A 53,925-nucleotide genomic window follows, 5' to 3' on the forward strand; every position below is an offset into this window, starting at 1 on the left:
TATTCTCGGAATCACTTTTTTAGTAGTCTGTATTTTCGCGATAATCTTCGGAATGTTTATTGTGTATCGAAATCTACAAGTGGACACTGTTGGATTAGAACTAAATCAGGCTAAAGCAGATGAGAAAGAAGCAATACTTCGTTATCTAGAGGAAAGTGACAAGGTGTTGAGTACAAACACAGCATCACCAGATGAAACGGAAGATGAGTTAGTTGCTGACTTGGAAACACTTAAGTCACTAGAAGTCCCTAAACCAGCTAAGGAATATCACACTTTTTTACTTGATAACCTTTCCTTTCAAATTTCTGTAGTAAAAACTTTGAAAGATGATGAAGCGAGGAATCAATATAATGAAGAGTATAAACAGAAACAAATACAGGAAATTGAAGATGAGTACGAAAATTCTAGCAAGAGTAAAGTTTCTAAGATTATAAGAGATAAACAAATTGAGTTTGTAAATGAAGATAATCCCTCACAAATAAGAGACCTTGCTCTATTTAGAGAAATGCACGAAAGAAATAAAATGCTATTGGAATTGAAAGAAAAATTGAGGAAAATCGCCTATTCTCTACAATAACGTCTTGTAGCTACTTAAGTTAAATGCAAACAATCCTCTTACTCTTCTCTAAAGCAAAAAGAACCCGTCCTGTTTGTATTCAGGCGGGGACTTTTAGGAGTAGAAGGAGCACCCGTTAAAAATTTGGTGACATTCATCCATCAAGTGGATACTCCTTCTACCCCTATACTTTGGTTAATCGATGGCTGAAAAAGGGGTTCACGAAGAAAATCAGCTCTACTGGAGCAGACTCCTCAAAGATGATCACCTAAACTCAGCCATATCGTTCATTTCCACTTTATATCGATTGTTCCATTAAAGATCAAAATGACAAAAACAACGATCAAGATAACATCCAAAACAATAAACAACATATAGGTCGTTTTTTGTTTCCATTCCCGCTTCTGACTCAAAATGTTTATTCCAAAGAAGAGAATCGATGTCAGTACCGCATATATCAAAGCCACATATTGTATCGCCATAGTTATCCCTCCGTTATAAGATGCTGGATAAGGAAGTAAATCATTGTAAACACACTACGCATTCGAATAATAAAGCCCGTCGAATCCATCCATTTTTCAGCGAACCAAGTTTTTCCGACCATCGATCATGATCATATTGAGTTGAACGGCTGCCCCATATATATATTCGCGAATAAATTAATTTTTTTGTCAAAAATACATCGATTTCTACAAAAGGTTGCCTCCATGTATCATCTCAAGACTTTGATCAAAGCGTTGTGTAAGTAAAAAAAGTTTAATGATTCACCAATTTAAAGGAAACCTTTTTCACATTAAGATGACCTCGACATTTGTTTTTGTATGTATTGAAGCTCTTGTTGTTGTACTATTAAATAGAACGACTTCCCATGCAAACGTGATCAGATTTAGAATGGATGAGAAGGCAATGCTGCCTGCAAATATGAAATGCATCCTTCTCTAGCTAATCTAAACAATAGGAGTGATGGTATGTTCAGAAAATTCCCGTTTTTAATATGGGTATTTTTACTCATATTTCTAATGTATAACGGATATGCTTACTACTTAGGCCAGCAAGTTGAGGTTGGAAACCAAAAGCAGATGCTCACCTATTGGGCTTGGATTGATCTGGGTAGTCGCTTCAACTTATTCATGATAGGGCTTAGTGGCGTAGCCTGGGTGATTCAGAAACATCGTATACCCTTTTTTACCTATTCATCAGCGACTACATTGTCCTTCTATAGTTTACAGATCGTTGTTTCTCTCTTCTTTTTTCCTGAAGTGCAAAAGCCCCTTATCGCAAACAACCCCACCATCGGTTGGAGTGAAACCATTATGGGTTGGGGAGACGTGAAAGCAACAACCCTTATTCTTATGAACTCCGCCTGGACCGTCTGCGGCTTAATCATTGGTTGGCTGGCTTACTACATACAATGTAAAAGCGCAAAAAGAAAAGGTTCATTTTAATGGACTCTCTGCACTTCAACCCACGTCTTCATTCGTTTCACTACCGGCCCTCTATTCCTTTACCTATGACACAACTTCAAATGCAGAAGAGTATCTCTAATCTCCATCCATAATAAATAAGCTCCCCACCAGGAGAGCTTTTCCCACATCATAAACTAATCCGTAGTCCGGGTTGAAATCGGGGATCGAGATAATGGGCAGGATCGGCGCTGAGCAAACGAACAATGGTCTTTTCCTGTTCATTATGCTTGCGCACCAGCATGGGCACTCCCTCGACCTCCACTTCTTCCAACGGTGTTTGTGATTCATCAAAAAAAGCGAGTTCCATCGGCACCACCGCATAATAAATCACTGCAAAATCTCCCCTTTGGACTCAGCAATCTTCCGGTTCAATTCTGCCAGCGCGTCCGAGATTCCGCCCACACGGTCAATCAGCCCATATTTGACCGCGTCTTTGCCAATCACATTGGTACCGATGTCCCGGGCTAAATCCCCAGTCCGAAACATCAACTCCCGGAATTTCTCCTCCGTGATATTCGAATGTTGGGACACAAACCGGATCACGCGATCCTGCATTTTCTCCAAATACTCAAAAGTCTGAGGCACACCGATTACCAAGCCAGTCAACCGAACCGGGTGCACGGTCATCGTTGCGGTTTCTGCAATGAAAGACGTGTCTGCTGCCACAGCAATTGGTACGCCGATACTGTGACCTCCGCCTAAAACAATCGAAACGGTCGGTTTGCTCATGGAAGCGATCATTTCAGCGATGGCCAGTCCAGCCTCGACATCGCCGCCCACGGTGTTAAGAATGACAACCATTCCTTCGATTTTGGGATTTTGCTCTACTGCCACGATTTGCGGAATGATATGTTCATATTTGGTTGTTTTGTTATGCGGAGGCATGACGAGATGCCCTTCCACTTGTCCGATGATGCTCATACAGAACACATTGGATTCCAGTTGTGGGACATTGGTTTGCCCCAATTGCTGGATAGCTTGCAGCGCAGCATCCTTTTTCTTTTGCTCATCCGCTCCCTCTGCTGGCCGCTCCGGATTCCCTTCAGGCGATTCAACTTGGTCATTCTTTATATTCAAACGATCTTCAGACATGTGCTAATCCCTCCAACCTCGTGTCCCTGTTAGTATGGTCGGAAGGGCGGTTTCTTATTGCACCCGCAGGGAAAAACGGGGACGACACGTTGTAGCAAGGGGATATCATCGCTTTTCATAGACATAGAAAGTACAGCTATACTTGTTCTGCTCATCCCGAGGATGCCGGCGTGAGGAAACTACTTCCCAGACACCCGGCAGAGGTGGGAAATAGGCGTCTCCTTCAAACTCATGTTCCACTACGGTGATGAAGGCTTTGGTAACGATGGGAGCAAACAGTTCATAGATTTCTTGACCGCCGATGATAAAGGCAGGACGGGAGAAAGTGGCCGCCATCACCCCGTCAAAATCCATCACGCGCACTTCGGGAAAGTCGCTCAAATACCTATGCTTCCTAGATAACACAATATTCTCCCGGCCCGGTAACGGTTTGCCAATCGATTCAAATGTTTTTCTACCCATGATGACGGTGTGTCCCCATGTCACCTTTCGGAAATGCTGCAAATCTGCGGGCAAGTCTCTACCCCAAGGCATATTACCGTCTTTTCCGATCACGCCGTTGAGATCCTTGGCCACGATCATATAAAACATGTGAGCTCCTCCATTAATAAATGTTCGCCATCATTCGTTTCTATTAAATTGGGAAACGACTTCCACATACTTGCGCAACAACGTTTCGTCAAACGGGAATTCGCCATTGGCGATCTTGAGTCGCAAGCTGTCCAGCGAACTGACTGCCTGGTGGATCAATTCTTCTGGATATTGATAGGTTACGCTATTATCGCGAAATTCATCTTCATCGACGACTTGCCAATCCGACTCCGCCTTTTTGACCAGATCCAAATCCAGATCAACAAAACGCACCACATCTCCATGAACAGTAGATGGCATGGCCACATTGCAATAATAAGAGACAATCTGCCCATTTTCGAACTGCATGGCAGCAGTGAACCATTCTGTAAACGAAAAAAATTCCAATGACGGCCGATCCATCACATACACCTTCTTTTTAGTGTGGTGTACCAATTTCCGACCGGGCTTGCACCCCATACAAGTATGCCGTCATCAGTCTGCTCCAAGCATTCTCCTTCCCATTCATAGTGAAGGATATCGGGATATTTCAACGATTGCATTTTGACCATATGCCCCTTTTGATGACGCTTCATTTTATGCAAAAAACCTCCTTCATTTTTTCTACTTTCCTTCCGAAAATTGCAAAAACAAAACAGAGGAAGAGCCACCATGGACAATTGGTCCGCAGCCTGGCCATTCCATCGTAAGCAGTGACTGGAGCTACACCACATTGCACCTTCGGGTACTTACACATTGCGACTTTACAGGTACCTCGCAGTTTCTGGTGCCAGCGTCGAATAACTATCATTATACCACCCTTGCCTGTAAAAAAACGATTTATATATAGAATGAAAAAACCTAATTACATTCATAACACTGCAGATCCCTTTACTGTACTGGCTCGCACACGTTAAGCGATTGACCAAATATATGTTTACTTCCCCTAACACAGAAAAAAAACAGGGCTAAATTCCGTTCATTTAAACCCTGTCACTTAGTCTTGCGTCCCTTGGTTCGGTAGTCCCTCACCTGAATGTGGACGTCTACTTTCACCTCAGCCTCGCTGAAAACCTCGTCCCATTTGTCCTTCATCTTTTCCCAGACTTGGGGATGATCCAGTTGCAACTTTTTGCCGAAACCGATCACATCAGCATGGTATTGATGCTGCAATTTGTCAAGCGTATGCCGGATCATCTGTGTCAGCGATTTTTCCACCGCTGTACCCGCCCGTTGCAACAAATCTCCTTCAAAAGCGTCTCCCGGCAACAGCCAGTCTTCTTCCAACTCCCCATCTGCTTCCACTTTGACCAAAAAGGTGATGCGCCCATCCTGTACTTGCGCTCTTACCCGGCTCTTGATCTCAGACGTCTCAACCGTAACCAATTGGCCCGTTTTGTCGTCAAAACCTTTAATCATATCGGATCTGGTCTCCCCTGTCAGCCAATTGACCGCAGTCACTTCTCCCGGATTTAACGTGCCGATCATCTTGTTCGATTTCCCTTTAATAACAGCCGCACCAACAACTTTCTTTCCTCCTTCGCTGGCACCAATCATTTGTAACAGAAAGCTGGACTTGGCAGCCATCTTCGCTGACACTTTTTGCAAACTCATCTCCGGCAAAATACTGCCAATCCGCTCCCGGTTCTTAGCCATGTCCACCAATTCAAATGCAGGCACATCCTCCCCCACTTCCAAAATGTGTTTCGCCCGTCCCTCAGCTATGAACAGCAGACAACTATACCGGATCTGCGTATCACGTAGATAATCCATGAGCAATTGGTTTAAATTCAGCTTACGGGCCAAATCTTCACTCACCACCACCACTTTCACATGTGAAACGATGGGGACTTGGGTATAGCGTTCAAACAACTTGTGCCAAGCCTTTAACACCGATATGTCAGTTGTTGAGAAATTCGTATACGGCTTCTGTTGTTGCCCTCCCTTTTGACTGGCAATCGCTTCCGGTACAATATGTTGCGCTGTCACCATAATCATGGGATGACTCTTTGTCTCTTCTTCTGATTGCTCCGCCAAATCAAGCGCTTCACCCACCTGCAAGTGTCGTTCTTCCAAGTCTGTATAATCCCAGCAACCACCCAAACAAACACACAGTAACACCATGCAGACCAGCATGAGTAGCGTTCTAGGAGTGATTCGCATGCAACATCCCCCTCATCTTCGCGATGATAAGGAGCAACAACGGGATAACTACGATAAGCCCAAGCAACAAATAACCCAATAGATCTCCCACCGCAAACATATCATTAATTGTTGTCGGCACCCAACCCAATCCATATATCACCGGCAACAATCCGTAAACAAATGGGCGAAACCAGTTTTCATTGGCAAATACGTGCCTCAAACCCAATCCGGCGAAATAATGGCACAAGCTTAACGTGGTGAAAATCTGCAAAATCCACACCGCCAACAAAAAAGATTCATACCTCTCAAAAAACACTCCCTCCAATTCAACCGACCGAGCTAGATCAATCGTGGGAAAGGTAAGCGTCACCACATCATCAACCGTCAACACGCCTATGACAATAATCACCGTTAAAACATAAAAAAACATGGATATCCCAATCCCTACGACCACCGCTTTGACCGAATCACGGGGTTTGTCCATGAACGCAGGCAAAAATAGCATCGTTTCAAGTCCCAAGTAGGACAAGGAAGTCGTTTTGACACCCTGCAATACAGGCAACCAGCCTTTGGACAACACCGGTCGCAAATGATCGACGTCAAATTCCTTAAAACCCATGAACAAGACGAGAAAAAACAAGATCACTGTGATCGGAAGAAAACCTTCGTACAATCGGGCCACTGCATTTAAGCCGCCAACTACCAGATACGCACTGGCCAACAAAAGCATGCCCATCGTCACTTCCTTGGGTGTGGCAGGCAACAGAAAAAAATCCGTCACTTCCGCCATGGCCCGGACCTCAAATGAGGCCAACAGGGTAAAATAACCCACTCCGTACAGACAAATGATGTTGCCGATCCACTTACCGGCGATGTCCTGACTGTATTGGTAAAACGTCTTTCCGGGAAAACACTGGCTGAACTTTGCAAGAAGGCTTCCCGCCAACATGGCTACCAGCCCTCCCAGAATGACCGAAATCCAACCATCAGGGGTACCGGTTTCATCAGTGACCGCGCGAGGTAGAGTCAAAATGCCGAGCCCCAAGATAAAGGAGGATACCAAGACAGTGGTTTGCGTAGAAGTGATGCGATCTTGCAAATTTGTCAACAATGTCTACTCACTTCCTTTTTGTCGGGGATCGCAAGCGAATCTCATCTTGCGTAAACAGCATTTTGGGACGCCTGGTCATCATTTTCTGCGGCAGGCGCAAGACGAAATCTTTCCAATCAGACAGGTAAATAGGCGCAGCCGGAGAAACATAGGGAACACCAAAACTCTTTAATTTGACCAAATGAATCGAGAGAATGAGAAAATAAAAGATCACGCCAAACAATCCCAAGACACCGGCGCAAATCATCGCCCCAAACCGTAATACGCGCATGCTGATACCGCCCGCATACTGTGGAATGACAAAAGAAGAAATCGCCGTCAACGACACCACAATCACCATGATCGGGCTAACAATGCCCGCTTGTACCGCCGCTTCGCCGATTACCAGCCCCCCAACCAAGCCAACCGTTTGTCCCACCGGTTTGGGCAGGCGCAACCCCGCTTCACGCAAAATTTCAATGGCAATCTCCATGACAAATGATTCAATGATAGATGGAAACGGAACCCCTTCCCTCGTGGCTGCAATCGAAATAGCCAACGTGGTAGGAATAAGCCCTTGATGGAAGGAGACGAAAGCGATATAGATGGAAGGGAGAAAGATGGTAAGAAATGCGGCAAAATAACGCAACAGGCGAATCAGGGAACCCGGAATCCATCGTTCATAGTAATCTTCAGGTGACTGAAGCAACATCGCAAACGTGACGGGAGCAATTAAGGCGAAGGGGGTGCCGTCAAGTAAAATAACCACTCGCCCTTCCAACAGCGCGGCGACGATGCGGTCGGGCCGTTCCGTACTTTGCAATTGGGGAAAGAGCGTCATATGATTCTCTTCGATCAGTTGCTCAATATAACCGGATTCCGGTATATCATCCAATTCAATCATGTTGTCGATTCGTCGTTCTACCTCTTGAAGCAAATCCTCATTGACAATGCCCGCAAAATAAACAATGGCCAACTCTTTTTTGGTGCGTTGGCCCACATGCTTCGTGATGACTGACAGATTGGGATTAGCCACTTGTTGGCGCAAGATGGCCAGATTATCCTGAAGGCTTTCGTTAAAACCCAACCGCGGGCCTCTAACCAAAGCCTCCGTCAGCGGCTCGGCAAATTTGCGCGACTTTTTATTCTTGGTATTGATCACCAATACCTCGTCAGCACCCTCAATCCACAATGCCGCATTTCCGTGAAAGATATGGGATGATACGTCGGACACCGCTACTTTAATCACATCATTCACTGTAAGAAAACGATCCTTTATGATATCCAGCAGGTTGGAAGGCATATTGGCCCCATCGGCCTCATCGGAAAGTCGAAAATTGATTAATAAGGGCTTCAAGACATGCTCATTGATCATTTTGCTATCTGCCAATTCGTTCAAGAATAGCAGTACAGCACGAATGTTGGTACCTCGTAAATAAAACTCCCTCGTCCGCAGTTCTGTGCGCGTACCCTTTTCCTCAATCAAACGCTGAAACGGATCTACGAACGCCTGGTTCGCCCCACCACCGCTCGGTGTCTCATCCTCCCTTGCCCCCGGCGACGCGGACGGCTCAGTAGCCGACAACTTCTTCGGGGAAAGCGGCCGGGCCTTTCTTATCCTCGATGTTTTGGACTTCCGACCATCCGTCATCCCACATCCCCCTTTCTCTGCGCAACTGGCCCAACGGAACGTCGGTTTTCCTTATTTTGGGCAAAACCACACTTCTTCATACGGCATAAATTGGCAACGGCACCTTCTTTTTGCACACACAAAAAAACCGCAGTTCGTTATCATCGAACTGCGGTTTACGGGATGGATTCCCCCTTAGTTTTTCACCAGCAACCCTTTGTTCCCCACTTCTTCCTTGAGGAGGTTGGCGAAGGCGTCCACCGTCATCGCGCCTAGGTCCCCTTCACCATAACGGCGCACCGCCACAGAGCGGGATGCTTGTTCTTTCTCCCCGATCACCAAGGTGTATGGGATTTTCTCGGTTTGCGATTTTCTGATCTTATAGCCGAGCTTCTCGTCACTATTATCAAACTCCACTCGCAATCCGGCGCCGGTCAAGGCATCCACCACTTCCTGCGCGTAAGTGTCAAACACTTTGCTTACCGTCAGCACGCGAGCTTGCACCGGTGCCAACCAAGCCGGAAATGCTCCTTTGTATTGTTCGATGAGGAAAGCGACAAAGCGCTCCATCGTTCCCACAATACCGCGGTGGAGGACAACCGGGCGGTGCATCTTGCCATCTTCGCCCATATACTCCAATTCAAAACGCATCGGCAATTGGAAGTCCAGTTGCACGGTAGACAAGGTCTCATCTTTGCCCAACGCCGTTTTGACTTGAACGTCCAATTTCGGACCATAGAAAGCAGCCTCACCTGGGGCAATCACATAGTCCAATCCCATGTCATCCATGGTCTCTTTCAACATGCCTTGCGCCAATTCCCACATCTCATCATTTTGGATGTATTTCTCCTTATCTTCCGGATCGCGGAAAGACAAGCGGTGATAGTAATCCGTGATGCCAAAATCCTTGTAGACTTGCTCGATGAGCCGCACCACTCGGGTAAATTCTTCTTTGATCTGATCCGGGCGGCAGAAGATATGGGCATCATTCAAGGTCATCACCCGCACCCGTTGCAAACCGGCTAGGGCCCCCGACATCTCATAGCGGTGCATCATACCCAGCTCAGCAATACGGATTGGCAGGTCGCGGTAGCTATGCAAGCGGGATTTGTACACCATCATATGGTGCGGGCAATTCATTGGCCGCAACACCAACTCTTCTTGGTCGATCTTCATCACCGGATACATGTCTTCTTTGTAATGTTCCCAATGGCCCGAAGTTTTGTAGAGATCCACGTTGGCCAAATGGGGAGTGTACACATGCTCATAACCCAACCGCTCTTCCAAGTCCACAATGTAACGCTCGATGATGCGGCGGATTTTGGCCCCTTTCGGCAACCAGATCGGCAAGCCTTGACCCACGTCTTTGGACAAGGTGAACAAACCCAATTCTTTGCCCAGCTTGCGGTGGTCGCGTTGTTTAGCCTCTTCCAACAGCTTCAAATGGGCATCCAGTTCTTCTTTTTTATTGAAAGCCACGGCATAGATGCGAGTCAGCATCTCCCGGTCGGAATCACCACGCCAGTATGCCCCGGAAATATTCATCAGCTTGAACGCTTTCACCTTGCCAGTAGAAGGCAGGTGTGGACCGCGGCACAAATCAACAAACTCGCCCTGACGGTAGATGGTGATCACTTCATCTTCCGGCAAGTCTTGAATCAACTCCACCTTGAAACGATCCTCCCGATCGGCGAAAAACTTGATCGCTTCGTCGCGGGACAGCACTTCGCGCTCCAACGGCAGATTTTCCTTGATGATCTTCTTCATCTCTGCCTCAATTTTGGGCAGATCTTCCGGAGTGAAGGTATGGTCAGCAAAATCATAGTAAAACCCGTTTTCAATCACCGGACCGATCGCGAACTTGACGCCAGGATACAGGCGGGACACCGCTTGTGCCATAACATGGGCCGCAGTGTGACGCATCACGTCAACCCCCTCAGCATCCTTTAGGGTCAACAGCTCCAAATCGCCACCCTCTTCTAATGGGCGCATCAAATCCAACACTTTTCCGTTCAGTTTGGCGGCCACCGCCTCCTTGGCCAAGCTGCGTGAAATGGACGCGGCAATTTCCTTAAACGTGGTGCCAGCTGGGTATTCTCTCTCCGAACCATCTTTTAGCCTGATCTTCAGCTGTTCTGCCACTGTTAAACACCTCTTTTTAGGTAAAATAAAAAACGTCCCCGCCGCCTCATTAAATGAGGGACGAGAACGTTGTTCCCGTGGTTCCACCCTAATTTGATGGGTTCCCCGACTAATAGGGGCAAACGCCATCCTTGTTGGTGTATAACGTACACCCCGGCCATCATTTCATAAGTCGCCTTACTCCCTGATGGCAGCTTGGAAAGTGGTATCCGCTAAAAGTCCTATGGGCGCGCTTGCAGCCACGGCAACGCCTCTCTGGTACATAGGTTTCTTTAGGGCATGTCTTTCCGCATCGCTGTGAAAAATAAATTTGTTTATGATTATAGTGCCCTATCACAGCGTTGTCAACCATGTTTGTTAATTTTGGCGGGCAAGTGATGGCACTTGCGCCGCCAGCACTTCACTTGATCAACACGTTGCTCCGGCAGTGGTCGATAATCCGTTCCAAGTTCCCTTTGTAATTCGCGGCGAACCGTTCCATCGTCTCGCGGTAAAATAGGGTGCTTTGATAACGGATCAGGATGAGGAGTTCGCCATTCTCCACAAAGATGTTGAAATCCATTTTGTAAGGCCATTGGGTGAGCGGATTGATTCCCTGCCCTACGGGCATGTCAGACAAACGATACTCTTCTTTCTCCATATCCCGCACAAATTCACCTTGATAGTTGAAGTTGATCTCCGCTCTTGGTGGCAGGTGCAACGATTGTTTGAGGGCAGGGTCCGTCAAATATTGCATGATACCGTATCCCACTCCTTTGTGGGGGACTTGGCGCAACGTTTCTTTCACATAGCAGATGGTGCGTCTCAGATCTCCTTGATCCGCTTCCAATATGACCGGATAAATGGAGGTGAACCAACCAACTGTGCGGGTGAGATCCACACCATCGATGATTTCCTCACGTCCGTGCCCCTCCAGATCCACGGCGACCTTGCCTCCGACCCATTCCGATACCGTTTGTGCCAAAGCAGCCAGCAAGAGGTCAATCACCTCGGTTTGATAGGCACGATGCGCATGTGTAAACAACTCTTTGGTTTCCTCAGCGGGAAGGCGCATGGTGATCGTATGCAAATCTTGGAATAAATACGTTTCCACCCCGCGCTTGTCAATGGGTAATTTCGGCACCCGCTCAGCCGCCATCCGCTCCCAATATGCACGCTCTTTCAGGAAGTCCGCAGAGTTGGCATAGCGAGACAATTGATGGCTCCATTCTTTGAATGAAGTCGTTTTGGCCGGCAAAACAATTTCCTTGCCTGATAGCGCTTGTTCATAAGCACTGTCCAAATCCTCGGAGATGATCCGCCATGATACTGCATCAATGACCAAGTGATGGATGATCAGAAGCAGATAATCCCCATCATCCGCATGAAAGACGGCAAGCTTGACCAAGGGTCCCTCTGCCAATTTGATCGAACGATGAAGGCGGTTAGCTTCTTGTTCGATGCGTTTCGCTATGTTCGCCTCCCCCGCCAAGTTAAACTCCTCCAAGGTGAAGTGCACTCCGTCGCGTCCGCGATTGAAGAGGCGAATGCGCCCCCCCTCCCGCCGGCAAACCATCCGCAACGCATCGTGATGTTCAGTGATTTTGACGAACGCCCTGCGCAAAGCGGCTGTTTTCCAACCTTCTTTCCGCTTAAGGATGATCGCCATGTTCCAATGGTCAACCGTTTCGTTCATGTCAAAAATCCAGTGCTGAATCGGAGTTAACGGGACTTCTCCGACAACAAGATCCTGTTCAGACTCCTTCTCCACCGTCCGCAACGCAGGGGCCAATTCCGCAATCGTCGGATGCTGGAAGAGATCCTTTAAACGCATTTTCAGCCCGTGCTGTGAGAGGCGGGCCGCCACCTGCATCGCTTTGATCGAATCACCGCCCAATTCAAAAAATGGATCGTGCACACCTACGCGCTCAAGATGGAGCACTTCTTGCCACACCTCAGCCAACACACACTCCACCGGGGTTCGTGGTGGCACATACTCCCGAAGCGTGCTTCCCGTTTCCGGGATGGGCAAAGCTCGCTTATCCACCTTGCCATTGGGCGTAAGCGGAAGGTCAGCTAACTCCACAAAGTGGGTCGGCACCATGTAATCAGGCAGTTCCCGGGCTAAATGCGCCCGCAAATCTTCAATGGAGCAATCATGAGACGTCGTGTAGTAAACACACAATTCCTGTCTCCCATCGGGCATGGCCTGCGTGAGCGCAACAGCCTCTTTCACCGCCTCATGCTGCAGCAGACGCGCGCTGATCTCTCCCAGTTCGATGCGATATCCGCGAATCTTCACTTGATCATCGATCCGCCCCAGGAATTCCAAGCTCCCATCTGGCAACCACTTGACCAAGTCTCCGGTCTTGTAGAGTCGCTCACCCAAGTCAAACGGGCTTTCGACGAACTTTTCCGCTGTCAGCTCCGGAAGATGCAGGTATCCCCGAGCTAGACCAACGCCGCTGACACACAGCTCACCTGGCACTCCGATCGGTTGCAATTGATGGTGTTTGTTCAAGACGTAAACGCGGTGGTTGTCAATCGGCTTTCCGATCAAGATCGGCTGATCCGCTTTCAGCTCACAGCTTGTCGTCACCACGGTGTTCTCAGTAGGTCCGTAATTGTTGATGACAGCATATGTTTGCGGAACCATCCGTTGCAATCGGTCGCCGCCGACAAGCAACGTTTTCAGAGTACGGTTGGGCAATTGCATGAATTGCTCCGCCACTTGGGTCGGCAAAAAGCTGATCGTCACTCCTTGTTGCTCCATGTAGCGATTGAGAGCTTCTATTTCATAACGCAATTCCTCGTCAATGATGATGAGAGCCGCTCCCGCTACCAATGTAGGGAAAATCTCCCAGACGGAAGCATCAAAACCAACTCCGGCATATTTGGTCATCCGATCTTCTTCCGTCACATGGAACCGACGGTTATGCCAAGTAACCAGATTCACTAACGCTTTGTGCTCCACCATCACGCCCTTTGGTTTACCTGTTGAGCCTGATGTGTAAATCACGTACGCCAAATCATGGGGGTTATGAGACAGTGCCAGTTCCTCTCCTGCACCTCCGCCATAATCAAAGGCACCCAAGTCTAATTGCCGGACGCTCGCCAACGCGGGAACGTCGCCGTGCGTCAACACGATTTCTGCTCGGCTGTCCGCCACCATATAGCGAATGCGTTCTTCCGGATATTGCGGGTCTATGGGCAAATAAGCGGCTCCCGCTTTCAAAATGCCCCAAATGCCAATGATCATCTCGATAGAAGGCTTCGTGAGCAAACCTACGATCTGCCCCCGAGCAACTCCCATTCTATGAAGCGCTCCGGCCACGAGATTTGCCCGCCGGTTTAATTCACGGTAAGTAATCCGCTTTTGCCCATGGATCACTGCGGTTCGATCGGGAACCAGGCTCACGCGCTCGGCAAACAATTGTGTGACAGTGCGTTGATGTGGATAAGGTGCTTCCGTTCGGTTAAACTCGTACAGGACTTGCGTTTTCTCCATCTCTGTCATCAATTCCACCTGACTGACCAGCAGTTCCGGCTTCTTGGCTACCTGCTCCAAAATATGTGTAAAATGCTGTGTCATGCGGCGGATGGTCGCTTCAGAGAACAAGTGCGTGCTGTACTCGACACTTCCTTCCAACTCTTCTCCTTCTGCAATCACCCAACTGAGGTCAAATTTGGCTTTTTGCCACCCCCACTCAAATGGGTGGACTTCCAAATCCGGCAACGACAAACGGGGAGCATCCAAGTTCTGTACGGCAAAAACCGTGTCAAACAATGGATTGCGGCTCATATCCCGTCTCAGTCCCAGCTTTTCCAACAAGTCTTCCATGGGGTAGCTCTGATGTTCCATCACATCGAGCACCCGTTCCTTCACGTGATCCACCAGCTGGCGGAACGATTGATCCTCCCGCACTTGATTGCGTATCGCCAGCGTGTTGGCAAACATCCCGACGATCGGCTCCATCTCGGCATGCGTGCGCCCGGCCAGCGGGGTGCCAACAACGAAATCATCTTGCCCCGTATATTTGTTAAGTAATACGCAGTACGCCGCCAACAGCACCATATACAAGGTCGCACCCGTTTGGCTGGCCACCTTGCGCAAGTTCTCGGTGGCGTCAGCCCCTAAGTGAAAGGCGAATCGCTGCCCTTCAAAACGTTGCACGGGTGGACGCGGCCGGTCAGTCGGTAGCTCCAAGACGGGCAAATCCCCTGCAAACATCTCAAGCCAAAACGCCTCGTGACGGCGGCGGGCCGCTTGCGCAGATGCACTTTCCTGCCACATGGCAATGTCTTTGAATTGCACCGTGGGAGCAGGCAACGTTTCACCTTGATACAGTCGCATTAGATCTCGAATCAAGATATTGACTGATACCCCATCACCGACAATATGATGCAAGTCAAGCACCAGCACGTGTTGATCAGCATGTAACCGGATTAAGCCGACTCGGAACAACGGTGCCTCATCCAAGGCAAACGGGCGAACGAATCGCCGGAGTTCAGCCTCGGCTTCCACTTCGTCCTGCGCTTCCATCCATTCGATCGACAAAGGCACGTGAGCGTGAACCTTCTGCTTCAATGCCCCACCGACCAAATGGAACGAGGTGCGCAAGCTTTCATGCCTTTCTATTAACTGCTGGCACGCCCATTGCAATCGCTCCTCTTGGAGTTCGCCATGCAGGCGGAACGCTAACGGCATGTTGTACCCTGTGCCTACTCCTTCGAGTTGGCTCACCACATATAAGCGTTTTTGTGCGGATGTGACAGGGTAATATTCCTGCATTGGCGCCACTGGAATCGCTTCTTTCACATGAGCCCGACCATGGATGAATTCCGCTAACTCCTTGATCGTGGGATGCGCGAACAACTCCCGTAGTGAAAGGTCTACCCCCCACTCTTCTTGCAAGCGGGACGTCAAAGTCATTGCTTTCAACGAATGTCCACCCAAGGCAAAGAACGAATCAGTACGGCTAACGCGCTTTACCTGTAACAACTCTTGCCAGATAGCTGCCAACTTCTGCTCTGTAGGAGTGGCTGGTGGCGTGTACGCTTCGGCTTCAGAATCCCCACTCGGTTCCGGCAGGGCCTTTTTATCCACTTTGCCATTGGCCGTCAGCGGCATCTGTTCCAATGGAACCCAATGGGAGGGAATCATGTAATCAGGCAATTCTTGCGCCAGATGTGCCCGCAACTCGGCGATGTCGCAAGCTTCTTCCAATGTGAAGTAAGCGCACAGCCTTCTTTCTCCATCGTCCCCTTCCCGTGCAAACACTACCGCTTCCCGAACCGCTGGGTGCTGCAAGAGTCTAGCAGTCACTTCTCCCGGTTCAATCCGATATCCCCTGATTTTCACCTGCTCATCGACTCGGCCGATAAACTCGATCTGGCCATCAGCCGTCCACCGTACCAAGTCTCCGGTTTTATACATTTTTTCCCCCGCCGCAAACGGGTTGTCGACAAACTTTTCCGCAGTCAGATCAGGACGATGCAGATAGCCGCGAGCCAAACTCTCCCCACTGACACACAACTCGCCGGGCACGCCGATCGGTTGTAACTGGCCGTCGCGATTGATGACATACACCCGATTGTTGGCAACCGGCTTGCCGATGGTTATCGCTTCGCCTGGCATTACCGGCCCGCTGGTCGTCACCACTGTATTTTCCGTCGGACCGTAATTGTTGACAACGACATAAGGGCGCGGCTCCACTTGTTGTAAACGGTCCCCACCGACCAACAATATCCTTAAGGAACGGTTTTCCAAGCGCATAAACTGTTCAGCCACCGGTGTGGGCAAAAAGCTGATCGTGATCCCATTTTCATTCATATAACGGTTTAAACCGATCACATCATGGCGCAGCGACTCCTCAATCACATGAATGGTCGCCCCTGCGATCAAACTGGGAAAAATCTCCCAAACCGAAGCATCGAAACCAAGACCCGCGTACTTGGTTGATCTGTCTCGCTCCGTCAATCCAAATTCCCGCACATGCCAGCAGGCGAGGTTGACCAGTGAACGGTGTTCCACCATCACCCCTTTGGGTTTTCCGGTTGATCCGGAAGTATAAATCACATAGGCCAAGTCGGCAGCTTTATTGACTAGGGGCACGGATGGTACCTCTTTGCCTGATAACTGTAGTTCATCCAACGTCAAAACCGGTGCGTCTTTGATCCGTTCCTTGATCCCCGCGTGCGTCAACGTATACGGCACTCGGCTATCCTCCAACATGTACTTGATCCGCTCCGCCGGATACTCCGGGTCGATCGGCAAAAACGCGGCCCCCGCTTTCAATACACCCAACATGGCCACAAACAGATCAAGCGATGGCGGCAACATCAATCCGATGATTTGCTCCCGTTGCACGCCCCGGTCACGTAACAGCTGCGCTAATTCATTGGATCGCCGATCCAGCTCGCGGTAGGTGAGTGATTCTCCCTGACACACTACCGCCGCATGCTCTGGCGTGCGTGCAGCCTGTTCCACGAACAATTGATGAATCGGTTTATCCTGCGGGTAAGGGTGAGCCGTCTCATTGAACGTCCCTAGCAGAAGCTCTTTTTCCGCTTCGGTCACCAATCCGATGTCCCGCAAACGCATCTGTGGCCGTTCCACGATTTGCTCAATGATATGGATGAAATGACCGATCATGCGCTGAACCGTTGCCTCTGTAAACAAATGGGTGCTATACTCAACGGTCCCTTGCACTTGCTCGCCTTCTGCCACCACCCAACTCATGTCAAATTTCGCCTGTTTCCACTCCATTTCAAGCGGCGTCCATGTCAATCCAGGCAAAACGAGTGCGGACAAGTCCATGTTTTGCACGGCAAATAGTGTGTCAAACAACGGGTTGCGGCTTAAATCGCGGGCAAGTCCCAGCTTTTCCACCAATTCTTCAAACGGGTAGTCCTGATGTTGCATCATTTTCAACACGCGTGCTTTGACTTGGGCCAAAAATTCCGCAAATGTCTGCTCAGGCTGGTGTGTGTTGCGCACAGCCAGCGTGTTGACGAACATACCGGCTACCGGTTGCATGTCTGCGTGGGAGCGGCCTGCGATGGGGGAACCGATGATAATATCTTCTTGCCCGGTGTATTTTGCCAATAGCACATGATAAGCGGCCAACAGCAACATATACAGGGTCACATTTTGCTCTTCCATCAATCGCTTGAGTTTACGCGTCAATTCCGCGTCCAGCGCAAAGGTCACATACGCCCCATCAAACTGTTGCACGGGGGGACGCGGGAAATCGGTCGGCAATGTCAACACCGGCAACTCTCCCGCCATTTCCTGCAGCCAAAACGCTTCGTGACGCTTCCACTCGGCGCGCACCGCATCACTTTGTTGCCACACGGCTATATCTTTATACTGCAACGGAAGCGGGGGCAGGCGCTCCCCTTCGTAGAGCCGCACCAAGTCTTGGAACAAAAGATTCATCGTCACCCCATCGGCGATCATATGGTGCAGATCCATCACCAGCACAGCCCGCTCCGGTGCAAGGCTGATCAGCCCTACTCGAAACAGCGGTGCCTGATCCAAAACAAACGGCCGGACGAACGCACGCAACTGATCCCACATTTCCTCCTCAGACCCTGCCGTCATCTTTTGGATCGCAAATGAAACGTCCTGATGCACTTTTTGTTTTAGTTCTCCCTCCACCAGATGGAAGGAAGTGCGCAAACTCTCATGCCGGGCGATTAACTGGCCGAAAGCCCGCTCAAGCCGCTCCACTTCAATACGCCCCTGCAAATCGAAAGCCATGGGCATATTGTAGCTGACACCCGATCCCTCCAGCTGGCTGACCACATACAACCGCTTTTGTTGGGAAGATGCGGGGTACCACTCCTGCGCGGGTGCCGGTTTGATCACCAGCTGTTCTGATTCCCGGCTTGCCTGCACATAGCTTGCCAGATTTCTTACCGTCGGCCGCGCAAACACTTCTTGGAGCGGCAAATCGACACGAAGTCGCTTATGCACTTGTGAAGCCAAAATCATCGCTTTCAGCGAGTGCCCGCCCAATTGGAAGAAGTTTGCCGTCACACTGACCCGCTCCAGATTCAACACCTCTTGGAAAATCTCCGCCAAGCTGGCTTCCAGCTCATTCGCTGGGCGGACATAATCGGCTTCAGTCCGCAAGCTGTGCGTGGGCTTGGGCAAGGAACGCTTATCGACTTTCCCATTGAACGTAAGTGGTAAATCAGCGATCTCCACAAAATAATCTGGCACCATGTATTCCGGCAATCCAGCCTGCACATGCTGGCGCAATTCGGACATTTCGCATGGCTCTCCCAACATGACATAGGCACATAAGTATGAGTGCCCGTGCTCATCTTTGTCTGCGATTACAACGACTTTTTCTACTGCGGGATGCTCAAACAGTTTGACTTCGATTTCACCGAGCTCAATACGGTGGCCGCGTATTTTCACCTGGCCATCCATCCGATCGATATACTCTATGTTGCCGTCGGGCAACCACCGCACCAAATCCCCGGTACGGTACATGGTTCTGCCCGGTTCAAAGGGGTCAGGCACAAACCTTTCCGCGGTAAGCTCCGGCCGGTTGAGATACCCCAAAGCCACTCCGTCTCCGCTGACGCACAATTCACCGGGCACGCCAATCGGTTGCAACTGATTGGATTTGTTCACCACATAAAGTTTGGTCGCATTGACAGGCTTACCGATGGGAACCGTTTGCTGCTCCAGCCAGTATGGTTCACACCGATACATGGTCGCATACACCGTGCCCTCAGTGGGGCCGTAGGCATTGACAAGGCGATCATTGCCCAACACCGCCAACGCTTTGCGCACATGCTTAAGCGAGGCTTTTTCCCCACCAAATATCAGCTTCCGCAAATCAGCGAGGGCGGAGACGTTTAGATCGACGATGGTGTTGAACAATGCCGTCGTCATAAAGCAGATGGTGATTTTCTCTTCTCGAATCAAGGCCGTTATTTGATTCAAATCAAGCAAAACCTCTTTGGGCGCCAACACCAATTTTGCGCCGTGAAGCAAGGCTCCGAATATATCAAACACGGACCCGTCAAACGTGAAGTTGGCTAGCTGTAGCATCGCATCTTCAGCGGTGATGTCTACATCCCCCGTCTGAACGATCGTGCGTACAACGTTGTAATGGCATGAGATGCTCCCTTTGGGCGTCCCGGTAGAACCTGATGTGTAGATCACATAGATCATGTCCTCCGGCCCGCTCATAAGCGGGAGGTTGTCCCCCTCTTCCCCGGCCCAGACTTTTTCGTCAAGGATAACAACATCTCCCATGAAAGTGGGCGGCAAACATAGATGCGGCTGTTTCACAATCAAGGAAATATGGCCGTCATCCAGCATGAATTGGATGCGTTCTTCCGGATAATTGGGATCGATCGGCACATAGGCGGCACCAGCCTTAATGATCGCAAACATGCCGATGATCATCTCCAAAGAGCGCTCTGCCATGAGGCCGACCAACTGGCCTCTCACCACTCCACGTCTGCGCAACACGCGAGCCAAGCGATTCACCTCGGCATTCAACTCCCGATAGGTCAGCTGGCGGGTGCCCATCTTAAGCGCGACATGGTCGGGGGTCCGTTCAACCTGCTCTTCAAACAGCTGTTGGACCGGCTTATGTTTGGGATAGGGGCGTGTTGGCGGATTGAATTCAACCAGCAACGTCCGCTTCTCCTCTTCGGTTACCACTTCGATCTCATTGATCGGCAAGTCGGGGTGCTCCACCACTTGTTTTGCAATATGTGAAAAGTGCCGGAAAACCTGGTCGACAAACGACGCAGTGTAACTCAACCCATTGTAATGGAACAGGATCTGGCATTTTTCACCGGGGACCACGATCACATTGAAATCATAATTGGTTTTGTCGAACGTGCTGTTCGCCCCGCAGATGTCAAACCCGATGTGCTCCCGATGTTTTTCAAAAACCGAACGGTCAAAGTCATAGTTTTCGAAAACCATGATATGATCAAACAATTGCTCTTTCAGTTCGGTTCGCTCTTGCACTTCCGCTAGGGAAAGGTAATCAAATGCCTCTTTGTCGAGAGAAGCTTGATGCACCTCTTTGGCTAAGTCGATGAAACGTTGAGACCCCGCCCCTTTGACGCGAACCGGCACCGTATTGATAAACAAGCCCACCATGTTTTCAATATCGTGAATCTCTTTATTGCGACCTGACACAACCGCACCGAACAAAGCATCCTCTGTATCGTTGTATTTCTGCAGCAGTATGCCCCAGATGGTCTGAAACAAGTTGTTCAACGTGACATGCGACGTACGGGCCAATTGATGCAACCCTTCGGTCAACGCCGGATCAAGCTGATAAGAGGCCTTTTCCAACCGGTAATCTTGCGGATTTTCCTGCCCTTGCCGAGGTAACCCCGTGCGCTGATCAAACCCAGCCAAATAATCTTTCCAATATGTCAAAGCCTGTTCTTTGTCTTGCTTTTCCAACCAACGAATATATTCCCGATATGGTGTGACCCGTTTGGTGGGAATCGGGCGCCCTTGTCGCAAACGGCCATACGTTTCAAACAAATCCTCCAGAATAATCCCCATACACCAACCATCTGTCAGGATGTGGTGGCTACTAAAAATGATGTGATGGCGTCCCTCTCCCATATGGACGACGGTCACGCGCCACAAAATGTCTTTAGACAAATCAAACGGTGTTTCTTGATCCTGGCGGAGCAGCTGGGAAAATGCGTCGGTACGCTCCGATTCCGGCAGATGGGACAAATCCCGCACACCTATTTTGAATTTCCTTTCCTTCAACACAACTTGGCGCGGCTTCGTCATTCCTTTATATACAAAAACGGTACGAAACACCTCATAACGTTGAATCAATACGTTCATGCTTTTTTCTAACAAAGCGGGGTCCAAATCTCCCTCGGTTTTCATGACCATTTGCAAAAAATACGAATTCCCTTTGTCATATAAAGAATGAAACAACATCGCCTCTTGCATCGGAGAAAGGGAGTATATATCCGCCATGTTTTTCTTATCCATCCATATCACCTGCGCTGTCGCATAAATGAATTCCGCCGCCGGTGTCCCTTCGCGCACGCGGACACCGACAGCGGTGATGTGTTTTTTATTACTAGGGCTTTCCACACCCGCTTGCATTAGAACGTGTATGGCGTATCACATTGGCATTGGCCTATTTATCAGCACGTTCTAATCAAGATCCAACTCTGCCAACAATTCTGTGATCTCTTCCACTTCTTCAAACGTCAAATCATTGGCACTAAAGTCGCTTGGCGTATATTCACTCTCTTCTTTGTTCAAGCAGTGGGTGATGATTTCGCGCAACCACCACAGGAACCTATCGGCCAATCTGGTAATGGTTTCATGCCGATGCGCCCCCGCATGATAGTGGAAATGTACCGACAACTGTTGTTCCATCACGATGCCCACGATATTTAGGAGATGTGGGGTCTCAGACAAGGGGCTCAATTCATCCCCTTTAGGCATGGGCGATTGAACAAACGCTTCCGTCGACATCTCTTGGTCAAACTGCCCCAGATAGTTAAAACTCAACTCGGGTTCCATGTTGAAAGGTACATCGTGTTTGTGCGCGGGGTCGGTCAAATACCGCAGGATGCCGTAACCCAAGCCTTTATTGGGAATTTGGCGCAATTGTTCTTTCACTTGCTTGATTGTGTCCGACAATTGCTCCGTTTCCACCTCGATCACCACGGGGAACGTAGATGTGAACCAACCCACTGTTCTCGTCAAATCAAGGTCTTCGGCAATTTCTTCCCGACCGTGCCCCTCCATGTTGACCGCCACGATTTTGCTTTGGTTCCATTCGCTGATGGTCAGAGCCAACGCGGCCATCAGCACGTCATTTATTTCAGTGTGGTAAGCGGCATGCACTTCCGTCAGGAGCTGTCTGGTTTCCGCTTCGGGCAATGTGACCGTCACCGTCTTGCAACCGTTGATCGTCAACGGTTTATCCACCGGAAAATCTTTGGGCAAGGCGGAGACGGACTTCGCCTCAATCTGGCGCCAGTATTCCTTTTCTCGCAACAACTCGGGACTGTTGGCGTACTCCTCCAATTTATGGCTCCACTCTTGAAACGAACTTGTTTTCGGCGGTAGCTGAATCGGCTTGCCTTGCATCACTTGTTGGTAAGCCGTGGCAAAGTCTTCCATCAGAATACGCCAAGATACTCCGTCAACCACCAAGTGGTGAATGCTGATCAAAAGATGATCTCCCGACTTCGTCTTAAACAAACCCACCTGCATCAATGGTCCCTCTACGAGGCGATGCTGCCGTTGCAATCGTCCGGCTTCCCGCTCGATGCGACCTTGAAGATCCAGCTCCTGTGACAGGTCAAAGACGGTGAAGGCAAAATGGTTTCCTTCCAAACCACGGTTGATCTGCTTCAAGCTCTCCCCTTCTTGGTGATAAACCATGCGCAATGCATCATGGTGAGCAACCAACGCTTGGAGCACCTGCTTCACCGCATCCGCATCCCAGCCCGTTTCCCGGTATAGCATCATCGCTTGGTTCCAGTGGTGCGCTTCGGTAAATTGCTTATCGAAAAACCACCGCTGGATTGGGGTGAGCGGCACCTCTCCCGTAACCGGCCCCCACTCTGCCGCATGTGTCTCCAACCATTGAACGCGCGTAGCCAGCTCGGCAATCGTCGGATATTGGAATAGATCATTGATTCTCACTTTACAACCATGTTGCTTCAAATAGGCGACAACTTGAATCGCTTTAATGGAGTCTCCACCCAGCTCCAAGAAATGGTCGTGGGTACCAATCCGTGCAATCCCCAGCACCTTTTGCCAGCACGTTGCCAACAACCGCTCGATATCAGTGGCAGGAGGAACATGGTCTACCCCTGTCTCCGATGGTTCCGTCGGTTCAGGCAGGGCGCGCTTATTCACTTTACCGTGCGGGGTGAGCGGAATCTTATCTAACTGAATAAAATGGCTTGGAATCATGTAATCTGGCAACGCATGCGCCAAGTGTTGCCTTAGCTCCGCGACGGTCCATGGGCCCTTCTCCGTGAAATAAGCGCAGAGATAGGAATGCCCATTTTCATCTTTCCTGGCTATGACCACCGCTTCATGGACAGCGGGATGCTCTAACAACCGTGTAGTCACTTCTCCTAATTCGATCCGATGTCCACGGATTTTCACTTGATCGTCAATGCGACCCCAATATTCGATGCTGCCATCCGGCAACCAACGGGCCAAATCCCCCGTTTTGTACATACGCTCACCTGGGACGAACGGGTTTGGCACAAACTTCTCCGCCGTAAGATCGGGACGCTGCCAATAACCACGGGCCAATCCCGCTCCGCCGATGCAAAGCTCGCCCACAACCCCCACCGGCAACAATTGATGTTCGCGATTTACGATATAAACCTGTTGGTTTTTGATTGGCCTTCCAATCGTCACTTTGTCCATATCCGGTGTAAGGCGCGCCAACGTCGCGCAGACGGTTCCCTCTGTCGGCCCGTATTCATTGATAAACGCTCTTCCCTGCCCCCAGGTTCGCACCAAATCCATCGTGCAAGCTTCTCCTGCGCTGATCACTGTTTTCAGATCCGGTAATAGCTCATAAGGCACGGTGCGCAATACAGAAGGGGGTAGCGCCGCGGTCGTGATCCGATTTCGCTTCAGATACTGCGTCAATTCGCCCAACAGGATGTCACGATCCTCGAAATAGAGGGTCGCTCCCGTAAACAAGGCGGGAAAGATTTCGGCCACCGAAGAATCAAAGCTAATCGAAGCGAATTGCATCACCCGGCTGTGTGGTTCAATCTCCCGCAATGGGCTCAGCAGGCCGAGGTTGCACAAACTACGGTGCTCAATCATCACTCCTTTGGGTTTGCCGGTCGAACCGGAAGTATAGATCATATAGACCAAATCAGTCGGTTCGTTGACCGGGGTCAGATTGGAATCGTCTTCGGCATGGGCTTCATCGGCCACGATCACATGGCCCCGGTAATTGCTAGGAATTTCCGTCCCGCGATGAACCAACAACCATTTTGCCTGACTGTCTTCAAGCAGATACTGAATGCGGCTTTCAGGATATTCAGGGTCGATCGGCAGATATGCACCGCCCGCTTTCATAATCGCTAACATGGCAATGACACACGCATGCGACCGTTTCATCATCAACCCGACAATCTGGTCACGAGTCACCCCTTGCGCCCGCAACACCCTAGCCAGTTGGTTGGCGCGCCTGTTCACCTCGCTGTAAGTCAGCGCCTCCTCTTGATACACAGCGGCCAATTGTTCGGGTGAGCGTTCCACTTGCTCTTCAAACAGCTGGTGCGCCAACGCCCGGTCACGGTATGGCGCCTGAGTGGCATTAAATTCGTTGAGAATTTGCATTCGCTCCGCTTTGGTTGTCAGTTCAATCCTGTCTAGCGTTATGTCCGGATCATCCACAATCTGTTCCAAAATGTGCAGGTAGTGGCCGATCATGCGCCTTACCGTCGCTTCCGTGAACAGGCTCGTGCTGTATTCCACCATTCCCGTGAGGGATGTGCCGTCGGTGAAGAGCCAGCTCAGGTCAAACTTCGCGCTATTCCATTCCAACTCATCCGGCGTCAGTGTCGCTCCGGGCAACTGCAAGACCGGTGGTGAGATGTTTTGCATCCCGAGTGTCGTGTCAAACAACGGCGTCCGGCTCATGTCACGTTGTCCACCCAGCTTTTCAACCAATTCCTCCAGCGGGTAATCTTGGTGCTGGGTCGCTTGCAACACCTTTTCTTTGATCTGCGCCAAAAGCGACGAGAAACTTTCCCGCAACCGGGGCTGGCTACGAATCGCCAATGTGTTGACGAACATCCCCACGATCTCATGTGTGTCAGCGTGCGAACGACCTGCCACCGGCGCCCCCACGATCACATCTTCCTGACCGGTATACTTGGCCAGTAACACCGCATAAGCGGCCATCAATGCCATATAGGGCGTCGCTCCCCGTTCTTCCGCCAACTGCTTCAATTTGCCGCTTAATGTTTCATCGATGGTGAAGGTAAGATAACTCCCCTCAAAGCGTTGTACCGGCGGGCGCGGAAAATCAGTTGGCAATTCAAGGACAGGCAATTCCCCAGACAATTCCCGCAACCAATAAGATTCATGCACACGCTTTGCTTCTTGTGCAGCCTCTGATTGTTGCCACACAGCCACATCCCTGTACTGCAATCGTAGCTCCGGCAAGTCCTCGCCTTGATACAATTTGGCGAAATCGGCAAACAGTCTCTCCATTGAAACGCCATCCGCGGCAATATGATGCAAATCCCACATCAAGAAGGATTCCCCCGCGTCCACATTGATCACTCCGACGCGGAATAAAGGTGCCTGTTCCAAGTCGAAGGGGCGGATAAACGCTCGCATGATTCGTTTAGCTTCCTCTTGCCCAGCGGCTTGCTCATATTCTATGGCAACCGCCGCTTCCGGATGAACCTGCTGTACCAATTCGCCCTCAACGAGATGGAACGATGTGCGTAAGGACTCATGCCGTTGCACCAGCTTGGTGACCGCCTGCTCCAGTCGCTCCAGATCAAGTTGTCCCCTGACCCGGAAGAAATACGGCATATGATACCCCGTACCGACCCCATCTATCTGTTGAAGCGCATAAAGGCGCTTTTGCGCAGAAGTGACTGGATAGTGAGCGGCTGGCGGTGCAGGGTTGATTTCCCTATGCGCTTTGTGATCCAATTCCGACAAATATGCCGCCATTTCTCTTACGGTCGGACGAGCGAAAATTTCGCGTAGCGGCATCTCCATATTCAATTCTTTATGGATCTGAGCCGATAACGACATCGCTGTCAACGAATGCCCGCCCAATTCGAAGAAACGGTCATCAATACCCACGCGCTCCTTCTGTAACACTTGTTCCCAGATGCGGACCAGTGCTCTCTCCAAGTCTGTCGATGGCGCCACATATACGCGCTTGCCACTGATGTTCGGTTCGGGCAACGCCCGCTTGTCAACCTTGCCATTGGCGTTAACCGGCAACGCGTCCAGGCCGATGAAATAGGTTGGCACCATGTAATCCGGCAATGCACGGGACATATGCTCACGCAATCCCTCTTCTGTCCACTCGCCTTCCGTCGTGAAGTACGCGCACAAGTATGTTTGGCCCGCTTCGTCTGCTCTGGCCGTGACAATCCCTTCCCGTACTGCGGGATGTGTCAGCAACCGGTCGGTCACCTCACCCAATTCAATGCGGAACCCGCGCACTTTGACTTGCTCATCCATCCGCCCCAAGAATTCGAGGGTGCCATCAGGCAGCCAGCGCACCCGGTCACCTGTCCTGTACATCCGCTCCCCGGGCGCGTATGGGTTGGGAACGAACTTCTCCGCCGTCAACTCTGGGCGGCCCAGGTAACCCCGCGCCAAGCTCTCGCCGCTGACGCACAATTCTCCTGGCACACCAACCGGCACCAATCGCCCATCTGCTCCCAGCACATACACCCGGTTGTTGGCGATCGGCTTCCCTATCGGCAATACCTCCATTCCCGGCTTCACCTCTATGCTGGTGGTGACAACCGTGTTCTCTGTCGGGCCATAGTTGTTCACTACCCGGTATGGCTGGGGTCGCACTTGTTGCAATCGATCTCCACCCACCAACAGCGTCTTTAAGCTTCTGTTCTCCAACCGCATAAACTGTTCCGCCAACTGTGTCGGTAAGAAACTGATCGTGATCCCCTGTTCCTCCATGTAACGGTTCAACCCCGCCACATCCAGTCGCAGTTCTTCCGGAATCACATGCAGGGTAGCCCCGGCCAGCAGGTATGGATACACTTCCCACACCGATGCATCAAAACCAAAGCCCGCGTATTTCGTTGCCCGATCCGCTTCTGTCACCCCGAATTCGCGGATGTGCCACGTGGCCAAGTTGAGTACCGCGCGGTGTTCCACCATCACCCCTTTGGGTTGACCGGTCGAACCGGAAGTGTAGATCACATAAGCGAGATCATCGGGTCGCCCTTCCTCCGACAACGCGCTTCGGTCTCCTGCCTCCCAATCGATCTGATCTAGCCACAATACCCGGTCAGCCCATTCCTCTGGCACATTCACGCCACGCTCGGCTAACAACAGCTTCGCTTGCGTGTCCGCCAGCATATAGCGAACCCGCTCTTCCGGGTACTCGGCATCGATCGGCAGATAAGCCGCCCCTGCCTTTAACACCCCGAGCGTCCCGACCACCATCGCCAATGATGGGCGCACCATGATGCCGATAATCTCTTCCCGCTTCGCCCCCCGGTCTTGTAGCAAGCGGGCCAGTCGATTGGCACGCGCATCCAATTCGCCGTAGGTCAGCGTCTCCTCCCGGTACACCACCGCCGTCCGTTCGGGCGTGCGCGCTGCCTGTTCCGCAATACACTCGTGCAGGGTCCGGTCTCGCGGATACTCCGCTTCCGTCGCGTTAAACACGTTCAGCAATCGATCCGCTTCTGTTTCAGAAACGATGTCGAGCTCATTGAGGCGGCGCTGGGGATCGGCTACCACTTGTCTGATCAAGGCCTGTAGCGAAGCGAACAGCTGCTCCATTTGCTCTTGCGTGAACACTTCCGTCGCGTAAGAAAACTTCAATGTGATCTGCTCACCCGGATAAATGACCAAACTAAAAGCATAATTGTCCTGCTCAAACGCTTCGATCCGCTCGATCACAAACCCTGTGCCCGCATAAGCCTCTTTCAGCGCAGACATATCTAATTGGTAGTTTTCAAAAGCAACGATATGGTCAAACAGCTGGTTGCCCAACGACGTGTGGGCTTGGATCTCCGCCAAAGAGGAAAAGTGAGCCGGTTCGGCCGCCAGATTCTCCTGTTGCAACTGCGCAAGCAATTCGGCAAACGTGGTGGATTTGTCCCCGCGAACGCGCACCGGCACCGTATTGATGAAGAGACCCACCATTTCATCCACCTGAGGCAAGTCAGCTGGGCGACCGGATACAACCGCACCGAACACCACATCCCGCACACTGTTCATTTTCTGTAGCAAGACACCCCACAATGCTTGTAGCACCGTGTTGACAGTCACTTGAGACTGTCGTGCCAATCCGCCGAGTCGTGACGTCCACTCGTGGGACAGTGTGAAAATCCGTTCCGCCTTTTCTTCCGCAACTAACCGCTTTGGTGGATCGGTCTGGCCAAAGAGTGTCGCTTTTTGCTCAAATCCTTGCAGATAGGATTCCCAAAACGCTTGTGCCTCCTGATGATCTCGTTCTTGTAACCACTCGATGTAGCGGCGATAAGGAACCGGATCAATCATCGGCAACGTCTCCCCGCGCATCCGCGCTTGATGCCACGCCAGCCAATCCTCTAGCAAGCGCTTGATGCACCAGCCATCTATCAACAGGTGATGGAAGCTCCAAATCAACCGGTATTGTGCATCACCCATTCGAATCAAGGTAAAGCGAACTAATGGCTGCTGCAATGAGGCAAATCCGCGCTGTCGATCTTCCGCTTTCAACTCGGTCATGCGGACAGAACGTTCCTCTTCTGGCAAGCTAGTGAGATCGACAAATGAAAACGGAACGGAACAAGATGTCAAAACCACTTGCACAGGCTCGCTTAATTTCTCATGCACAAAGACTGTACGCAACATGCCATGTTGTTGCACAAGCGCATGCAAACTCTCTTCAAACCGGGCCACATCAATCTTCCCGGAAATCTCCAGCGTAAATTGTTCAAAGTATTGCAGACGGTCTTGCAACGAATGGAACAGCATCCCTTTTTGCAAAGGGGACAACGCATACACATCTTCAATCTTTTGTTCGTCAATCAGTGTGCGCACGTGGTTCCAATCGTCCCATGTCAACGGATTCGCTCCAAAATCACTCGGTGTGCGTACCGTCGTCCGCCGCCCCTCGCAGTGAGCCGCACATTCTCGAAGATATTGGTCGAAACGGCCCGCCAACCGCTCCACCGTCTCAGGAAACAGCCACTCCCGGTTATACGAAAAGATGAAGTGCAGCTTTCCGTCGACCACCATGCCACTGATCGACAGGGCATGTTTATCAGGCGTTTTGGGACTAAACCAAGTTCCCGTCGGCAATGGTGACGAGCCCAATCCTTCCTCCGCAAACTGCCCCAAATAGTTGAAACTGATTTCCGGCTCCAAGGCAAACGTCAAATCCTGCGTGTGTTCTGCTTCCGCCATATAACGCAAAAGGCCATAGCCGATGCCTTTGTTGGGAATCCGCCGCAACGTTTCCTTCACTTGTGGAATGGCGTCAGCCCAGTTGTCATTGCGCAATTCAAACACAACCGGGTACATGGTGGTAAACCAGCCCACGGTTCGCGACACATCTATATCCGGAATGATCTGCTCACGCCCATGCCCTTCAAGATGGAGCGCAATTCGTTCTTGGCCTGTCCACTCTTTGAGCGCCCGGCACAAGGCAGTTAACAACAAATCGTTTACATCTGTGTTGTACGCGTGATGGGTCTTGGTAAGAAGGCGGTTCGTCTCTTCACGGTTCCAGCTCCAAGTCATGTCGACCTGTTCTCCCATCGTCGAATGACCTGAGCCCTCGCTGTCTTTAGGTAGCGGCGCAATCGCTACTGACTCCTGCTGCTTCCAGTAATCGCACTCCTTCAGCACAACGCCGCTATTGGCCACCTCTTTCAACTTGGCCGCCCAAAGTTGAAAAGAATGCGTTTTGTCAGGAAGTTCAATATCTTTACCTTGTTCCGCCGCCTCATAGCACGCGTGAAAATCCTCTATCAAGATCCGCCACGACACACCGTCTACCATCAAGTGGTGGATCACAATCAACAGACAGTCTCCCTGGTCCGTCTTGAACAGCCCTAGCCGAACCAACGGCCCCGCTTCCAATGACAAGCTTTGTTGCAACCGGTTCGCAACCTGTTCGACACGCGCTTTCACCTGCTCATCCCCTTGTCCGCGCAAGTCGGTCTCTTCCAAGGTGAAATGCTGTCCATCCATTCCCCGAACCCATTGGGTGACGCCCGTCTCCGACAATTGATAACCCATACGCAACGCGTCGTGGTGCTTGACCAATGCTTCAAACGCTCGCTCAACACTCGCTGCCCGCCAACCGGCCTCTTTGCGCAACATCACCGCCTGATTGAAATGATGCGGTTCTGGGGAACGCTTGGAGAAAAACCATTGTTGAATCGGGGTGAGTTCCACTTCACCGGCAATTTCTTCTGCCTCGGCCAACTGCTGGCGAGCCGGTTGCACCCAGGGTGCCAATGCTGCAATGGTGGGATAGCTAAATAGCATTTTGGTCTCCAGCCGCAAGTGATGACGGTTTAGCAACGCCGCCATCCGTATCGCTTTGATGGAGTCTCCACCTAATGCAAAAAAGTTGTCATGGATCCCGATTTGCTCCATTCCGAGCACATCTTCCCAGATACGGGCAAGCAAATGCTCCATCTCAGTCGACGGCGCCACATACGCACGCTTGTCACTGATGTCCGGTTCGGGCAACGCCCGCTTGTCAACCTTGCCATTGGCGTTAACCGGCAACGCGTCCAGTCCGATGAAATAGGTCGGCACCATGTAATCCGGCAATGCACGGGACATATGCTCACGCAATCCCGCTTCTGTCCACTCGCCTTCCGCCGTGAAATACGCGCACAAGTAGGTTTGGCCCGTTTCGTCCGCTCTGGCCGTGACGATCCCTTCCCGTACTGCGGGATGTGTCAGCAACCGGTCGGTCACCTCTCCCAACTCAATGCGGAACCCGCGCACTTTGACTTGCTCATCCATCCGCCCCAAGAATTCGAGGGTGCCATCAGGCAACCAGCGCACCCGGTCACCTGTCCTGTACATCCGCTCCCCGGGCGCATATGGGTTGGGCACGAACTTCTCCGCCGTCAACTCTGGGCGGCCCAGATAACCCCGCGCCAAGCTCTCACCGCTGACGCACAATTCTCCCGGCACACCAACCGGCACCAATCGCCCATCTGCTCCAAGCACATACACCCGGTTGTTGGCGATCGGCTTCCCTATCGGCAATACCTCCATTTCCGGCTTCACCTCTATGCTGGTGGTGACAACCGTGTTCTCTGTCGGACCATAGTTGTTTACTACCCGGTATGGCTGGGGCCGCACTTGTTGCAATCGATCTCCACCCACCAACAACGTCTTTAAGCTTCTGTTCTCCAACCGCATAAACTGTTCCGCCAACTGTGTCGGTAAGAAACTGATCGTGATCCCCTGCTCCTCCATGTAACGGTTTAATCCCGCCACATCCAGTCGCAGTTCTTCCGGAATCACATGCAGGGTAGCCCCGGCCAGCAGGTATGGATACACTTCCCACACCGATGCATCAAAACCAAAGCCCGCGTATTTCGTTGCCCGATCCGCTTCTGTCACCCCGAATTCGCGGATGTGCCACGTGGCCAAGTTGAGTACCGCGCGGTGTTCCACCATCACCCCTTTGGGTTGACCGGTCGAACCGGAAGTGTAGATCACATAAGCGAAATCATCGGGTCGCCCTTCCTCCGACAACGCACTTCGGTCTCCTGCCTCCCAATCGATTTGATCTAGCCACAATACCCGGTCGGCCCATTCCTCTGGCACATCCACGCCACGCTCGGCTAACAACAGCTTCGCTTGCGTGTCCGCCAGCATATAGCGAACCCGCTCTTCCGGGTACTCAGCATCGATCGGCAGATAAGCCGCTCCTGCCTTTAACACCCCAAGCGTCCCGACCACCATCGCCAATGATGGGCGCACCATGATACCGATAATCTCTTCCCGCTTCGCCCCCCGGTTTCGAAGCAAGCGGGCCAGTCGATTGGCACGCGCATCCAATTCGCCGTAGGTCAGCGTCTCCTCCCGGTACACCACCGCCGTCCGTTCGGGGGTGCGCGCCGCTTGTTCCGCAATACACTCGTGCAGAGTCCGGTCTCGTGGATACTCCGCTTCCGTCGCGTTAAACGCGTTCAGCAATCGATCCACTTCCGTTTCATCCATCAATGTAAATGCTTGAAGTTCCTTTTCTGTCCCTGAAACTACCTGCTCCAACAACCGTACATAATAGCCAATCCACCGCTCGACCGTCGCCCGGTTAAACAAAGAGGTGTTGTATTCCACGGCGAAATGAAGGGTTTCCTGTTCCTCCGCTTCCCATGTCATGTCAAACATGGACTGCTTCCATTTCCACTCCGTAAACGGCTTCACATCGATCCCCGGCAACGCGAATGGTTCTTTGTCGACATTTTGCAATACAAACACCGTGTCGAACAACGGATTGCGACTGCCGTCTTTTGCGCTGGGGAGTGTTGCTAGCTCTTCCAATGGGTATTCTCCATGCCCATACGCGGACAGGACGTTTTGTTTCACCTCTGCAAGGTATTGGTGGAAGGTACGCTCCGGTGTCGGTTGCGACCTGAGCGGCAACGTATTAACAAACATGCCGAAAATCTGCTCCGCTTCCGCCTGAATGCGGCCGGCAACGGGAAAGCCTACCGCCAGATCGGTTTGCCCCGACAATTTGGCCAGCATCACCTTATATGCCGCAAGCAAAACCATAAACAGCGTGGCCCCTTCTCGTTCACTCACACGTTTCAGTTGATGAGTCAATTGCGCGTCCAAACGGAACCGAACCTTTTCTCCTACAAACTGTTGGAGCTTCGGACGCGGCCGATCAGTCGGCAGTTCCAGAACAGGCCATTCCTCATTAAACTGTTGCGCCCAGTAATCCCGTTGTTTTTGGCAAGCGGGGGTTCGCTTCCATTCCTCTTGCCACACCGCTACATCTTTGTAATGCAGAATGAGCGGAGGTAACGTTTCCCCACGGTACAGCTTGCTCAGCTCGCGGCGCAAAATCCGCTCTATAGAAAAGCCGTCGGAAACAATGTGATGAATGTCAATCACCAACACATGCCGCTCTTTGCCCAAATGGATCAGGCCCGCTCGCAATAGAGGTGCTTGCCGCAAATCAAAGGGGCGGATAAATTGCTCGATCCACGTTGCAGCCTCTGCTTCATCCTTTGCCTCACATTGTTCCCAAGGCACTGGCACCGCCGGCTCCACTTTTTGCATCACCTCATCCTCAACCAAGTGGAAGGAGGTGCGCAATGATTCATGCCTGTCCACCACAGCCTGCAAGCTTTGGCGCAGACGTTCTACATCCAACTGGCCCGACAGTTCCAGCACCACGGGGTTATGGTAGGTTATCCCGATATTGCCACGTTGCTCCATCGCGTACAAACGGCGTTGCACCGAAGTCACTGGATAATACTCCCGCTCCGCCACGGGTTGGAGCGAAGCGGTGGTATCATGATCCGCTTCCCGCACCATTGCCGCCATTTCGCTTAGCGTAGAGCATTCAAAGAGGCGGGCGATATGAACAGCCATCCCAAATTCGGCACGGATGCGCGCTGCCAGCATCATCAGGTGCAATGAATGCCCACCCAACGCAAAAAACTGATCATTTAATCCAACCCGATCTACTTGCAACACTTCTTGCCACAGCCCGGCCAGCTTCACCTCGACCGGATCTGACGGCGCTACATACCGACTCTCCGGTGCTTTGTTCGCCACTGGCTCCGGCAACGCTTTCCGGTCCACCTTGCCATTGGGGGTAAGCGGCAACCGCTCCAAACGGACAATATGGGCGGGGATCATGTATTCAGGCAATTCCTGCACCAGATGCGCTCGCAATTCGCCGTCACCCACTGGCTCAGTCTCAACCACATATGCACACAGAACAGACTGGCCTGAGGAATCTGCGCGCGCCACCACAACACTGTCTTCAATGGCGGGGTGCCGCAACAGCACATTGGTGATTTCCCCTGGTTCAATCCGGTATCCGCGGATTTTCACCTGGTCGTCGATCCGCCCTAAGAACTCCAAATTCCCATCGGGCAACCACCGAACCAAATCCCCCGTTTTATACATGCGTTCTCCCGGAGCAAACGGATGAGGGACGAATTTGCTCGAAGTAAGATCGTCGCGCCCCAAATAACCCCGGGCTAAACTGTCTCCAGCTAGGCAAAGTTCTCCCGGGACGCCAATGGGTTGCAACTGTCCTTCCTCACTCAGCACAAACGCTTGGTTATTGGCAATCGGCCTACCGATCAAAATCGGCCCCTCCGACTTCACTTCATAGCAAGTGGCGACAACAGTGTTTTCTGTCGGACCGTAGTTGTTAAACAGCCGGTACGGTTGCCGACGCACCTGCCGCAACCGGTCTCCACCTGTCAAGAGCCTGGTCAAGGTGCGGTTCTCCAAACGCATAAACTGTTCCGCCACCGGTGTCGGCAGAAAACTGATGCTCACCTTCTCCGCTTCCATGTATCGGTTTAACGCCTCCACATCTAAACGGAGCTCTTCAGGGATGACAATCAGCGTCGCCCCTGCGATCAAATAGGGGAAAATCTCCCATACCGAAGCGTCAAATCCAAATCCGGCGTATTTCGTGGCCCGATCCTGCTCCGTCACCGCAAACCGTCTCACATGCCAACTGGCCAAATTTACTAGTGCTCGGTGTTCAACCATGACTCCTTTCGGCTTGCCAGTCGACCCCGATGTATAAATCACATAAGCCAACTGATCAGGACGACCCGGTGCATCAATATCGAAGAGACTCCCTTCTTCCCAAGCAATGCGATCCAAGAATAGTTTGCGCTCCTTCCAGCCAACAGGAAGGGGCAGGCCGGTCTGCGTAAGCAACAGGGAGGCGTCGCTGTCCTGCAACATGTAATCAATTCGCTCCAACGGATAGTGAGGGTCAATGGGCAAAAAGGCGGCCCCTGCTTTCAACACCCCAAAAATGCCAACGATCATCTCCAGTGAGGGCTTTGCCAAAACCCCCACGATCTCTTCCCGCTTCACGCCCCGGTCGTGCAAGGCACGAGCCAGTTGGCTCGCCCGCTCGTTCAATTGCCGGTAAGTCAATTTTTCCTCTTTGAATACCACCGCCACTTGATCTGGCGTGAGCTTCGCCTGCCGTTCAAACAAGGCATGGATGGTCTGGTCGTGGGAATAAGGCATCGACGTGTCATTAAAAGTGCGCAACAAAGCCTCTTTTTCAGCATCAGTCAACAAATCGATCGCATACAATGACTGCTCAGGATGATAGACAAAGGCTTGAATCACCCGCGCAAAATGATGGCCAATGCGCCCAATCCATTCGGAGTCAAAGCGTCTTCGGTCAAATGCAAAACGCAAAGTTAATGTGTGGCTAATCCAAACCTGAGCATGCAATCTAAAAATAGAATCATTAGATATAAGTAAATGTTTATTGTATTCAGAAAATATATTTTGCTGATTATCCATATCATCCAAATCAGACTCAATCACCCACAAAAGATGCTGCATAGTGTCCGGAGCGATCCCTGTCCACTCCTCCAATTCCGACAACAAGACGGCCTCAACCTCTGGATGCCCCATGTTCTTAGCGACCACATCGTAAACCGTCTCCCCTTTGGTGCATTGCACCCGGCGCAATTGGACAGCTAGCTCATCACCGCTTTCCTTTCCGCCCAAAGGAGAAACCGAAGCGAACACCACATCATCCGCACGATTGTATTTCTGCAACAAGACTCCCCACATCAAACTGATCAATGTGGGAACCGAGACATTCATTTTATCTGCCAAAGCGCTGATTTCTTTCGTCAACAGGGAATCCAACTGCAAGAAACCCACACCATTAAGGTCGCCGGCCTCATGCCATGGACCTTCCGCGATCCGTTCTGGTACGATCGGAATGCTATCATTATACCCACGCAAATATTCTTTGTAATATGTCCGATCTTTCCGCTCTGGTTGAACCAATTCATTATAGGACATAATTACCCTCCGACATCAGTTTGATGGTAAATTTATATTATTTTCAAATTGCACCTACGAGTTTATCGGAATTTTCAATCCATGTCAACGTTTGATGGATTTATTCGCCGCAACAACAAATGTCCAGATTTAATTTTAAAAAACGAATAAATGCATTAACCAACAACAAAATAAACTAAGCATTCCGTAAAAGTATTTATACTTATTGCAAATCGAATCATTTGCACCCCTCTTCTCTGAACCACCTCTTTTCTTTTAAAAAAAACATCCCCCACCCGGCCTGATTTTCTATATTTTTCCTATTTTATAATTCTATCTCATCCTTATCCCCCCTCCTAGTAAAATAAAACAGCAAGAGATTGCCGCGATTTGCGAAGCGATCTCTTGCCAATGTCTTCAAATCATGTTGTCGCCATGTGAAAAGAAGCGACCCTTGCAAAATCAGCAAAAGCCGCTCCGACCGTTCATACCCAGTTTCCATTGCGAAACAGCGGCACCACCCGTCCCTCTACCGTTACGGCATCGATGTCAAGTTCTGCTGTGCCGACCATGAAGTCCACATGAATGACACTTTCATTCAACCCATTGCCCGCTCTTTCTTCCTTGGACATCGTTACACCATCCTCAATGCAAAACGGATAAGCCGCTCCGAGGGCAAAATGGCATGAGGCATTTTCGTCAAACAAGGTGTTTCGGAATACCACGCCCAACTTGGACAGAACCGAATCATGGGGCACCAAGGCGACCTCCCCCAAATGAGCGGCTCCAGCATCCATCTGAAGCAACGCCTGAAGCGAGGCATTCCCCGTCTCCGCTTCTGCCTGCACAACCCGCCCGTTTTCAAATGTCAGCGTGAAACCGTCGATTACCTGGCCATTGTACACCAACGGCTTACTGTTCCGTACCCGCCCGTTTACTCCGTTACGCACTGGCGCGGTGAACACTTCCTCCGTCGGGATGTTGGGAAGAAAGTAGACGCCTTGACTGTTCTTTAACCCCCCGCCCAACCAGCGGTGGTTTTTAGGCAATTCTACTGTGAGCTCTGTTCCAGGCCCCCGGTATTGCAACCGCGTGAATTGTTGATCATTTAACCAAGCCGTGCGCTCTTCCAATCGGTTGGCGTACGCTTGCCAATAAGTCAATGGGTCGCCATGATCCAAACGCGTTGCCAATTTGATACTCTCCCACAGTTTGGCCAGGGCCGCTTCTTCCCCCAACTCCGGAAATACCACATTAGCCCATTCCGCTGTGGGCACCACTCCGATCGTCCAGCTTATTTCCCCACCTTGCGCCAGTTCTTGATATTTTTTCATCACTTTGCCCATCGCCTTCGTCACGGTGGCGATACGCGAGGTTTCAACATCTTTCAACAATTCTGGTTTGGGGGTCAAAATAGAAATGACCGCCGCCCCTCCCTCAATCATCCGGATGAAGTCCTCCACCTTGCCTTCAGGCACGAAAGCAAGCGTTTCCTCCGGCGCCATGCGCAACCGGATACGGTTGATCTCATCATCAGACCAGTCAACCAATACATGCGGCGCGCCGGATTCATAAGCCACCTCAACCAGTTTGCGCACCAGTGGCGCGGCATCGGTTGACGCCCGAATGACCAGGTTTTGACCCGGTTGCAAGTTGACACCAAGTTGGACCAACAACCTGGCGTAAGTGGTCAATTCTTTAGCTTTCAACATTTGTCTCTACCTCATTCCGCCCCTATATTACGTATCGCAGGGAATAGTGAGCTCATTTGATGGTTTATTTTTAGTTTGTATTATAAAGCGTGACCATGAGGGCTCACAAGCCAGTGCGCCATACACCTCCTCTTTGTCACCCGCGCGTTGGCGCCAGATGGTAGTGCTTGGCAAGGAGGGCGGAAATCGAACCCCGACTACAGATCGCCTAATCCCATCCACCCATCAAACACGACTCAGTTTGTGCGGGATTTTACATGTCCCCGCTGGCAATAACGCATCAATTCCGGTGTCAACGATTGGCTAATCAGACGATTAGCCTCCGCTTCGCCCTGCGCTTCGATCAGAGCCACCTTGCGACTCGTTTCCGCTTCAGACAGACGCTGGCGGGCCAATTGCTCTTTATTGGCCGTCTCGCGCAATATGTATTGATGTTCAATATCAGTCTCGACAAGCTTCTGCAAACGTTGCCGCATCCGCTCATCAACGCGCAAATCAGTCAAGGCCAATCCTTCCAAACCAATTCCGTCTTTTGCTAATTCCCGTCTCACCTCGGCTTCGATCTCACGGCAGACAGCCTCTCTTTGTGTGGCAAACAGACTGACTACCGAATGCCGAAGCGCCACTGTCTGCATGGCAGCTTGCAACCGCCCCCGCAAAATTTGCTGCCGCGCATCTTCCCAATCCTCCTGGTGCAAACGTTGCATCAACCCGGGCAAGCGGGCGGGTTGCAAGTGATAGCTCATGAACACATCGATTTGCACCCGTTGTCCGTCCTTGCTTACCACGGATATGGCTTGTCCCTTTGCAAACGTTGCCATTTCGGTAGAAACGGGATAGGCCGTCACCGATTCCCACGGCCAATGGAGATGCAACCCATCTTCCAGCACTTGCGGCTGAACGCCACTGAAGAAGTTGAATACCACGCCTTGGTGACCAGCGTCTACCATTGACAGGCAGCTCCCCAGCAACAAAACAATCAGTATGTAGCAAACCAACACTGCAGCAAATCCGATCCACTGCTTCTTGCGCTTTTTATGTGATTTGACTGGCATCCTTGCGTTTGGTCCCCCCTTTTTTCCGCGGAATCTTCTTTTTTTCAATCGATTCGCACTTCATCAGCAAGTAATTGCCCATCCGCTCATACCACGGATACAAACCGACCAACAATAACCCTCCTAAAAATAGGACCAGAAGTATGGCCACCGTTCTCCCCTTTTCTTTAAAAATATAAAATCCTCACACCATAAAAAAAACAATAAGGACAATGCTCTTTTATTATAAGGGAAACAAGCGTCAGGTCAAATCCCTCTATTAAAAAACTGAAAAAATTTCTGCATCCGTTTCATATTACAAAAAATGACCTAAACACCAATGAACGAGAATTTTGATAATATCTATATTTTATTTCATAAAAAGTCATTTGTTACATTTATTCCCTCGGCCAGAGTCTCCCCATTGTTGGCTTTCATACTTTATCCCTGCACGAACCACACTACCTGTAAACGGACAGCCAAAGGAGGGTCATCAGTGCCGTTGATCGAAGCGAATGGAACAAGGTTGCATTATCATCTGGCGGGGCAAGGTCCCACTCTGGTTTTCATCCATCCTCCCCTCATCACCAGCGCGGTATTTCGCTATCAGATAGCTGAACTCACCACGTCCTTCCGCGTCCTGACATTTGACATTCGGGGCCACGGAGCTAGCACCCCGTCCCCCACTCCGCTAACATATCCATTGATCGTTGAGGATATCAGGCAACTGCTTAACAAACTCGGCATTGAAGAAGCTTATTTATGCGGGTATTCCACCGGTGGAAGCATTGTGCTAGAAGCATTGCTCTCCTATCCGGATCGCTTTGCGGGAGGCATTCTAATCAGCGCCATGTCGGAAGCAAGCACACTGTATCTCAGAGCGGCGATTGGAGCGGCGACCCACTTATGCACACCCATCTGTTTCCGATCCTTGGCCACCATCTTGTCCTGGAGCAATGCCGATACGCCATTGACATTTGCCAATCTCCACCGCGCCGCGCGCCAAGGCGATCCAGAAAACATCCAGCAATATTTCACATTTAGCCAACGGTACAATTGCACCAAGCGACTGATAGAAATTAAGCACCCGATATTACTTCTTTATGGAAGCAAAGATCGTAGATTTCACAAATGCACCAAGCTGCTTCAAGCCCGGCTTCCTCAAGTGACTACCCAAGAAATCAAGGGCAAACGCCACCAACTTCCCACCAAAGCGTGGCGGCAATGCAACCAGCTCATCACCGACTGGCTCACGGCAATCACCACAAATACAGCCCCCGCCACCACGGTCTGATGAGTCACTCTCATGTCAGCCTTCTTTCGAACATGTGGGCAAGGGGATGACGGGTTCCTTCTTCCAGCACCGCATGTTTTTCCTGGTTTCGAACGATACTATCATCGGATGATGTTTTTAAGGAGGCGTTGTGATGATCTTATCGCTTGAAGAGATGAACATCCTGTCTGAGCGTTTGGAAAAAGAAGAAGCCCGGTTGCACGAAGCCAATATGCGCGAACCAGGCCGCAAAGAAGCGGAGCACAGCTTGAATTTGATCAGTAGCTTGCAACGCAAGTTGCGTGATGTGGATGCCGACCTGACCGAACAGGAACGAGCCTACATCATTGACTTGTTGCGAGAAGAAGTGTCCCATATACACGGGTCAGGAACCGGTGTTTATCACTCCATCATCAATAAAATGGAACTCTGAGCTTGGTGCGAGCTTTTTTCAATTCAAACGGAAAGCCCATATCCTTTCGCACAAACATATCCCCCTCCAAAGTGAATGCGGGTCATCAAAATGGCGATGCCCGTGCGCCAATCGATTGTGGTGCACAGGCATCCGGTTTTGGGTCACTTGAACCGCAGCCTCGTCGCAGCGTGTTCATGCCTCTCTGTATGAACCCCTTAGCCAAAAGCTTTGTGTTCGGGGCCGTCCATGAACAGATGAAGTACCAAACGTAAAATTTAAGTTCTCACATGGTCATCACAGTTGAGGAAATGCACAAACCGGCCCCGTTCATTGTATTCAATCAAATGAATCCCCGCCTCACTGGTGTGAAAATAGTAGTCGTGGTGAACTGGCAAACCTAAAAAACTTTCCAATATCCGCGAAATCATACCTTCATGGGAGACAATCGCAATACGACGATAAGGTTTACTATAATGCTTAATATATGAAAACACATGCTCAGCTCGCGCACGAAATTCAATGCCTGATTCTCCTGTCTCACCCAATTTCACATGCGGGGGGAGGTTCCTGGGAACCGGTGTGTCCGCCTGCAAACGGCCAGCAAGCTTTCCGTTGTTATACTCTTCCAATTCCGGCAGATAGTTAATTGGACAACCAATCGTCCTGGCCAAAATGGATGCCGTTTCACTCGCTCTTTTTAATGTGCTCCCCCAAATATATTCGGGCGGAAACGCTTCCTTCACCCGCTCGGCCATCTTGTGCGCCTGTTCCACACCTGCCGGGGTCAACGGAAAGTCGCCCCTGCCCTCGTGCACCTCCAATGCATCCGCTTCGGATTGTCCATGCCGGATCAACAAAATTTGCATTGCTTCTTCCTCCTTCTAAAGCAGGCACTGTCGCCACGTAACCGGTTTCGTTCCGGCAGTTTGTAGCTCATGCTCTGTTGTCGGTTTCCCTTTGATGTGAATATCCTTTCATCGTTCCCGCGCCTGAAGAAGTTACGGCCTTAAGCAAGATGGACTAAGGTGAAACTTATGTCACACCATCGGGTCGGTTCACTTGTCTTCCATGTGATTCACCACGGGTTGTCGTGTTTTTAGAACACTACCTCAGTTCATTATAATGAGAACAATCCCGCGCCATGTCTTTTGACTTCTTTTTCTCAAATACAGTCACACTCCCCCCGATCGTTCCACACCTTTTGACTAAGATTGGGTCTGATGAAAAATCAGCTTGATTCACCGGACATTCCCAGATCGCCTTTCCAGTGTCATTTTACACTAACATAACCAGTTTAAACTACTTTCTCCCAGGCTCCTCTATCAAATGCATTAAAAAGAGAGCAGAACCTCGCTGCTCTCCAAGTTTGCTTCTCTCACCCTAAGCCATTTACAACGCTTTAAGGGTGCTTTGCCTCTTTTGTTATGCTCTTTGCTCATCCAAATCGTGTACAGGGAGAATCTTCACTTCTTGCGGATTGGATTCACTATGGACGCGCACCTTTTCTGCACTTTCATCCACCATCTCAATCCATACCGGCTCGCCACGGTAGGTCACGGCAATTTTCTCCGGCGACTGCAAAATCTCCTTTGCCCGATCGATTTGCATCACGTCACCTCCCTAAAAGAGAATCAATCTCAGATCATTTGTTTGCTCAGCAAAACAATCATCGCTAACTTCGCTCTTAGGTTGTGTCAAAGATGGAGAGTTATGCACAAATGAAACCGGCCGAGACGATGGTTCAAAACAAATCGCTCTGAGTGGAAAGACCCTACACCTTTCTTTATTAAATAAAAAAATTCATTTTTTCGAAAAAATCAGTTGTACTATAACAGTTACTGTGTTAGTATAGGAAACGAAAAGAAAAACTGTTATATAACATAATGGCACCCAGGAGGGGATCCGGTTTGTTGCGAAAAGTATCATGCCCGGAAAGAGTTGAGATCATAGGCCCAGTCACTGATTCCTATGCCGAAGTGCTCACCTTCTCAGCCTTACAATTCATCGCTGATCTTACACGACGCTTCCGCGATCAACGCGATCGCCTGTTGCATAACAGAAAAGAACGGTCGGTAAAACTAAAGACTGAACTGCCCGATTTTCTGGATGAGACAAGAGCCATTCGGGAAGGAAACTGGTCCATCGCCCCCTTGCCCCAGGATTTGCTTGACCGGCGGGTGGAGATCACCGGTCCTGCTGGCGACCGCAAAATGGTAATCAATGCTCTCAACTCCGGAGCCCAGGGTTTCATGGCCGATTTTGAAGATGCCAACTCACCCACTTGGCACAACACCGTGCAAGGGCAAATTAACTTGCGTGACGCAATTCGAGGGACACTCACCTACATGAGTCCCCAAGGAAAATGGTATAAAGTAAACCCTGATCCTGCTGTGCTTCATGTACGGCCACGCGGATGGCATCTGGATGAAAAGCACGTCCTTGTTGACGGAAAACCGGTTCCGGCCAGCCTGTTTGATTTCGGACTTTATTTCTACCACAATGCAAAGGCCTTGGTGGCCAAAGGATCAGGCCCTTATTTTTACCTCCCAAAAATGGAAAGCCATTTGGAAGCACGTTTGTGGAATGACGTATTTGTTTATGCCCAACAAGTGAAAGGGATTGAACAAGGCACCATCAAAGCGACCGTGTTAATCGAAACGATCTTGGCCGCGTTTGAAATGGATGAAATATTGTACGAATTAAGAGAACATTCAGCCGGATTAAACTGCGGCCGCTGGGATTATATCTTCAGTTACATGAAACACTTGCAGAACCATCGTGCCATTCTGTTGCCTGACCGCTCGCTGGTCACGATGACAACCCCCTTCATGAAAGCTTATACCCAATTGGCAATCCAAACATGCCACAAACGCAATGCCCCTTGCATTGGCGGAATGGCCGCTCACATTCCGAGCAGGAAAAACCCCGAGGCGACTCAACGGGCATTTGAATTAGTGCGCGCCGATAAAGAGAGGGAAGCCCAAGCCGGACATGATGGCACATGGGTAGCTCATCCCGGCCTCGTCCAACTGGCCCGGGAAGTGTTTGATCACTGGATGCCAGAACCCAATCAAATCAGCCGAAAGCAAGAAGAAGTGACCATCACGCAAGCCGACTTGTTGCGGGTGCCCACCGGCCCGATTACCGAAGACGGACTGCGAACCAACATCCGTGTCGGCATCCACTATATCGCCGCTTGGTTAAGCGGTTCAGGGGCTGTGGCTATCGACAACCTGATGGAAGATGCAGCCACCGCCGAAATTTCTCGTGCGCAGGTTTGGCAATGGTTACGCCATCCGGACGCCTCACTGGAGGATGGGCGACCGATCACCAAAGAGTTATATCAGCAATTGTTGCAAGAAGAAGCGACCCGTCTGCGTGAACAGCTGGGATCTTCCCATCGTTTAGACATGGCGATCCCCCTGTTTTCCGAATTGGTGTTGAGTGATGAATTCACAGAGTTTCTGACATTACCCGGCTATGCGTTATTAGATTAACACGATCAGAGAGGATGAATGATGATGAACCATCAACAGGAAATTGCCACTTTGGAAAAAGATTGGTCCACCAACCCCCGGTGGAAGGGAATCAAACGCCCATACTCCGCCGCGGATGTACTGAAACTTCGCGGTTCTCTCACCATCGAATACACGCTTGCGTCACGCGGTTCCCGCAAACTGTGGGAAATGCTTCATACGGAGCCCCATATCAAAGCATTAGGGGCACTCACTGGCAACCAAGCAATGCAACAAGTGAAAGCTGGATTGAAAGCAATCTATTTGAGCGGTTGGCAAGTGGCCGCCGACGCCAACCTAGCTGGACAAATGTACCCCGACCAAAGCTTGTACCCCGCTAACAGCGTGCCCCAAGTGGTCAAACGGATTAACCAGGCACTGCAACGCGCCGATCAGATCGAATGGGCCGAAGAAAAAACCCAGCGGGATTGGTTTGCGCCTATAGTCGCCGATGCGGAAGCGGGTTTCGGAGGGCCGCTGAATGTATTTGAATTGATGAAAGCAATGATTGAAGCAGGGGCCTCCGGCGTACATTTTGAAGACCAATTAGCCTCAGAGAAAAAATGCGGCCATCTGGGCGGCAAAGTACTCATTCCCACTTCGCATGCGATCCGCAATCTCATCTCAGCTCGCCTCGCCGCAGATGTGATGGGCGTGCCTACCATCCTGATCGCCCGCACCGATGCCAACGCCGCAGAGCTGTTGACCAGTGACATTGATCCCACTGACCATCCCTTTCTCACGGGTGATCGAACCCCCGAGGGATTCTTCCGGATTCGCCCTGGACTGGATACAGCGATTGCCCGCGGATTGGCCTACGCACCTTACGCCGATCTTATCTGGTGTGAGACATCAGAACCCGATCTCGAGGAAGCGCGCCGTTTCGCCGAAGCAATCCACGCCAAATTTCCCGGAAAATTGCTGGCGTACAATTGCTCCCCCTCTTTCAACTGGAAAAAGAAGCTGGATGACAAGACCATCGCCAAGTTCCAAGATGAGCTCGGAAACATGGGCTACAAATTCCAATTCATCACCTTGGCGGGCTTCCACTCTCTCAATTACAGCATGTTCCAACTGGCCAATGAATACGCCTCTCACGGCATGACGGCATATTCCAAACTGCAACAGGCCGAATTTGCCCTTGAAGCGGAAGGATACACCGCCACGCGCCATCAACGTGAAGTGGGAACAGGCTACTTTGATCAAGTCTCCCTCATCATCACCGGTGGCACCTCATCCACCACGGCGTTGAAAAATTCTACCGAACATCAACAGTTCATGTCCTAATGGTCACATAAATCAAGCACCCTTTCGGCATAGCCGGATGGGTGCTTCTCCATTTTTCTTTTGATCAGTTGGCCTGGACACATCCTTCCAACAGCATCAACGTCCCTTCGCCAGCATCCAAGTAGGCTTGAATGCCGATGGGCAATGCCAGGTTCGGCTCGGTGTGTCCAGCTTGAAAGCCAAAATAAGCGGGAACACCTAGTGGCCGGACAATCTCCTCCAACACTTCGCGCAAAGTTAAGCTTCGCTCCGGATTCTCCGCGTTGCAATCATGAAAGTCGGTGAACAAAATGCCAGCGGCTTGTTCCAACTTTCCAGCCAAACGCAATTGCGTCAACATGCGGTCAATGCGATAGGGCTCTTCTCCCACCTCTTCAATGAACAAAATCTTGCCAGTAGTGTCCAGCTCATAAGGGGTTCCCATTGAAGCCGCCAAAAGGCAAAGATTTCCCCCGACCAGCCTACCTGTCGCCCTTCCTGGCGTGATCGTAAAACAGAGCGTCCGCCCGGTGTCTGGATATTCCCCCAGCGGTTGAGGATCGGAAAGTTGGCGAAACAAAACCGCCCAAGCCATCTCCTCTTCCTCTGAGACATGTTCCAACTCTCCTACCATAGGCCCGTGGAAAGTGATCAGTCCTGCCTTTTTCCAAAGCGCCAAGTGCAGGGACGTAATATCACTGTAACCCACAAAAATTTTCGGATTCTTCCTGATCATGGCATAATCGATCCGGTCAAGGAGGCGCTGTGAGCCATAGCCACCCCTGATGCACATGATCGCCCTCACTTCCGGATCAGCAAACATCTCATTCACATCCCGCGCCCGCACTTCATCTGTTCCCGAAAAATAGCCATGCTGTTCCTGCACGGAGGCTCCTACTTTTACCCGATAACCAAATCTGCGCAATGTTTGTAATGCACGTTCCCGTCTCTCTTCAGGAACCGGGCTGGCAGGAGCGATGACCCCGATCAGATCACCCGGTTTTAATGCTGGTGGTTTCATTGCTTTCCTCCCTATCATTGTCTGGCATAGGACAGCTTAAAACGGCTTCAATCATTCATAATGCACTCTACACAGCAATGTATTCTTGCCACAAGTACACATTCCTTCCGTGTCGGCTGTGGAGCCCCTTTCCAGCAGTCTCCCACAGAACACAGACTAATAGATCAGCTAAGGCTACCTGCAATCTAAACTATCATTGATTTGTGATTTTCCTATGATTGAATGAGTTGCCAAGAAAGGGTTACGATAGGTGTACGCCAATACCATTTCATTGTAAAGGGATGGAGTGCACCAATTCACCGGTTCCTCCATTTCCTTTCCCTTTTTCCCCTCAACCATCCTCATCCCCCATCCAGCTTCCAGCCAGTTCCCCTGAAAACACACCTTTCCCTGCATATTATCATAGGACAATCCATGCCCCACCCCATCCATGTCCCGGAATGATTCTGGCGTTTTGGGACTCTCCTGCCAGCCGATGGCCGGCTTTTTTTACCGCGATTATAAACCGAATATTAAAGCTATTTTAGAGCGGATCTTCGACTTGAAGAACTTATACAAACACAAATATGGATCTATACCCTGTTTTTACTAGAGTTTCTTATAAACAAGGCAGGGACACAAGCAATTTCACTCAATGATCCATATGCTATTCCATATCAACTGATCACACCACAAAGGGGGTTTCTTCATGTCTCGCAGAAGGTCCGCTAAATGCCGTGCTATCAGAAACTTAAGACGTGCCATTAGAGAGTTAAACCGCTCTATTGACGCAATCAGAGATGAACGCTTTGAAACGGCAGAAAACCGCATCGCAGACGCACTTGTGTTTCAAGGTCGCGCTCTCCGGCAGATCAATCGCGCCGAGAGATTCGACTACTGCTAATCGGTTTTTGCCTGCCTAATGGCAAAGTAATTCCGCCGATGACGCATGAATCGGCGCTCTTTGTCGAGCGCAAAAACAAAGAACCCCGGGAGTAACGGGGTTCTTTGTCCGCTTTTTCACGATATCTCATGCTGAATGATCGGCCGCTATGATCACGGGTTGGCGTTCCAACCGACGAAACATCGCCATGTATATGAAACCGCCCAGCCAGGCAAGGCAAGCGAGCACAACAAACATCCATCCATACCCAACCCACGCTGCCAGAGGGATAGCAAAAGGCGCCAATGTTTTGCCAATCGTAAACCGCAAGCTGGCAGCAGCGAAATATTGCCCACGAATGTGTTCTGGAGCTAATTTGGAGACAAAGCTCTCTTGTAATCCCACTACCAACAGCTCTCCGACTGTAAACAGCACCATGGCCACCAATGCCACCCATATATTAGTGCTACTACCAAAAACCAACATGGAAACCCCGTACAAAAACGCGGAAGAGAGGAAAACCCTTTTCTCCCGCATCCGACCAACCCATCGGCTGACCCAAACAGTAAACAGGGCAATCAATAGGCCATTCTCGGCAACCAGCCACCCGAAAAATGTCGTTCCGCCTGCTTCAAGAGACCACTCACCAACATGGAATAAGGTTTGTTTCGGGAATTTCTCCGTCACATAAATGCTCAGCGCCAAATCGAGTTGCATAAACGTTTGGGCCACCAAAATCCCCGCCAAAATAAACAGCATGAAGGTGCGGTCGGACAAAATGACTCGATAATCCTGCAAATGACTGTGCACAAATTGCCGCCAACCCCGTGCGGTGAATCGTTTTCCTTGGTGGGCCACCGCTCGCCCCGGAATTGTTTCACTCACATAACGCCGAATGAGCAACGACAGCACAAAGGCGGTCAACGCCGCAACCAACAACAAACCAAACCGATAATGAAAGAAAAAGATGCTTCCCAATAACGGGCCGATCACCACAGATAAGTTAATAGCTGTATAAAAAATGGCGAACACTTGGTTGCGATCTTCCTCTTTCACCAAGTCCGCTACCATTGCATGGCTCGCCGGCCAGTAAAGGGATCCGCAAATCCCGAGCGCCGCAAAACTGATGTATGTCAAAATGGGGGAAGTGTACCATGGAGAATTGGCAAAGGCAAACACCAAGAACGAGACGCCTTTAGCAAGCGCAGATAGCTCCATCATCCGTTTCCTCCCAAATCGGTCGGCGCAATAACCGCCGATCAGATTGGCGATCACCCCCAACAATTGGGAAAAAACCAGCATTCCCCCCGCCCATTCCTTTCCAAACGCTTGCGAAAAATAGACGGACATAAACGGAAAAAACATCCAAAACAACACATTGGTAATCCCTTCGCCAAATAAGCGAATCTTCAAATTCAAATCCCAATCTTTTAAAAACATACCGTAGCCTCCAATGAAATTCAAAGCTGATTCACTTATCAAACAACAACAAAAAACACTGGCAAATATCTTTTACCAGTGTGTGCGCTCTCCATTTCAATTGGACCAGAACAGAATATCATCCATCCTAGTGTAAAGAATTGATGAGGGGATTGTAACACCGCACGCGGTAAAAAATAAAGCCTTCATTATGCTGATATTGGAATTGGTCGATTACCATTACTCGTTTCATCATCACGGTGCATCCCCTTTCTCACTTATTTTTGAAAGCATTTGTTGTTTTATTGGATCACTATCCGTCCAGATAGAACCCATGTTCGTTTTCATTGTACGAAATTCACAACCAATTGTCAAATCAGTAAGCAGATATCAAATTGTCAACATTCTGCATAAAAAATATAACCTCCCTCCCCCTCTGATTCACTGCTTTATGTATTGTTTTAGAAGCATATGAATAGTCATTGATCATCACTTTCTGTTTTCTTGCCTTTGGTTTATTAATTTTAACCTGGAATATATCCATTCTCTCTTTTGCTTCGTAAACCGGCGGCTGAAATATTCTTCAGTCACGCCGAGATACTTCGCCAATTTTTCGACCATTTCAGAAGGGGTGGTTTTTCTTTTGCTATTTTCACGCCCCATTGATCCAACACTCCTTTGCCTATGCCAGCTATAAACATCCTACATTTGTTAATTTATACAAATCCTGTTCATACTCCTTTTCACCTAATGAAAAAGACCCGTTCCCTTGTTAAGCGTGATTGGATATTTCCACTGTCACTAGGATGTGTCTAATAAATAGGCCAGCGGCTCCAAAACCATTTTCTCATTCGCTTCACGCGTGGCGAGGCGCTCATCGAGAAAAGGTTTTTCCGCCGCTTCTTCCCCACCAATTTGATTTACCAGACACGCCCTAGTGAATGACAGAGCGATTTTGGACAAACTAACAATGGGCCTCGTCTGCTTGCGCAGCTTCTCTCCCACTCACTTCCTTTCAGTCGCCAACACGAGCGGGAAAGCAGCTTGCAACAGCTTGTTCCCCCTCTTCATGCCCATAACCGAAACAAAAGAGAGGTGCAAAACCGTGGAATCCTTTATCACCTATCTCCCTTTCTTCCTTTTCGGCTCCATCTATCTCATGTTGGGATGGCTGGTAATAAAAGGATGACCCCTCCCCCAAGTCTCACCATCAGCACATTCCTTCTTCCTTGCATATCACTTACCGTACATCACTGTCTACCCGTGCAAACAGGCCCCGCAATTGTAAACATATTAAAAAGCCACAGTCCCTGGACACCTCAGGGGTTGTGGCTTTTTGCAGTTTTGCTATGCGTTCTTATTCCATATCTCCCTAAATTTTAGGCCCACAAGTTCATGCTGATTATACTTTTCTACAAATAAATCCGATACATAAATTGATCCTGGATCCTGAGGGATCTTAAACATTATTTGTTCCTTCACTTTCTCTGGAACAAACTCATGCTTTACAATCCGCATGATCCTCCCACTACTTACAAATCGCTTGACTTCCGATTGCTCTTCATCTAATCCGTCTATAATATTGGTTAAATTGTATGCAAAGTAATCTTCATTTTCGATTGTTACTGTTAAAAACTCACCCAGAGGTCTCAGCAATCCATAAAAACATTCCTTTGCTTTTTGGCTAAACACCGGGACATACTTTAACAAATTCGGGAAATCACTCCTCGGAAATTCCTTCTTAGACTCAGGCACTTTCAGTTCAATAGACTCCCAATTTTTAATCAGTGATTTGCCCAATTGTTCCAATTGATCAAATAATTGTTCTTTTATTGGTGCTATAGACTGATAAGAGTAATCCTGATCAAGAACATAGATTTTCATACCTTTTCACTAATTCCTTGCAACACTTCTATTAGTTCATCACTTGTATTTACAGTTCTCAGTCTCCTGTGCAACTCGGCATAATAAACATCTATATATCCCGCTTCGCTATCTCCACTACGTTTATGAGAAACAACTGGTTGAATAATCGCCTACATATTTTTGAAAGCATGTTCACCTGCTCACCTACTGTTCATTACTCCAAACTTCCTTAAACACTAATCCTGATAAAACATTATTTTTGTAAATCGAAACAAACTCATCCGATACAAAAATACTACCAGGATCTTCAGGTATTTTAAAAATAATCTCATCTCTAACCAATTCTTCTACAAAGACATATTTTTTAATATCCATGATTCTTCCATCGGTAAACCTTATAACGTCAGAGTTGATTTCATCCAATGCCGTCAAATTATTCAATGTATTATATAAAAAACAGTTATCCCTTCCCTCTACATCAAGCTCTAAAAACTCACCGTATTGCTCCAATACATCTTGAAAAATCTCTTTTGCTTTTGGACCAAAAACAGGGGCATTTGGTAGGAAGCCTGGGAAATCACTAGATGGTCTATCTTTTCTGCTTGCGGGAACATACACCTCCAGTTTTTCCCATCCATTTGTCAACGGGCATCCCAATCGTTTCAAAATATATAAATCACTCCCATTTTTAGTCATGAGAATCTGATATCTAAAGTCGTTATTCAATTGATATATTTTCAATTGTTATTCTCCCTTATCTATTCTGTTTCATTCCTTCTTTACTCTTAAATCCTCCAGAGTCTGCACATGCTGTACACGTCGAAACAGCTCATCGTAGTATGAATTAGTATGAACAAGCGTATGCGGTACACATCGGAGCTGTAACTGTAATAGTGGTAGAAGCGGCGGCGGAAAAACCTTTTCCCAATGAGCGCCTCGTCACGCGTGAAGCGAATGGGAAAACGGTTTTGGAGCCGCCGGCTTATGGAAGGGAATGAAGAAAGGGGGCAATATACAATGGAAGGGTAGGTAATATAGAACATATCATTTCCTACAAACAATTGCCCGGTTAAAATAAAAAAACCACAACCCCTGACGTCTCAGGGGCTATGGCTTATGTGCGGTTACGTTCTGACTATACTTCCATGATAATTGGAAGAATCATGGGGCGGCGGCGTGTCCGCTCAAACAAGAATTTGCTAAGTGCATCGCGAATGCTTGTTTTGAGGGAAGCCCACTCGCTCACTTGGTCTTTCATGCATTTTTCCATGGTCATGCTTACAATCCGATTTGCTTCATCCAAGAGCTGTTCAGATTCCCGGACGTACACGAAGCCACGGGAGATGATGTCTGGTCCGGAAAGGATGGCTCCGTTTGCCTTGCTAAGGGTGACAACAACGACTAAGATACCATCTTGCGATAAGAGTTTGCGGTCTCTAAGTACAATGTTTCCAACGTCGCCAACTCCTAAACCGTCGATGAGCACTTTTCCTGTTGTAATTTTTGGACCGTATCTTGCTTTACCGCCGGAGATCTCAACCGTATCCCCGTTGTCGCAGATAAAGATGTTTTCGGGACGAACGCCTACTGATTCGGCGAGTTGGGCGTGAGCCCGCAACATGCGGTACTCACCATGAATCGGAATAAAGTATTTGGGTTTGATCAAGCTCAACATCAATTTGAGATCTTCCTGAGAACCATGTCCGGAGACATGCACGTGGGAGGTGGTGCTGTAAACGACGTCAGCACCAATGCGGAACAACTGATCCACTGTGCGTCCAATCAGTTTTTCATTACCGGGAATCGGCGTTGCGGCGATAATCACTGTGTCACCGGGCAAGATTTCAACCTTGCGGTGGGAAGCGTTGGCCATGCGGGTCAGTGCCGACATGGATTCCCCTTGGCTTCCTGTTGAGATCACGGCTACGCGGTTGGCCGGCAAACGGTTGATCTCGTCCGGTTCAATGAGCAGGTCTGATGGGATATGTAGATAACCCAATTCGGATGCGATGTTCACCACGTTCACCATGCTGCGGCCCACGACAGCCAGCTTTCTTCCATAAAGCTGGCAAGCATCCACAACTTGTTGAATCCGGTGAATATTGGATGCGAAAGTTGCCACGATAACCCGTTGTTTCGCCTTCCGAAACACCTCGTTGATGCCTTCTCCAACAGTACGCTCAGATCCAGTAAAGCCAGCCCGTTCAGCGTTAGTACTATCGGATAAAAGACATAAAACACCTTTTCTGCCGATTTCCGCCATCTTATGGATATCCGCCACTTTTTCATTGACCGGGGTCATATCGAATTTAAAATCCCCCGTGTGAACAACGTTACCTTCCGGCGTCTCAACACAGACTCCGACCGAGTCGGGAATGCTGTGGTTCGTATTGAAAAATGTCGCCTTCAAGGTGGAACCCAGTTTGATCTCTGAATGGTTGTTGATGATATAGCGCTTGGTGTCGTTTAAGATATGCGCTTCCCGCAATTTATGCTCAACCAGTCCCATCGTCAGCTTTGTCGCATAGATCGGGACGTTCAATTGACGCAAAATGTAAGGAAGTCCTCCGATATGGTCTTCATGTCCATGTGTTAAGATGATCCCACGAACTTTTTCCTTATTCTCAATCAGGTATGTGATGTCTGGAATGACGATGTCGATTCCCAACATGTCCTCTTCTGGAAACATCAAACCCGCATCGATCACCACGATGTCATTCTCATACTGCACCACATACATGTTTTTTCCGATTTCGTCCAACCCACCGAGTGCAAAAATGTGTAATTTGCCTCGCTGGTTTTTGCTCAACAAAGTAACCTCCTACATTTAGTTGTCGTCACCCGTAAACCGCACAATTCTCACTTGTTCTCATTATATACGATCAAAAAATGTGTATGCAACAAATTATTTTGTCGCAATATTGGAATGGTTGTCCGAGAATCCGTCTTCTCCACAAGCAAAAAAAGCTGACCAGAATGATGGTCAGCCGAGAATGTTGACAAACCCTGCGAATCAACTTTGTTGATCGCAGGGTTTTTGTATATAAAAGGGATATAAACAATTAATGGATGAATATCAACCCATATAAACTTAAAACCACCTCCCTTACCTGCTCTCGAAAGCAGCATAGCCA

Annotated in this window: 30 protein-coding genes (1 of these 30 only partly in view); 6 read left to right on the forward strand and 24 right to left on the reverse strand. The window is 49.9% G+C overall.

Annotated elements, in window-relative coordinates; all coding sequences use genetic code 11:
* Positions 1-577: the 3' portion of a hypothetical protein gene (locus CLV36_RS07220; protein WP_106342184.1), read on the forward strand. 29 nt of this gene lie to the left of the window's left edge; 577 of the gene's 606 nt are visible here — the last part of the coding sequence; its start codon lies beyond the left edge, outside the window; the stop codon is at positions 575-577.
* Positions 578-1,524: 947 nt separating this feature from the next.
* On the forward strand, positions 1,525-2,001 hold the full coding sequence (locus tag CLV36_RS07230; protein WP_106342186.1) for a hypothetical protein: 477 nt from the start codon (positions 1,525-1,527) through the stop codon (positions 1,999-2,001).
* Positions 2,002-2,149: 148 nt separating this feature from the next.
* On the opposite strand, the gene CLV36_RS07235 is transcribed toward CLV36_RS07230, so the two are convergent.
* The 14 genes from CLV36_RS07235 to CLV36_RS17840 all read right to left on the reverse strand — a co-directional run bounded on the left by CLV36_RS07235 (position 2,150) and on the right by CLV36_RS17840 (position 39,287).
* Positions 2,150-2,353, reverse strand: coding sequence for a YlzJ-like family protein (locus CLV36_RS07235; protein WP_106342187.1), 204 nt, complete (start codon positions 2,351-2,353; stop codon positions 2,150-2,152).
* Entirely contained in the window at positions 2,350-3,114 is a 765-nt protein-coding gene (locus tag CLV36_RS07240) for a ClpP family protease (protein ID WP_106342188.1), read from the reverse strand. Before CLV36_RS07240 ends, CLV36_RS07235 begins: the two co-directional genes overlap by 4 nt.
* A 105-nt stretch (positions 3,115-3,219) precedes the next feature.
* Complete coding sequence (locus CLV36_RS07245; RefSeq protein WP_106342189.1) at positions 3,220-3,705, reverse strand: dihydrofolate reductase; 486 nt, start codon at positions 3,703-3,705, stop codon at positions 3,220-3,222.
* A gap of 30 nt (positions 3,706-3,735) precedes the next feature.
* On the reverse strand, positions 3,736-4,107 hold the full coding sequence (locus CLV36_RS07250) for a DUF402 domain-containing protein (RefSeq protein WP_181352875.1): 372 nt from the start codon (positions 4,105-4,107) through the stop codon (positions 3,736-3,738).
* Entirely contained in the window at positions 4,107-4,280 is a 174-nt protein-coding gene (locus tag CLV36_RS17215; protein WP_181352877.1) for a hypothetical protein, read from the reverse strand. Before CLV36_RS17215 ends, CLV36_RS07250 begins: the two co-directional genes overlap by 1 nt.
* A gap of 397 nt (positions 4,281-4,677) precedes the next feature.
* The gene (locus CLV36_RS07255) at positions 4,678-5,847 is read right to left on the reverse strand and encodes a Ger(x)C family spore germination protein (RefSeq protein WP_106342191.1); all 1,170 of its coding nucleotides are present in this window, start codon (positions 5,845-5,847) and stop codon (positions 4,678-4,680) included.
* On the reverse strand, positions 5,831-6,940 hold the full coding sequence (locus CLV36_RS07260) for a GerAB/ArcD/ProY family transporter (RefSeq protein WP_106342192.1): 1,110 nt from the start codon (positions 6,938-6,940) through the stop codon (positions 5,831-5,833). Before CLV36_RS07260 ends, CLV36_RS07255 begins: the two co-directional genes overlap by 17 nt.
* A gap of 7 nt (positions 6,941-6,947) precedes the next feature.
* The gene (locus tag CLV36_RS07265) at positions 6,948-8,570 is read right to left on the reverse strand and encodes a spore germination protein (protein WP_106342193.1); all 1,623 of its coding nucleotides are present in this window, start codon (positions 8,568-8,570) and stop codon (positions 6,948-6,950) included.
* Positions 8,571-8,744: 174 nt separating this feature from the next.
* Positions 8,745-10,691 carry a threonine--tRNA ligase gene (thrS, locus tag CLV36_RS07270; protein ID WP_181352878.1) on the reverse strand — a complete coding sequence of 649 codons (1,947 nt, stop codon included), beginning with the start codon at positions 10,689-10,691 and terminating at the stop codon, positions 8,745-8,747.
* A 400-nt stretch (positions 10,692-11,091) separates the two neighbouring features.
* Positions 11,092-21,786, reverse strand: coding sequence for a non-ribosomal peptide synthetase (locus CLV36_RS07275; RefSeq protein WP_181352879.1), 10,695 nt, complete (start codon positions 21,784-21,786; stop codon positions 11,092-11,094).
* Positions 21,787-21,849: 63 nt separating this feature from the next.
* Entirely contained in the window at positions 21,850-36,429 is a 14,580-nt protein-coding gene (locus CLV36_RS07280) for a non-ribosomal peptide synthetase (RefSeq protein ID WP_106342196.1), read from the reverse strand.
* 464 nt (positions 36,430-36,893) lie between these two features.
* Positions 36,894-38,120 (reverse strand): aminopeptidase, encoded by a 1,227-nt coding sequence (locus CLV36_RS07285; protein WP_106342197.1) that lies wholly within the window; start codon positions 38,118-38,120, stop codon positions 36,894-36,896.
* 236 nt (positions 38,121-38,356) lie between these two features.
* The gene (locus CLV36_RS07290; RefSeq protein WP_106342198.1) at positions 38,357-39,175 is read right to left on the reverse strand and encodes a prohibitin family protein; all 819 of its coding nucleotides are present in this window, start codon (positions 39,173-39,175) and stop codon (positions 38,357-38,359) included.
* On the reverse strand, positions 39,156-39,287 hold the full coding sequence (locus CLV36_RS17840) for a hypothetical protein (protein ID WP_262983030.1): 132 nt from the start codon (positions 39,285-39,287) through the stop codon (positions 39,156-39,158). Before CLV36_RS17840 ends, CLV36_RS07290 begins: the two co-directional genes overlap by 20 nt.
* Before the next feature lie 363 nt (positions 39,288-39,650).
* Here CLV36_RS17840 and CLV36_RS07295 point away from each other — a divergent pair, with 363 nt between their 5' ends.
* Together CLV36_RS07295 and CLV36_RS07300 are read left to right on the forward strand one after the other, a co-directional pair.
* Positions 39,651-40,448: an alpha/beta fold hydrolase gene (locus CLV36_RS07295; protein WP_181352880.1), complete on the forward strand. Its 798-nt coding sequence runs from the start codon at positions 39,651-39,653 to the stop codon at positions 40,446-40,448.
* A gap of 133 nt (positions 40,449-40,581) precedes the next feature.
* A complete protein-coding gene (locus CLV36_RS07300) occupies positions 40,582-40,860 on the forward strand; it encodes a hypothetical protein (protein ID WP_106342200.1) in 279 nt (92 codons plus the stop codon).
* A gap of 257 nt (positions 40,861-41,117) precedes the next feature.
* Here CLV36_RS07300 and CLV36_RS07305 read toward each other — a convergent pair whose 3' ends face one another.
* On the reverse strand, positions 41,118-41,708 hold the full coding sequence (locus CLV36_RS07305; RefSeq protein ID WP_106342201.1) for a histidine phosphatase family protein: 591 nt from the start codon (positions 41,706-41,708) through the stop codon (positions 41,118-41,120).
* Between the two features lie 556 nt (positions 41,709-42,264).
* Positions 42,265-42,450 (reverse strand): H-type small acid-soluble spore protein, encoded by a 186-nt coding sequence (locus CLV36_RS07310; RefSeq protein ID WP_022738954.1) that lies wholly within the window; start codon positions 42,448-42,450, stop codon positions 42,265-42,267.
* Between the two features lie 275 nt (positions 42,451-42,725).
* Here CLV36_RS07310 and aceB point away from each other — a divergent pair, with 275 nt between their 5' ends.
* A complete protein-coding gene (aceB, locus tag CLV36_RS07315; RefSeq protein ID WP_106342202.1) occupies positions 42,726-44,339 on the forward strand; it encodes a malate synthase A in 1,614 nt (537 codons plus the stop codon).
* Between the two features lie 24 nt (positions 44,340-44,363).
* The gene (gene aceA / locus CLV36_RS07320; RefSeq protein WP_425436570.1) at positions 44,364-45,644 is read left to right on the forward strand and encodes an isocitrate lyase; all 1,281 of its coding nucleotides are present in this window, start codon (positions 44,364-44,366) and stop codon (positions 45,642-45,644) included.
* 64 nt (positions 45,645-45,708) lie between these two features.
* Here aceA and CLV36_RS07325 read toward each other — a convergent pair whose 3' ends face one another.
* From CLV36_RS07325 to CLV36_RS17510, 8 genes are all read right to left on the reverse strand, one after another.
* A complete protein-coding gene (locus CLV36_RS07325; protein ID WP_106342204.1) occupies positions 45,709-46,644 on the reverse strand; it encodes a S66 peptidase family protein in 936 nt (311 codons plus the stop codon).
* 1,009 nt (positions 46,645-47,653) lie between these two features.
* Complete coding sequence (locus CLV36_RS07340; RefSeq protein WP_106342207.1) at positions 47,654-48,946, reverse strand: MDR family MFS transporter; 1,293 nt, start codon at positions 48,944-48,946, stop codon at positions 47,654-47,656.
* A 468-nt stretch (positions 48,947-49,414) separates the two neighbouring features.
* Positions 49,415-49,588 (reverse strand): hypothetical protein, encoded by a 174-nt coding sequence (locus CLV36_RS17220; RefSeq protein WP_157053223.1) that lies wholly within the window; start codon positions 49,586-49,588, stop codon positions 49,415-49,417.
* 138 nt (positions 49,589-49,726) lie between these two features.
* Positions 49,727-49,930, reverse strand: coding sequence for a hypothetical protein (locus tag CLV36_RS07345; protein WP_054095657.1), 204 nt, complete (start codon positions 49,928-49,930; stop codon positions 49,727-49,729).
* A gap of 342 nt (positions 49,931-50,272) precedes the next feature.
* A complete protein-coding gene (locus CLV36_RS07350) occupies positions 50,273-50,809 on the reverse strand; it encodes an imm11 family protein (protein ID WP_106342208.1) in 537 nt (178 codons plus the stop codon).
* Positions 50,810-50,995: 186 nt separating this feature from the next.
* Positions 50,996-51,532 carry an imm11 family protein gene (locus CLV36_RS07355; RefSeq protein WP_106342209.1) on the reverse strand — a complete coding sequence of 179 codons (537 nt, stop codon included), beginning with the start codon at positions 51,530-51,532 and terminating at the stop codon, positions 50,996-50,998.
* Positions 51,533-51,926: 394 nt separating this feature from the next.
* Positions 51,927-53,603 (reverse strand): ribonuclease J, encoded by a 1,677-nt coding sequence (locus tag CLV36_RS07360; RefSeq protein WP_106342210.1) that lies wholly within the window; start codon positions 53,601-53,603, stop codon positions 51,927-51,929.
* A 47-nt stretch (positions 53,604-53,650) separates the two neighbouring features.
* On the reverse strand, positions 53,651-53,925 hold a 275-nt coding region (locus tag CLV36_RS17510; RefSeq protein WP_219904893.1), incomplete at its 5' end, for a hypothetical protein.

It is taken from the genome of Laceyella sediminis (genome assembly GCF_003003125.1).
In the GTDB taxonomy this organism is placed as follows: Bacteria; Bacillota; Bacilli; order Thermoactinomycetales; family Thermoactinomycetaceae; genus Laceyella; species Laceyella tengchongensis.

Excerpts from the sequence above, each read along its gene's own strand:
- aceA (WP_425436570.1), top strand. The coding sequence starts at position 44,364 with ATGAACCATCAACAGGAAATTGCCACTTTGGAAAAAGATTGGTCCACC.
- aceB (WP_106342202.1), top strand. The coding sequence starts at position 42,726 with ATGGCACCCAGGAGGGGATCCGGTTTGTTGCGAAAAGTATCATGCCCG.
- CLV36_RS07285 (WP_106342197.1), bottom strand. The coding sequence starts at position 38,120 with ATGTTGAAAGCTAAAGAATTGACCACTTACGCCAGGTTGTTGGTCCAA.
- CLV36_RS07325 (WP_106342204.1), bottom strand. The coding sequence starts at position 46,644 with ATGAAACCACCAGCATTAAAACCGGGTGATCTGATCGGGGTCATCGCT.
- CLV36_RS07240 (WP_106342188.1), bottom strand. The coding sequence starts at position 3,114 with ATGTCTGAAGATCGTTTGAATATAAAGAATGACCAAGTTGAATCGCCT.
- CLV36_RS07305 (WP_106342201.1), bottom strand. The coding sequence starts at position 41,708 with ATGCAAATTTTGTTGATCCGGCATGGACAATCCGAAGCGGATGCATTG.
- CLV36_RS17220 (WP_157053223.1), bottom strand. The coding sequence starts at position 49,588 with ATGGGGCGTGAAAATAGCAAAAGAAAAACCACCCCTTCTGAAATGGTC.
- CLV36_RS07265 (WP_106342193.1), bottom strand. The coding sequence starts at position 8,570 with ATGACGGATGGTCGGAAGTCCAAAACATCGAGGATAAGAAAGGCCCGG.
- CLV36_RS07300 (WP_106342200.1), top strand. The coding sequence starts at position 40,582 with ATGATCTTATCGCTTGAAGAGATGAACATCCTGTCTGAGCGTTTGGAA.
- CLV36_RS07350 (WP_106342208.1), bottom strand. The coding sequence starts at position 50,809 with ATGAAAATCTATGTTCTTGATCAGGATTACTCTTATCAGTCTATAGCA.
- CLV36_RS07230 (WP_106342186.1), top strand. The coding sequence starts at position 1,525 with ATGTTCAGAAAATTCCCGTTTTTAATATGGGTATTTTTACTCATATTT.
- CLV36_RS07255 (WP_106342191.1), bottom strand. The coding sequence starts at position 5,847 with ATGCGAATCACTCCTAGAACGCTACTCATGCTGGTCTGCATGGTGTTA.
- CLV36_RS07340 (WP_106342207.1), bottom strand. The coding sequence starts at position 48,946 with ATGTTTTTAAAAGATTGGGATTTGAATTTGAAGATTCGCTTATTTGGC.
- CLV36_RS07245 (WP_106342189.1), bottom strand. The coding sequence starts at position 3,705 with ATGTTTTATATGATCGTGGCCAAGGATCTCAACGGCGTGATCGGAAAA.
- CLV36_RS07250 (WP_181352875.1), bottom strand. The coding sequence starts at position 4,107 with ATGGATCGGCCGTCATTGGAATTTTTTTCGTTTACAGAATGGTTCACT.
- CLV36_RS07310 (WP_022738954.1), bottom strand. The coding sequence starts at position 42,450 with ATGCAAATCGATCGGGCAAAGGAGATTTTGCAGTCGCCGGAGAAAATT.
- CLV36_RS17215 (WP_181352877.1), bottom strand. The coding sequence starts at position 4,280 with ATGAAGCGTCATCAAAAGGGGCATATGGTCAAAATGCAATCGTTGAAA.
- CLV36_RS07280 (WP_106342196.1), bottom strand. The coding sequence starts at position 36,429 with ATGTCCTATAATGAATTGGTTCAACCAGAGCGGAAAGATCGGACATAT.
- CLV36_RS07290 (WP_106342198.1), bottom strand. The coding sequence starts at position 39,175 with ATGCCAGTCAAATCACATAAAAAGCGCAAGAAGCAGTGGATCGGATTT.